The following is a 57,671-nucleotide window of genomic DNA, read 5'->3' on the forward strand; positions in this document are numbered from 1 at the left end:
TGGTCGAGGGGCTCGTCATGATTCAGTCCTCCGCCCATCCCGGGATGCACCGGACATCCCCGGCCGGGACGCCCGAGCCTGCACGCTACCGCTCACCGGCGCCGCACCGTGCTCGCCCCGGCACCGTCGGGTCCTCCCGGACCCCGCCTCCTCGCCGACCCCGCGTCCTCACGGCGCCGCCCACCTCGGGTCACCCTGGCCTCGCCACGCTCTACCCCGCCACGCTGACCCCGTCGCCCGGACCCCGTCACCATGGCTCTGTGGCCATACCCCTGCAGGTCCTGGCCCATGGTCAGCGCGACGTGGTGACCGAGGTCGCGGCGGCCGGGACGGGCTCCCCCAACGGGACGTCGCCGCCGCGGGCCGCGTCCCCGGTCCGCGACGGGCCGGCGGGCTGCCCAGGCGCGGCCACGTCGGCGCGGCCGCGGGTGGGCACCAGGCAGCCCACTGCGAGGGCGAGCGCGCCCACCACGCCGGCCATCGCGAAAACGGTCTGGAAGGCGCCCAGGCTCGGCACCGCCCCGGCGGAGGTCGTCATCGTGAGGTGGCTGAGCAGCGCGGCGACCGCGGCACTGCACATCGCCTGCCCGACCGTGCGCAGCAGGACGTTGAGGCCGTTGGCCGCGGCCGTCTGCGTGCGGGGAACCGCGTTCATGATGAGCATCGGCATGGCCGAGTAGGCCAGCGCCGTCCCGGCGGCGACCACCGCCGCACCGACCACGATCATCGGCAGGTTCTCGCTGGTGAACATGCGCAGCAGGTAGCCGAACACGAGGGCGCATGTGCCGAGCAGCAGCGTGATCCGCGGGCCACGGGAGGCGGTGATCCGCGCGGCGACCGGCGACAGGGCGAACATCGCCACGCCGCCGGGCAGCAGGCACAGGCCGCTGGCGAACACCGACAGGCCGAGGCCGTAGCCGGTCTCCTTCGGCACCTGGACGAGCTGGGCGGTGGACAGCGAGTTGGCGTAGAAGGAGAAGCCGACCAGCAGTGCCGCCGCGTTCGGGGCGAGCACCGCGGGCCGGCGCGCCAGGCGCAGGTCGACCAGCGGGTCGGCGACCCGAAGCTGCCAGCGGGCCCAGCCGATGAAGATCACCACCGCGGCGAGGATCAGGCCGCCGAAGCGCGGGCTGGTGAAGCCCCAGTCGGCCGCCTTGGACAGTGCCAGCAGCAGGCACAGCAGGCCGAGGGCCAGCCCGACCGCGCCGGGAATGTCGAAGCGGGCGGGGGCACGGACCTTCGACTCGCGCACGAGCAGCCCGGCGAGGATCAGATCGGCCAGGCCGAGCCCGCCGGTGACCCAGAACATCACGTGCCAGTCGGCGAACTGGATGATCAGGGAGGCGAACGGGACGCCGAGCGCCGCGCCGATGCCGACGGTGGCGCTCATCAGCGCGACCGCCGACCCGACCCGCTCGGGTGGCAGCTCGTCGCGCAGGATGCTGATCGACAGCGGCACCACCGCGAGGCAGGCGCCCTGCAGACCGCGGGCCGGGATCAGCAGCCAGATGTTCGACGTCAGCGCACACAGGACCGACCCGGTGGTCAGCATCCCGAGCGCGACCAGCAGCATCCGCCGCTTGCCGAAGATGTCCCCCGCCCGGCCGAACAGCGGCGTGACCACCGCGCCGACGAGCAGAGTGACGGTGAGCAGCCAGCTCACGTTGGACGCCGACGCGCCGGTGAGCCGAGGCAGGTCGGGCAGCAACGGCACGATCGAGACCTGCGAGATCGCGGTGAGGATGCCGCCGACGCCCAGCACGGCGCTGAGCTCCCGGGAGCGTCCCCCGCCCGCCGCGGGGGCCTCCTTCGCGGACGCGGCGCGGACCGGATGCACGGCAGGCTCGTCCACGTGACTCCTTGACAGATCGGCAGGACATGATCGCGAGGGTGGCGGCTCGCCGGTGAACCGCCGTTCACCAGCATAGTGAACGGCGGTTCACCAAAGCGAGCAGTGCCCTCGTGACGCCCGCCACCCGTCGCGATACGCAGACACGCAGGTGGGGCCCCATCCCTCGCCGCCGCCGCGGGGCTCTCCGACCGGCCGACGGGCCTCGATGCCCCCGTGCGGCGGAGCACTCCGGTGGCCACCCGGGGGCCACCGGCTCGCCTCAGACCGGCCACGACCGCCGTTGCCGCGAGACCCGGCCAACACCGGCCGACGATCATGGTGTTCACGGAACCACACCACGCCCCACAACCACCGCCGCCAGCCCGCCGGCCCGCCGGCCCGCCCGGATTCCGGCCAGATTGAGGCCAGATCATGCCGAGGCTTCGGCACGGTTTTCCGGCCGAAAAGCGTGCCGAGACCTCGGCACGATTCCGTGCCCAGAAGATTACGTAAGGCTACGGACGAGGTGGGTGGCCGGCGGGCATTGCGCACTCGAGGCCACCTGGCACCGAGCCGCAGCATTCGGCCGGGCGCAGGGGTTGGCACGGCCACGGCGGGGTCCGCCTACGGGCCTGGCTGCTCGGACGGTGCGACCTGCTCGGACGGGACGCCGCGGTCGGCGTGCATGCGACCGTCGTCGGACGGGTCGCCCCGCTCGGCGTGGATGCGACCGCTGTCGGCCGATTCGCCCTGGTTCGCGTGGATGCGACCGTTGTCGGAGGTTTCGCCCCAGTCGGCGTGGATGCGACCGCTGGTGGCCCGCAGCGGGCGGCCGCTGCCACCCCAGCGGCTCTGGATGATCTCCGCGGCGATCGAGACGGCCGTCTCCTCGGGCGTGCGCGAACCCAGGTCCAGTCCGATCGGGGAGTGCAGCCGCGCGAGGTCCTCTTCGGCGACACCGCAGTCCCGCAGGCGGCGCAATCGGTCGGCATGGGTGCGCCGCGACCCCATGGCGCCGACGTAGTGCGCCGGGGAGCGCAGCGCGGCGCGCAACACCGGGATGTCGAACTTCGGATCGTGGGTGAGCACGCAGATCACCGTGCGAGCGTCGACCGCCGCGCGGTGGAGGAAGGCCACCGGCCGTTCGCAGACCACCTCGTCGGCGTCGGGGAAACGCCGCGTGGTCGCGAACACCGGCCGGGCATCACACACCGTCACCCGGTAGCCGAGGAAGCGGCCCAGCCGCACCACCGCGGCGGCATAGTCGATCGCGCCGAAGACCAGCATCCGCGCCGGTGGGGCGAACGACTGGACGTACACGCCGATCGCGTCCGGCCGCCGCTGCCCCTGCGGCCCGTAGCGGCGCAGCCCACTGCGACCGGCCGCCAGCAACCCGCGGGCATCGTCCACCGCGGCGACGTCAAGACCGGCGACCCCGGACGAACCGACCGTACGATCGGGCCACACCGCTATCTGCCCGCCCAGCCCGCCTCCCCCGACGACGGTCAGCAGCGCCACGGTGTCGTCGGCGGCCAGCGCGGCAAGGACCGCGTCCAGCGCAACCCCCGCACGCCGCTGCTCGCCGGCCCCAACGTCGCGGGCCCCCACATCGCCGGACCGCACATCGCCGGCCCCCACATCAGCAGCCTCCACGTTGCCGTCGGCGGCACGGTCGGCGGCAGCGGCGACAGCCACCTCGCCGACGGCGTCGGGCCGGTCCACGCCGACGGCGTCGGGCCGGTCCACGCCGACGGCGTCGGGCCGGTCCACGTCTGCGGCGGCGAACGGGCCGCGGGCCGGGTACGGGACAAGGACCAGGTCGATGATCCCGCCGCAGGTCAGGCCGACAGCGAAGGCGTCGTCGTCGGAGATGCCGTAACTCTCCAGGGCGGGGATGCCGGTGCGGATCGCCTCGGCCGCGGCCTCGTAGACCGCGCCCTCGACGCAGCCGCCGGACACGCTGCCGACGACCTCCCCGCCGGCGGCGACGGCCATGGCGGCGCCGGGCTGGCGGGGCGCGCTGCCCCGTACCCCGACGACGGTCGCCACCGCAAACCCGACCCCCTCGGCCCGCCAGCGCCGCAGCGCGTCGGCGATCTCGCGCACCGGCGCCACCCCCCTCCGCCGCCCGATCGACCCCCGAGCTGCACACATGCCTGCCCACGGAGCCCCGCCGCCACCCTAGAACCCGAAACCGACCCGCGTGGAGACACCGTGACCCACGCCCCACCGACCCCACCGACCCCGCCGACCCCGCGCGCCCGGTCGACCTCGCACGACCCACCGACCAGTGGTGTCCACCGACCCCGTTCTCCCTACCGACCTTCCAGGCCCCGCTGACGGGGCGGCACTTCTGTCGGCGCAATGCCGGGCCACGCTCCCATGGTGATCTGACGGCTTGCCAGTGCCACGTGATCTGGACGTCGAGGTGTGGACGCTCGGACAGGTTTCGATCATGGTCCGTGCGCGGGCGGGTGGATGGCAGGAGGCGCGGCGGACGCGGGCGGATGGACGCGGGCGGATGGACGCGGGCGAACGCGGGCGGAACGGGCGGACGGGCGACGGGCGGGCCGGGTGCGGCGGTGGAGCGGACGAGAACTCTCCTCTGCGGCGCGACAGCGGTAGCGTTCGGCCACCGGGTATTGCGCGAAAACAGCCACGTCCGCGGCGAGATCACCCGTATGCGGCGGCGCGGGCGCGCGTGGCTTACTGTCCGTCAACAAGGGAGCACGTATGTCCGACGAAGTTCTGGTCGAACACGCCGACGGGGTCACCGTCATCACGATCAACCGCCCGCAGGCGCGCAACGCCGTGAACCGCGCCGTGTCCGAGGGGGTCGCCGCCGCCCTCGACGAGTTCGAGTCCCGCAAGGACCTGACCGTGGCGATCATCACGGGCGCGGGCGGCACGTTCTGCTCGGGGATGGACCTCAAGGCGTTCCTGCGCGGCGAGAACGTCGCCATTGAGGGCCGAGGCCTGGCCGGCATCACGCTGACACCGCCGCGCAAGCCGATCATCGCCGCGGTCGAGGGCTTCGCCCTGGCCGGTGGGTGCGAGGTCGTGCTGGCCTGCGACCTGGTCGTCGCCGCCGAGAACGCCGCCTTCGGCATCCCGGAGGTCAAGCGGAGCCTCGTCGCCGGGGCCGGTGGCCTGCTGCGCCTGCCCAAGCGCATCCCCTACCAGGTCGCCATGGAGCTGGCGCTGACCGGCGACCAGCTCTCCGCCGTCGACGCCCACCGCTACGGCCTGGTCAACGTGCTGACCCCGGTCGGTGAGGCGCTGGCCGGCGCCCGGGCGCTCGCCGCCCGGATCGCGGCGAACGGCCCGCTGGCCGTGGCCGCGACCAAGGAGATCCTCGCGTCGGCGTCCTCCTGGCCGGCGGACGAGGCGTTCGACCGCCAGGCGGAGATCATGAATCCGGTGTTCGCCTCCGCGGACGCCAAGGAGGGCGCGTTGGCGTTCGCCGAGAAGCGGGCGCCGGTCTGGCGCGGCGAGTGACCCTCGCCCGGCGAGGGAACTGACGGCGCGCGGCGGCCGCGGGCGGACACTTCCTCACTCCGCGCGGCCGCCGCGCACGTGCGGACGACGGAGCCGAGCAGCGCCAACGCGGGCCGGCGGACGGCGGACGGCGCGGACGGGCCGCCGGCGGCGGCGAGAGTGCGGCGACGCACCCACGCCGACGGCGAGCCGAGTTGGCGGCGGGCCGAGTCGGCGGCGAAGCGAGTCGGCGGCGAGCCGAACGGCGGCCGGGCGGCTTGCACGGCTGCCTTGAGTCACCACGATGGAGCCGATCGCGCCCGCGGGCGGGGACGCTGCGCCCGCTGCACACTACGCGCAGGTGCCGGCGGACACCTAGGACCACCAGGCATGACCCCACAAAGGTGTGCTCGGTATTGTGCTCAGCTGTGGACATTTTACGGTAATGTCCCCGCCTCGGGCACGTGCCTGTTGTCACAGGCAGTGAACATCGCAGTCGTGGTTCCGGCCAGGCGCACCCTGCTGCCGACGAGATCGGAGTCCGCGCGCACCGTTCGCTGATCGTCGCCCGTTCTCGTCGATCGTCCGCTGCCAGCCACCGAGGGGTTCGCTGCTTATGCGCCGCCACGTCCAGTTACGTCTTGCGACCGCCGCGTTCACCCTGATCGCGGCCGTCGCCACGGGCTGCGCCGGCGGCGCGGCGGGCGCCGCCGGCGACTGCGACGCCCCCGGGGTGACCAAGGACGCGATCCGCATCGGCGTCGTGTACCCGGACACCGGCGCGGTGTCGGGACCGTTGCAGGCTGCCCGCGCCGGCATCGACGCCCGGCTGGGCGCGATCAACGCCAAGGGTGGCGTCAACGGCCGGAAGATCGTCTACGAGTGGCGGGACGATCAGGGCACGCCGACGGCGAACGCGATCGCGGCGCGTGACCTCGTCGAGCACCAGCAGGTCTTCGGCCTCATCGAGTCCACGATCGCGGCCAGCGGCAGCGCCCAGTACCTCAGCGACCAGGGCGTCCCCGTCACGGGGCTGGCCGCCGAGGGCGTCTGGTCGAAGTACCGCAACATGTTCTCGTTCTCCTACACCACCGGCGCCGCCGTGGACACCTACGGCACGTTCGTGAAGTCCCGCGGGGGCAGCCGGTCGGTGCTGCTGCAGACGGCGCTGTCCGGCGGCGTCTCCGACGTGGGCACCAAGCTCGTGCAGAGCATGACGGCGGCCGGCGTCAGCGACGGCGGGACCGTCAGCTACACCCCGGGTGCCGACAACCCGACGACGATCGCCCAGCGGGTCGTCGACAGCGGCGCCGACACCCTGCTCGCCATCACCGACACCGACGCCCTCGTCCAGGTTCTCGCGCAGCTGCGCGCCAGCGGGCACGCACCCAAGGTCGTCATGGCCGTCAACGGGTACGACGCCGGGCTGCTCAAGCGGTACGGCGCCGCGATGGCGGGGGTGACGGTGCCGCTGTTCTACCGCCCGTTCGAGTCCAGCGGGCCGGCGATCGCCGCCTACGTCGACGCGATGAACCGCTTCGCGCCGCAGATCGACCAGCCACAGCAGGACATCCCGCTGATGTCCTACATCCAGACGGACATGTTCATCCGCGGGCTGGAGGAGGCCGGCGACTGCCCGACCCGGCAGGGCTTCATCGACGGGCTGCGCGCGGTGACGAACTACGACGCCGAGGGCCTCATCCAGCCCATCGACATCGCCCACGGCCAGGGTCGCCAGACCACCTGCTACGCCTTCGTGCAGGTCAACGACGCCGGCACCGCGTTCGACGTCGTCAAGGAGCAGCTCTGCGGCAAGGAGATCACCTCCTGACCCGCCGGCGGGGCCGGCGAACATCCGTTGACCCCGCCGACGTCCCCCCCAGACTTCGACGGTGTCGACGATCGACGTCGTCGGGGTCCACGGGAGGCGTCAGGGTGCAGGCGGTCCGTTTCCACTCCTACGGCGGCCCCGCGGTGCTGCGGGTCGAGCGGGTGGACGTGCCGGAGCCGGGTCCCGGCCAGGTGCTGATCGAGGTCGGCGCGGCGGGGGTGACCCTGCCGGTGGTACGGCTCGTGCGCGGCCGTCGCGGGCGTCGGGGCCGGCGTGGCGCGCCGGCTCAGGGTGCCGGGTGCAGCTCCGTGCGCAGCTCGTGGCTGCCGTCGGGCCGGGCGGCCTCGTAGTACAGCCGGTGGGAGCCGTCGGGCAGGGGCACGACGCTGACGTAGCGCAGCGCGCCGTCGCCGTCCGGGGAGGACGCGGCCGGCTCGGTGCCGACGGCGTGGAAGCGGTCGGGGGTGATGCCGACGGCGAGGCCGGTGCGCTCGGCCCAGTTCTGCGCGGCGCTGGCCCGGCCGTCGTAGTAGGCCACCGGCTGGGTGCCGCCGGTGAGCACGGCGCTGATCCGCACGCCGCGGGCGTCCCAGTGGCCCGGGCGGGGGGCCAGCGCCGTCCCGGTCCAGGTCCAGTGCACGCCGTCGGGGCTGGTGGCGTGCCGGCTGTCCATCCGGTCGGTGGCCAGCGGGTCGTCGAGGGGGTGGCAGGACGCCCAGAGCTGCCACTGACCGTCGAGCAGGGCCACGACCGGGTCCTTCACGGCGAGGGTGGCCGGGTCGCCGGGCAGCACGGTGCGCCGGCGCTGCGGGTCGAAGGCGGCCGGGGAGTCGGCCTCGAGCAGGTCGACCCACCAGTGCGGGCTGTCCGGGGTGGCGCAGCTGACGTAGAGGCGCCAGGAACCCTGCGGGGTCGCCACCAGGGCGGGCCGCTCCAGGCTCTCCGCGCCGAACGGGTCGCGTGGGACCTCGGCGATCTCGGTGAAGGTCTCCCCGTCGGTGGAGCGGGCGATCACCAGCCCGTAGCCGCGGCCGGAGCCGACCGGGCGGCGCAGCCGGTAGGCCAGGTAGAACACGCCGTCCACCAGCACCGCGCAGGGCGCGCCGGCCCAGAAGCCGGGGCCCGACCCGGGTGAGGCGGCGACGGTGGTCGCGGGCTGCCGGCCGGGCAGGGGAACGGTCTGGGACGTCGTGTGCTGCTGGCTGATTGCCACGCCGCAACCCTACCGTTTCGCCTGCCGGGGGCCGTCGGGCAAGCGGGCCCCGGCGGGGGCGGCGCGCGGCTACCATCCTGATTTCACCGGTCGAGTTACCCGGCTATGCCCGCGCGTGGCCGCCGACCGGCGCCGACCCGTGCCCGGATCGGCCGACCCCGATCCCCGTCCCTGGAGGAGCGACCGGCGATGGCCCTTCCCGACTTCCTCGTGCTCGGTGTGCCCAAGGCCGGCACGACGGCGCTGCACGCCGCGCTGTCGCAGCATCCGGGGTTGTTCCTGCCCCAGGTGAAGGAGCCGAAGTTCTTCCTCTCCGAGGGCCCGCCGCCGGCCCGCGGGGGCCCCGGCGACGCCCAGACCTACCAGGAACACGTGTGGCGCCGCCGGGACTACGAGGCGCTGTTCGACCCGGCGCCCGCCGGGACGCTCGCCGGCGAGGCGACCCCGTTCTACCTCTACGACCTCGACGCGCAGAACCGGATCCGCCGGCTGCTGCCGAAGGTGCGGATCATCGTCCTGCTGCGTAACCCGGTCGACCGCGCCCACTCGAACTGGACGCATCTGTGGGCGGCGGGGCTGGAGAGCGAACGCGACTTCGTCCGCGCCTGCGCGCTGGAGGCCGAGCGCCGCGACGCCGGCTGGGCGCAGTTCTGGCACTACGTCTCCCTCGGCCGCTACGGCGAGCAGCTCGCCCACCTGTTCGGCCTGTTCTCCCGTGACCAGGTGCTGCTGCTGCGCTACCGGGACCTGCGCGACTCCCCCGTGGCGACGCTGGACCGGGTCTGCGAGTTCCTCGGCGTCGAGACCGGGCTGGTCGGCCTCGTGCCGTCGGAGAACGTCACCCCGTTCGTCGCCGACACCCCGGTGAACACCGCCCTGCGGGCGGCGCTGCGCACCGGGGGGCGCATCGGCCACCACTTCCCCGTGCCGCTGCGCCGCGTGGTGCGCGACCCGCTACTGTCCGCGCTGCAGCGCCAGAAGGGCGGCCGGCCGAAGCTGACCCCCGAGCAGCGGCGCGCGGTGCTGCCGTACTTCGTCGACGACATCGCCCGGCTGGAGGAGATCACCGGCCTGGTCTACCGCGACTGGCTCACCGTCGGCCTCGAACCCGAGGTGATCGACTGACCGGGTCGGAGGGGGACGAGGTCAGCCTGGCCGTCCCGGGATCAGCTCAGCGAGCGCGGGTCCGCGGGAACGTCGACGGCGTGGGCGCGCAGCGCCTCCAACGGGATGACCTCCAGGGCCCGCTCGTGGGTCGAGGCGAGCACGACCGGGGCGGCGACCCCGGCGTCGTAGGCCTGCAACCAGCGGACGGCGACGACGCACCAGCGGTCCCCGGGGCGCAGACCGGGGAAGGAGTACTCCGGCCGGGGCGTCGACAGATCGTTGCCGACCTGACGTTGATGCCGCAGGAAGTCGGCGGTCACGACCGCGCAGACGGTGTGGTTGCCAAGATCCTCCGGACCGGTGCTGCAGCACCCGTCCCGGTAGAAGCCGGTCACCGGATCGGTGCCGCACGGTTCGAGCTCGCCACCGAGAACGTTGCGCTCCACTGCCACCCGCCCATTTTCTCCCACGCGCACGATGGTCACACAGGGTCTGGCCAGATCGGGCCGGTCATCCGGCGGTGACGACCGGCACGTCCATCCCGGCCGGCGCGACGGCAGTGGCCGGGACGGGGTCGCGCAGCTCGTGGGGCAGCGGCCGGGCGTGCACGACGGTCAGCTCGCTGACCGCGCGGGTGAGCACCACGTACAGGCGGCGCAGGCCCAGACGGGGGTGGATCTCCCCCGCGACGATCGACGCCGGCTCCACGACGATGACGTGGTCGAACTCCAGGCCCTTGGCCAGCGACGCGGGTACCAGGCAGGCCCGCGACGGCGTGTCGTCGGCGCCGAGCACGTCGACACCCAGGCCGGCGCCGGCCAGCGCCGCGGCGAGGGCGGCGACGTCGGCGTCCGCGGCGACGACCGCCAGCGAGCCGGCGCGACCGAGCGCGGCGGCGACCTGATCGGTGACGATGGCGGCCACGCGCACGTCGGCGTCGGCGGCGTCGGCGGCATCGGCGGCGTCGGCATCGGCATCGGCATCGGCATCGGCGGCCAGGATGACGAGCGCGCCGGGTGCGGTGCGCGCGGAGGTGGGCGCGGTGAGCTCGGCGGAGATGTGGGCGAGCAGGCGGCCGGCGAAGGCGATGATCTGGGCGGGGACACGGTAGCCGCGGGTGAGCACCTCCAGGTGCGCGCCGGGTCGGCCGAGGTGGGCCAGCTGCGCGTGCCAGGACGTGGCCGCCCACGGGGTGGTGCCCTGGGCGAGGTCACCGAGGACGGTGAGCGAGCCGTCGGCGCAGCGCCGAGCGAGCGCGCGGCACTGCATCGGGGAGAGGTCCTGGGCCTCGTCGACGATCAGGTGGCCGACGCCGGGGGTGCCGTCGATGAGGTCGCGGGCCTCGTCGATGCAGAACGCGTCCGCAGGCGACCAGCGCGGGGTGCGGACCCCGCCGGGCGGCGCGGCGGCGAGCAGGATCTGCTGCTCGGCCGGGTCGAGCACGCCGTCGGCGGCGCGGGCGAGCAGAGCGGGGTCGGTGAGCAGCCGGCGGACCAGCGCGGGCGCGTCCACCTTCGGCCAGACCGCCTCGACGGCGTCGCGGACCGCCCGGCCGCGGGCGAGGGTGCGCAGGGCGCCGTCGGTGAGGAAGTGCCCGCCGGCCTCGGCGTGCCGGCGCACGGCGGCGGCGAGCCGGGTGGCGAGCCGGTCGCGGGCGGCGGCATAACGGATCGTGCCGGCGCGCAGCCCGGCGGCGGCGTCGGCGAACAGGCCGGCGAACTCCTCCTCCCCCACCGTCCAGCGCCCGACCGAGGTGACCACCCGCACCGGCCCGTCCGGGGAGCGCAGCCCGTCGTGCAACGCCCGGCGCACCACGGTGGCCAGGCGGGCATCGCCCTTGAGCGTCGCCGCCTCGACGCCGTCCACCCCGCGCGCCGCGACCGTGTCGACGAGCTCGTCGAGCGTGCTGTGCCGGACGGTGAACTCGCCCAGGGTCGGCAGGACGGCGGCGATGTAGCCGAGGAAGGCCCGGTTCGGTCCGACGACGAGCACCCCCGCCCGGGCAAGCCGCTCGCGGTGGGTGAACAGCAGGTAGGCGGCGCGGTGCAGGCCGACGGCGGTCTTGCCGGTCCCCGGCGCCCCCTGAACGCACACGCTCACGGCCAGGTCGGCGCGGACGATCTCGTCCTGCTCGGGCTGGATCGTGGCGACGATGTCGCGCATCGGACCGGACCGCGGCCGCTCGATCTCCCGTTCGAGCAATCCCCCGGCTGCCAGTCCCCCGGCTGCCAGTCCCCCGGCCGGCGGGGCACCTCCCGGCGGCACCGATGCGCCGGTGGTGGCGTCGCCGGGGGCCGATCCGGATCCGGTGAGCGGCTCGTCCTCGAAGGCGGTGAGCTCGGGACCGTCGTAGCCGAAGCGTCGCCGCCGCAGCACGCCCATCGGGTCACCGCGGTGGGCCCGGTAGAACGGCCGGGCGACATCGGTGCGCCAGTCGACGACCAGCGGGTCGTCGCCAGCCGACTCGCGCACGTGCCGCCGCCCGAGGTAGAACCGCCGCCCCGCGGCCCCGTCAGCCTCGAAGGACCCGTCAGCCTCGAAGGACCCGTCAGCTCCCGGCACCCCGGAGACTCCCGGGGCGCCGGAGACTCCCGGTGCGCCGGAGACTCCCGGTGCGCCGGAGACTCCCGGTGCGCCGGAGACTCCCGGTGCGCCGGAAGCTCCCGGTGCGCCGGAGACGCCGCGATCCACGGACCCGCCGCGGCCATCGCGCGCCCCCCGGGCATCGGGGGCGTAGTCGAGACGGGCGAAGAACAGCGGCGCCGTCCCCTCGCCGTCGGCGAGACCGGCGATCCGACGCTTCCTGGCGATCCGCAGAAACTCGATCGTCACCTTGTCGTCGACCGGGTCGCCGCCGGCGACCTGCGTGCCCTCGGCCTCGGCCCGCATCCCCGCCAGCGCCGCGCGACCCCGCCGCAGATAGTCCCGCTCAGCCTCCAGCTCGGCCCGCCCCGCGGCCGCCGCCTGCGCCACCGCCTCGGCCGCCGGATCCACCTCGCCTTCCCCCTCGGTTCCTGCCCCTTCGGTTCCTGCTCCGCTGCACCCCCCGGCCTCGACCCCAGTCTCTGGCTCGGCGTTCCGTCCGACGCCCCGACTCCCAGTCCCCACCACGACCCCTTCCTTAACCCGGTAAAGAATACGCGGCGTTCGACACCCTCAGGGGCACCCCGCACGCTGGCCGTGACGCACCAGAACCGGCAGGACGGACAGGACGGGGGCGATGATGCTGCCCGTCGGTGCAGTGGGTCAGCGGTCGGTTGGACGAGCCACGTCCTCCACCCGCGGCCGCGAAGATCGACGTCGAGTGCTGGCTGCGCTGTCGCGCCCGCCCGCCGTCGAACCGTCGACCGGGATGCACACCGGCTACGGCCGATCGCGGCGCGTGGGAAGGGACTGCGGTGCCATGGGCGCGATCCGCAGGCGTCAGACCGCGCACACCACTGCAACTGGCCGCGCCCGAACGACGAGGCGGTACTTCGACGGTCCCGGCCACCTGCCCGCCGCGGCCGGTCGCGGTGCACGGGAAGGCGTGCGGTTCCGCGGAACCGCGCCGCGACCCGCGCCCAGGTAGCAACGCCGGCTACCAGTACCGACTCGGGCCCTGGCTCCGGGTCCACGGTCGTAGCTCACGGTGCCCCTTCGGCCGCCCGGCCAGATCCCGGCCAGATCATGCCGAGGGTTCGGCACGGTTCGGGCCCGAAGACCGTACCGGACCCTCGGCACGTTTCTGTACTCATCTGATCACGCATCAGGAAACGGGCGACGGAAGCCCGCCGGGGCAGGGCAGTCACCGAGCCGGCCAGCCGGCCGGAAGATCACCTTTACTGCAGCGAAGGGATCAGGTGGCGTCTCCATCGGACGCGGCGTTGCTGCACCGCACGCGACAGACACCGGGGCGAGGGACGGCGAGACTGCGGTGGCGGACGCGGCACGGGGCCGGGCCCGGGGACGAGGGGAGGTCGGGTGCGTGGCTCGCAGGGCGCAGGGCGGGACATGGTGTGTCCAGGACCGGCTGGTCAGCCTGCCGGTGACGATCACGGACGCGCGGGCCGCCGTCGCGGTCTTCCGGGCCGACCCCACCGCCGCCCACACGGTCCTGGCGGGTACGGGCCTCACCCCTTGGACCGTCGCGGGGCGCGCCGTCGCGGTGCTGCTCGTCGTCCGCTACGGGCCGTGGGTGCTGGGCAGCTACGACGAGGTCGGGGTGGGAGTCGCGGTGCGGGGTCCGGGTCGGCGGCGCGGCCTGCACCTGGTCGACATGCCGGTGACCGGGGTGTTCACCCGCGACGCCGGCCGGGCGATCTGGTCGCTGCCGAAGTGGCTGATGACCGCCGAGACACAACTCGACGATCACATTACGTCGATCGCGATCGGCACCGCACCCGAGCCGGCCGCCCCACAGCGCCCCCTCCCGCTTATCCAGAGGGACGAAACGGACACGAAGGCCTCCGGACATGTCGTTGAGCCCGACGGTGGACGCCGGCGCGCGGACGACGGCGCGGACACGCCACCCGGCGGCACAGGCGAGAGCGGAATCGGGCGCCGCGACGACAGGAGCGACGGCAACAGCGGCGGCGACGACGACGACGGCGGGAGTGGCGGGAGTGGCGGGCCCGACGGCGGCGGCGACGACGGCGGCGACGGGGGCGGGGGCGGCGGGGGCGACGGGGGCGTGCTGCGGGTCCGGCTGGAGGCGGGTGGAGTGCGGGTGCCGTTCCCGGTGGTCGTCCGCATCCCGCTGTGGTGCGTGCTGCCGGACGGCCCCCGGGCGGGGGTACTGCTGCGCGGGGCGATGCCGGTGCGGTTGCACGGCGTCCGCCTGGGCCGGGGTCGGACGCGGGTGGAGCTGGGGAGCCATCCGATGGCCGAGCGGATGGCCGCGCTGGGGATGACCGGCCGGCCACTGCTGACCGTGACAGCCTTCCGCCTGCGCGGCGAGCTGGGTGCCTTCTCCGCTGTCGCCGTCCGAGGCGGTAGTGGGCGCAAGTCCGGCCGCCGCGGGTGGACGGGCACGGGTAGAGCGAGGTAGGGCGGGGCGTGGGTCAGGGCCGGAGTCGGGCCGCCGCCGCGTGGGTCAGGCGTAGTCGGGCAGGGCGCGGCGCAGGGCGTCGAAGGCTCGCCGGGTCGCCGTGACCGCCGTCGGATGGCGCGTGGCGACGTCCTCGCCCGCGCGCAGCCGCGCCCAGTTCTCCCGCGCCAGGACGCGCTGCACGGCGATGATCTGGGCGGCGGCGAGCCGGGCGGCGAGGTCACCGGCCTGGGGCGCGGCCTCGCTGAGCGCGTCGGCGAGGTCGTGCTCGTCCTGCCCGGCGTACTGCGCAACCCGACCGAGCAGGCTCGGGGTCTCGAACACCAGGGCGTGGAAGGCGAGCACCTCGGGGTGGTCGTTGAGACCGGAGACGGGTTCGCGCCGGTCGAGCCCGGCGAGCAGGTGCGCCGCCACGGCGGTCAGCGGCGCCACGCCGGGAGCCCGCGCGCGCACCACGCGGGCCGCCTCGCCGCGGTGGTCGAGGATGCGGTGCAGGACGAGGTCTTCCTTGGTGGGGAAGTAGGCGAACAGGGTCGGCTTGGACACCTCGGCCGCCGCCGCGATCTCGGCGACGGAGACGTCGTCGAAGCCGCGTTCGAGGAACAGCGTGATCGCCGCGGCGGACAGCGCGTCATGGATGCGTCGCCGGCGCAGCGCGCGCAGCCCGGTCGGTTCGCCTGCGCGCCGCCCGGACGGGTCGTCCGCGCGCAGCCCGGTCGGTTCGCCCGGGCCCGGCATCCGGGGATCCCGGGGTCAGGCGACGTGGACGAAGGGGCGGTGGTCGGGGTCGGGTTCGGCTTCGCGCAGCACCTCGCGGGTGACGGTGGCGACCTCGCCGGCGCCGAAGAACAGGAAACGCAGGAAGTTCACGATCGGGTTGCCCTCACTCCACTCGAAGTACACGTTCGGTCGCACGCCCGTGGTGTCGCGCAGGTGCAGCAGCAGCGCGGCGATCGCGTTGGGGACGGACGTGCTGGTCAGACGCAGGATCCGGTAGCCGTGGCGGTCCTCGCCGCAGACGTCGAGCTCACCTTCGAACTCGGAGGAGTCCGGGATGCTGACCTCGAGGAACAGCAGCGGGACGTCGTCGGGTACGAACAGTTCCTGCCGGGCCTTGCGGACCTTGTCGGCGTACTCGGCGGCGTCGCCGGCGTCGAGCTCGTTGGCGACCAGGTGCAGCGAGCCGGCCTCGGCGGACTCGCGCACCCATCGCTCGGCGAGGGGGTCCAGGCGCACCCCGGTGACGCGCAGCTCGAACGAGCGCGCCACCCGGGAGGAGAACGACACGACGATGATCGCGATGATGAAGATCGAACCGATGATGAGCCCGTCGGGCCGTTCGATGATGTTCGCGATGGTCGTGTAGACGAACACGACCGCGATGGCGCCGAAGGCGATCGCGAGCCGGCGCCGGCCGCGGCGCAGGGTGGACAGTGTGACCGCGAGCGCGGCGGAGGTGATCAGGACGAGGACGCCGGTGGCGTAGGCGCCGCCCTGCTTGTCGACGCTGGCCCGGAAGACGATCGTGACGACGAACCCGATGAGGGTGAACACGATGACCAGCGGCCGCACGGCGCGAGCCCACGTCGGCGCCATCCCGTAACGGGGCAGGTAGCGCGGGACGAGGTTGAGCAGGCCGGCCATGGCCGAGGCGCCGGCGAACCACAGGATCAGGATCGTGCTGACGTCGTAGACGGTGCCGAAGGCGGCGCCGAGCTGTTCGTGGGCCAGGTAGGCCAGGGCGCGCCCGTTGGCCGGCCCGCCGGGTTCGAACTCCTTCTCCGGGATCAGCAGCGTCGTGCTCAGGCTGCTGGTGATCAGGAACACCGCCATGATCGCCGCCGCGGTGGTCAGCAGCTTGCGGGCGCCGCGGATGCGGCCGACCGGGTTGGCCTCGCTGTCGCCGGGATCGCCGCGGACCAGCGGCATCACCGCGACGCCGGTCTCGAAGCCGGACAGCCCCAGCGCCAGCTTCGGGAAGACGATGAGTGCGAAGCCGATCAGAGCGAGCGGGTCGGGATGTTCGTTGACGAGCAGCGCGTGCCAGTCGCTGAACAGGTGCGGATGGCTCGCGATCTTGATCAGGGCGTCGACGACGACGACCGCGTTGAGGCTCAGGTAGATCACGACGAGGACGACGGCGATGCCGACGGCCTCGGTGAACCCGCGCAGGAAAACGCCGCCGAGCAGGGCGAGCAGCACGAGGGTGACGGCGATCTGGTGGCCCTCCAGCGCGTGTGGCGCGTAGGGGTTCTCCAGGATGTGGGCGGTGGCGTCGGCGCCGGACAGGGTGATCGTGATGAGGAAGTCGGTGCAGGCGAACCCGAGCAGCACCAGGACGAGGACCTTGCCCTTCCACCAGGACAGTTCCTTTTCCAGCATGGCGATGGAGCCCTCGCCGTGCGGGCTGTCCCGGGCGACCTGCCGGTAGACCGGCAGCGCGCCGACGAGGGTCACCAGCACCAGCACCGCCGTCGCGATCGGGCTGACGGCGCCGGCGGCGAGTGCGGCGATGCCCGGCTGGTAGCCGAGGGTGGAGAAGTAGTCGACGCCGGTCAGGCACATCACCCGCCACCAGGGGTGCAGGTGGTGTTCCTCGGCGGGCTGGGCGTGCGGGCCGGAGTGCTGCTGGGCCTGCTCGGCGCCGGCGAGCAGCCAGGCCCGCAGCCGCCGCGGGCCGGCCAGCCGCCGCGCCGGTGCGGCTTCGGTCGTCGGGGTCACGGGGCAGCGCACCTTCCAGCCGGGGAGGACATCCCGAGCATCCTCCCCCGCGCGCCCGGCCGGCACGCGCCCCGGGCGCGCCCGGGCGCGCTGCGACGCCACCCCGGCTGTCGTCGCCCCGCGCCGTGATGGGGCCGTGGTAGCCGGAGAACCCACGGGTGAATTCGCGGCGAATACTTGACCACCGCATCCTCTGCGACAATCCGCGCACGCCGGTGCCGCTTACAGTGAAAACACCACCAAATCGGCTCACACGCTATGCACATCGGGGTGAACGAACGCGTGGACTGGCTGAGCACCGAGAACGTCGTGGCCGTGATCACCGCGCTGGTCGGCGTCGTGGCGACCTTTGCCGGGATCTGGTACGAGCGACGAGTTCCGCGCCGAAAGCGGATCGGTTACCGCGTGCAGATGGACATGCCCATCGGCAGCGACAACCGGCACGGTCCGCCTCGGGCGAACATTCGGCTCGGTCTGTTCAACGACCTCCCCGACATGTCCGACGCCACCCTCGTCCTGCTTCGCATCGAAAACGACGGCGCGCAGAGCATCACCGACACCGACTACACCAGCCATGAGCCGCACGGACTCACCGCCGTCTTCACCGAACGAACCGTCCGGGGGGTCGCCGTCACCGAACCCGGAGACGAGCACCTCATGGACCATTTCACGCCGTCGAACGGCATGGCACACGACGGCGGCAGGATCTACCTTCCCCGGGTCCCGCTCAACCGCGGACAGCACTACAAGCTGCTGGTGCTGCTCAGCGGCGGCGGTGTCGGCAGCGAGGTCGCGGTCATCGGCGGGATCCGGGACGGCAAGGTCGAGCGCAACCGCAGCACGACGGTCGACGACAAGCCACCGCTGTTCAGCCGGCCCTCCCGGTGGATCACCAGCGTGCTCACCGTCGGCGTCGTCGCGCTGGCGAGCATCATCGTCACCGGCGAGGACGCCTCCCCCGCCCCGGCGCCGCCTCCGGTCGGCTGCGCCACGGGACGCCTCGACCTCAACGGCTCCACGGCCTTCGCACCGGTCACGCAGGAGGTGGCCCGGATGTACCAGTCGGACTGCCCGGGTTCCACGATCACGGTGACGGCGAACGGCAGCGAGGAGGGGCTCCGGGCACTCGTGCAGGCGGGCGCAAAGGCCGCGAGCGGGTCGCCGGCACTCATCACCGTCTCGGACGGTCAGTCGAATCTCTCCACGCACCTGGACAAGCTCGCGGTCGGGCTGACCGCCTTCGCCGTCGTCGTGAACAACGACGTGCACGTCCCGGGTCTGACGAGCGAGCAGGTACGCAGCATCTACCGCGGGGACGTCGACAGCTGGCGCAGCGTCGGTCAGGCCGACATTCCCCTCAGAATCGTCAGCCGTTCCAGCGACTCCGGAACCCGGGAGGTCTTCCGGCAGCGCGTTCTCGGCGGGGCCTTTCCACTGAGCGCCAACTCCATCGACTGCAAGACGCCGCTCAACCCTCAGGACACGGGAAAACTCCGCTGCGAACTCAGCAGGACCGACCAGGTACTGGACACCGTCGACGACGTGCCGGGTGCCATCGGTTACAGCGATCTGCACACCGCCCAGACTCACCGGAACCTGCACGCCCTGACCCTGGACGGCCTGGCACCCTCCGTCAGCGGACCCTATCCCTTCATCGGCGTCGAATACGCCTACACCTACGGCCAACCGCCCCCGGGCTCCCTCGCGGCCAGCTTCCTCAACTATCTGGCCCGAGGCAGAGGCCAGGACGTGATGCGGGCCCAGGGGCACCCGCCCTGCTACAGCCCGGAGGGCTTCCGGGAATGCCAGAAGGAAGAGTCCTGAGTCACCTCAGCCGGCGGTGCCGCCCAGGGCGGACAGGACGCTGCGGCCGAGGACGGCGGCCAGGCGCTGCAGCGGCCAGCCCTTCGACTCCCGCAGGTCGACGATCACCCGCTCGTCGAACATCGTGATCCAGACGAGGACGGCGTACTCGACGTCCTGGTCGGGAAGCTCCCCGTGCTCGATGAGGTCGCGCACGATCGGCTCCAGGGCGGCGTAGAGCGCGCCGGTGGGCTCGTCGCCGAGGTGGACGCGCTCCAGGAAACCCCGCCAGCTGCGGATGTGGACCGCCGCCGGGCCCCAGTCCGCGGCCTGTTCGGCCCACCGTTCGCAGGCGGCGTCGAAACGCCGCCGCGGGGTCCAGGTGGGGGGCACCGACCGCAGCCGGTCGGTGAGCCGGCCGGTGAGCTGCAGCAGGAACTCGCGGTGCGCGTCGTGGATCGTCTCGAAGTGCCGGTAGGCGGTGGCCGTGGCCACGCCGCCGCGGCGGGCGAGCTCGGGCAGGCCGAAGGTGGGGCCCGACTCTGCGAGCAGCTCGCCGACCGCGGCCAGCAGCCGGTCGCGGGTCTCCTGGGTGTCCCGCCGCAGTCCCGGTCTCGGCCCCGCCATCCGCTCCCCCTCGCCGCCGTCGACGTGCACCGCCGTCGACGCGCACCGCCGATGGTGCGCACCGCCGTCCGCGCGCACCGACATCAATGTTAACCCATAACCTGGGAAGTTAATCTCATGTTTCGCGCCTTGACAGTCATCCGGGCCGACCTCAAGACTCTGGCAACACGCGAAAATCTTCCCATGTCCGCGAGAAGATCGCCAGTTCAATCCCTTTCCCCGCTCCCCGAAAGTGATGTCACATGGCCGTTACCGCATTGACACCCGGGCCTCGCGCCCACGGCCGGCGCGGCGGACGCGTTCTCGCGCCGGCCGTCGCCTCCTGCCTGGCCGCGGCGATCTCCCTGGCAGCCTGCGGATCCTCCGGCGGCGACGGCTCCCCGGCGGGCACCGGCGCCTCCTCCGCCGCCACCGCGAAGACGGTGCACGTGGGCGTGCTCCAACTCGCCAGCGCGACCGTCATCGACCAGACCGTGGCCGCTTTCGAGCAGGAACTGAAAACGAAACTCGCCCCTCGCCCGGTCAGTTTCGACGTGAAGAACGCCCAGGGCGACCAGAGCCTCATCACCAGCATCTCCCGGACCTTCGCCCAGTCGGACTCCGACGGCGTCGCCGTCATCGGTACCCCCGCCGTGGTCGCTCTGGCGCAGCAGACGCAGGACAAGCCCATCTTCGCCCTGGCGATGGGCGACCCGGTCGGCGCGAAGGTCGCCGAGAGTCTCGACCGGCCGGGCAAGAACGTCACCGGCAGCGTCGACTACGTCGATCCCGCCGTGCTGCTCCGGTCGATCATGAAGATCACGCCGGCACCGAAGCGCATCGGGACGATCTACGACCCGTCCAACCAGAACATGCAGGTCTGGATCAAGGCACTGCGCGCCGCGGTGGCGAAGTACCCCGGGGTGAGCGTGGTGGAGTCGACGATCTCCGGCGCCCAGGACGTGCCCAGCGCCGCGCGCAGCCTCACCGGGCGGGTCGACGCCGAGCTCATCGGCCCCGACGCCACCGTGCTGTCGGCGCTGCCCGTCGTCGGCTCGGCCGCGGCCGGCGGGAAGCTGCCGGTCTACGTCGTCGGCGGGGACGCCACCGTCGCGGGCATCCTGGCCAGCATCGGTCCGGACTATCCCTCCCTCGGCCGGCTGGCCGCCGACGCCGCCGCGAAGGTGCTGACGGGCACGCCCGCCGCCGAGGTCGCCTTCGGTCAGCCGTCGGGCGTCGGGTTCACCGTCCAGAAGGCCACCATGACCAAGCTCGGGATCACCCTGCCGGCGGATCTGCTGAGCGCGGCGACGGTGCAGTGATGATCCAGGTCCTGCTGGACATGCTGGTCACCGGCCTGCCGCTGGTGCCGGTGTTCCTCGGCATCTACACCGTCTTCCGCCTTCGCGCCGACTTCGACCTCACCGTGGAGGGCAGCTTCGTCACCGGCGGCGCGGTGTGCGCGCTGACGCTGGTGCACGGCTGGCCGAGCTGGCTCGCGCTGCTGGCGGGGACGGCCGGCGCGGCCGCCGCCGGCGCCGTCACGGCGCTGATCCACCTGCTGCTGCGGGTTCCGGTGCTGCTCGCCGGGCTGGTGATGAGCATCGGGCTGTTCAGCGTGAACCTGCACGTGCTCGACACCCCCACGCTGAGCCTCGGCACGCGGGGGACGCTGTTCAGCGGCTTCGGGTCGCTGTCCGGCCGTCAGGCCGACCTTGCCACCTCCGGGGTGATGGCCGGGGTCGTCGCCGTGGTGCTCGTCGCGTTCGGCCTGTTCCTGCGCACCGAGCTGGGCCTGGCGCTGCGCGCCACCGGTGTCAACGCGCGGATGGCCCGCAGCCAGGGCGTCAACGACCGCCGCCTGACCGTGCTGGCGCTCGTGCTCGCCAACGGGCTGGCCGGGCTCGGCGCGAGCCTCGCCGTGCAGTACCAGGGATACGCCGACGTCAACATGGGCGCGGGCACCTTCGTCGCCGGGGTCGGCGCGGTGCTGCTCGGCGAGCTGTTCGTCCGGCCGTCCGGGTCGAAGCTGCTGCGCATCGTCGGCTGCGTCCTGGTCGGCACACTGGCCTACCGGCTGGTCCTGGTCGGTGCGCTGCGGGTGGGGCTGCCCGCGGGCGACCTGCGGGGGGTCACGGCGCTGACGCTGCTCGTGGCGATCGCCGCCGAACGCTACCTCGGCGTGCTCGGCGGCCTCGCCCGCACGCTCGCCCACACCACCCGCTCGACCAGCACCGCCGTCCGGCAGGAGGCCGCCTGATGCTGCGACTGGCCGACATCGACCTGATCTACAACGCCGGGCGCGCCGACGAGGTCGTGGCGCTGCGCAACCTCAACGTCACCTTCGACCGCGGGCAGTTCGTGACCGTCGTCGGCACGAACGGCGCCGGGAAGTCGAGCCTGATCCAGACGATCTCCGGCGCGGCCCGCCCGACCCGCGGCCGGGTTCACCTCGACGGCCGCGACGTCACCCGGCTGCCCGACCACCGCCGTGCCGGCTGGATCGCCCGGGTCTTCGACGATCCGCGGGCGGGCACCGCGCCGGAGCTGTCCATCGAGGACAACCTGGCGCTGGCGATGGCCCGCGGGCGGGCGCGCGGGCTGCGGTTCGCCGTGACCGCCCGGCGCCGCGCCGTCATGCGCGAGCACGTCGCCGGCCTGGGTCTGGGGCTGGAGAACCGGCTCGCCGACCGCGTCGGGCTGCTCTCGGCGGGCCAGCGTCAGAGCCTGACGATGGTGATGGCCGCCCTGAGCGCCCCGTCGGTGCTGCTCCTCGACGAGCACCTGGCGGCGCTGGACCCGGGCACGACCGCCACCGTGCTCGCGCTGACCACCGAGCTGGTGCGCGAGCTGGGCGCCACCACGGTCATGGTCACCCACAACATGGATCACGCGCTCGCCCTGGGCGACCGGCTGCTGGTGATGAGCCGGGGACGGGTGATCGCCGACTACGACGGGACGGAGAAGTCCGAGATGACGGTAGGCGGGCTGATCGACAGGATCACCGGCGCCGGGGACGCGCTGAGCGACCGCAGCGCGCTGATCGAGAAGGTCGCCTGATGACGACCACGGCGGGAGTCGGCCAGACCGAGATCGGCCAGACGGAGATCGGCCAGACGGAGGGCGCGCAGGTCGGCCAGACCGAGGCCGGGCTGGTGGCGGCCGGGCTGGTGGCCGCGGAGAGGGGCGACCCGATCGCCGGGCGGTTCCCGACGCTGACGGAGATCCGCGCGGCGGCGCAGGCGGTGCTGCCCCGCGACGTGTGGGACTTCCTCGCCGGCGGCGCCGGGCAGGAGACGACGCTGCGGGCCAACCGCGACGCGTTCGGCGGCTGGCAGTTCCGTCCCCGGGTCATGAGCGGCCACCCGGTGCCGTCGACCGCGACCACCGTGCTCGGCCTGCCGATGCGCCTGCCGGTGCTGACGGCGCCGTTCGGCACCGACGGGTTCTTCGACACCGACGGCCACCTGGCCGTGGCCCGGGCGAACGCCCGGTGCGGGACGCTGAGCATCGTCCCCGAGGCGGGCACCCACTCGATCGAGAGCGTCGCCCAGGCCGCGCCCGCCGCGGCCCGTGTGGCGCAACTGCACCCCATGGGCACCGAAGGCAACTTCGTGCGCATGCTGGAGCGCATCGAACGCGCCGGCTACGCGGCCGTGTGCGTGACCGTCGACTGCCCGACCGCCGGGTGGCGCGAGCGCAACCTGCGCAACCGCTTCACCGTCGACCTGCGGATGATCACCGGCAACTACCCGCCGGGCGGCGACGTCGCCGCCCAGGACGTCTTCGGCCAGCTCTTCGCCCGCGACGAACCCGTCTGGACCTGGGACCGGCTGGCCGGGCTGATGCGCCACACCGACCTGCCGTGGATCGCGAAGGGCATCCTCACCGCGCAGGACACCCGCGCCGCCATCGACGCCGGCGCCGCCGCCGTCCTCGTGTCCAACCATGGCGGACGCCAGCTCGACGGCACCCCTGCCGCGCTCGACCAGCTCCCCGAGGTCGTCGCGGCCGCCGACGGCCGCGCCGAGGTCCTGCTCGACAGCGGGGTGCGCTGCGGCACGGACGTCGTGAAGGCCCTCGCCCTCGGTGCGCGCGCCGTGGTCATCGGCCGGCTGGCCGCCGCCGGGCTGGCCGCGGGCGGCGAGGCCGGGGTGGCCCGCGTGCTGACCCTGCTGCACGAGGAGATGGTCACCGTGCTGACCCTGCTTGGGCACGGCTCGGTGACCGAGCTGACCCCCGCGGCCCTGCAACGGAGCCGGCCGTGATCGCCGTAGTGTCCGGCCAGCTTCCCCGGAGCCGGCCGTGATCACGAGGGTGCCCGGCCAGCTCCCGTCGATCTCGGGCGCCGCCGGCCACGGCGACCTCGTCGTCACCTCCGGCGTGATCTGCCCCGACCTGCTGCGCCCCGGCCTGACGCCCGCCACCACCCCGGACGTCCGCCAGCAGATCGACGGCGCCCTGGCAGCGCTGCGCGACGTCCTGCGCGCGGCCGGCAGCGACCTGCGCTACGCGCTGCGGGTGGAGGCGTTCCTGGCCCGCCCGGCGGACTTCCCGCTGTGGGACAGCGCCTTCACCGCGGCCTGGCCCGCCGACCCGCCGGCGCGGACCACTCTGGTCACCGGCTTCGCGCTGCCCGTCGTGCTCGTCGAACTCCAGGCGATCGCCGTGCGCGCACCCGCGGCGGCGCCGTAGCGCCGACCACGGCGCAGGCGCGCCGGGTGCTGCGCCGCGAACCGGGCTGGCACGAGCCTGAACAGGACGAGTCGGCGGGGGAAGACTGTGGGGATGGAGGTTCTCAGCAGTCGGATTCTCATCAGGCCGGTCGACCCGGGGCGTAGCCGGCGGTTCTACCGGGACACCCTGGGGCTGGCGATCTACCGGGAGTTCGGGCCGCCGGACGATCCCGGCCTGGTGTTCTTCCTCGGGCAGAGCCTGCTGGAGGTCTCCGGCCGCGCCGAGGAGCCGACCGGTGGCGGTGCGGGGCGGGTGCGCCTGTGGCTGCAGGTGCGCGACCTCGCCGCCGAGCACCACCGGCTCGCCGCCGCGGGTGTTCCGATCGTCCGCGACCCGCAGCGGGAACCGTGGGGGCTCGACGAGATGTGGATCGAGGACCCGGACGGTATCCCCATCGTCGTCGTGGAGATCCCGCCCGAGCACCCGCTGCGCCGCGACCAGCGTGGGGCTCGGACCGAACCCTGACCGCGCGTCCGACGAGCGGGCGCGTCGACCCCCAGGTCAGACCGGGCCCTGACGGCGCTCCCCCGGTGACGGTGGACCCGGCGACCGGTCCTCGGGCGGCTGGTCGTCCGGCGGCGCCGAACCCGGCCCCTGCCCCGGCGCCCACAGCACGCGCAAGGGCTTCCCGTGCGGGCAGGTTCCCCGCACGGGAACCGGCTCGACGCTGCCGGACCGCACGAACTGGGCGCCCCGACGGCGGCGACACTTGTTGCACGCCACCAGCGAGATGAACGAGACGAGCGGCTCCTGGGGCTCCGGCGCGGTCACTGCTTCTTCCTGATCCGGCCCTCGCCGGAGCAGGCCTCGCACCTCTTCTCCTGGGTGCCGACGAACTGGCCGTCCTCGTCGGTCTCGGCGCGGTCGGTCTGGATCCGCCCAGTTCCGTTGCAGGCGGGGCAGTCCGCGATCTCCACCTCGTCGAGGTCGGGCGACCGGGATTTCGCGCCCCGCTTGTCGTAGTCCTTCTCCGTGTCCGGGTTGCCCTTCGATCCCGCGGAGCCGTCCCTACCGCCGCGTTTGATGCCGTCACGGCCGGTCGAGGCCCCACCACCCGACGCACCGTGCTTGTTCCACGCCATGCTGACTCTCCGTCCACGATCGACGTCGCACCGCGTCGACGGTAACCCCGGACCCCGCGAAGCCGGAACGAGCCAGCCGGATCCGTCACCGAATCCTGGCTCCTGGTCAGGGATCGGCGCCGCCCGGCCTGCGGCGGGTGCAGGCCCGGGGGCGGCGGGCCGGGCGCTCCGGCTAGCGGCCGGCGGCGGTGCCGGTGACGGCCCGCCAGTCCTCGAACCGGGTTCGGGCGAACAGCGCGTCCGGCCCGGGGAGCAGGGTGTCGTCGTCCAGGCGGGCGCCGAAGTAGCGGGCCTGCGGGTCGGTCACCACCGGGCGGGGGTCGCCGCGGCTCGCCAGGTGCTGGCGGACGAGCTCGTCGAGGCGGAACCGCTGTGGGCCGGCGACCTCGACGGTGCCCAGCACCGGCGTGCTGGCCGCGGTGACACCGACGGCGGCGGCGACGTCGGCGGCGGCGATCGGCTGGAACGGCGCCGGCGCCAGGCGGACCATGCCCTCGACGGTGGCGGCGTCGGCGATGCCGCCGACGAACTCGAAGAACTGCGTCGCCTGGACGATCGAGTACGGCAGGTCCCCCTGCCCGATCAGCTCCTCCTGGACGATCTTGGCTCGGAAGTAGCCGCTCTCGGCCAGCCGTCGGGTCCCCACCACCGACAGCGCGACCAGGTGCCCGACGCCGGCGGCGGCCGCGGCGGCGAGGATGTTCGCCGTCGACGTCCGGAAGAACTCCAGTACCGCCTGATCGGCGAACGACGGCGCATTGGACACGTCGACGACGACGTCGGCGCCGGTGAGCGCCTCGGCGAGCCCGTCGCCGGTCAGGGTGTTCACACCGGTGCTCGGCGAGGCGGCGACCGCGCTGTGCCCGTGCCCGGTCAGCCGCTGCACGAGCTTCGCGCCGATGAGCCCTGTTCCGCCGATGACGACGATCTGCACGGTGGATCTCCTCCTCCGGCCGGGGCGGGACGGACGACCCGCGCTGCGGACGCGGACACCGGCCGCCCGCCGATCCGGGACATGCGACGGCGTCCCCGACGTCCACCACCAGTGTGCACACATGAGGCCGCCGGACCGTTACTCGATGCGACGCGCTCGGCGGTGCCGCGCCGCGGGCGGTGATGCAGGAGGTCGTCGACCGTTTCCGTCCCCGCGGACGCGCTCACCCTCCCGCATCCGACCCACCGAGGGGCGGGTCGGGCAGGTCGGGCACGCCGGAGGGGCCGGAGACGCCGGGTGGGCCGGAGATGCCGGGTGAGCCGGGGGTGGCGGGTGAGCCGGGGGTGGCGGGCAGGATGATCGTGACGAGGGCGCCGCCGGCCGGGTCGTTGGCCGCCTCGACGGTGCCGCCGTGGGCCGCGGCGATCGCCGCGACGATGGACAGACCGAGCCCGGCGCCGCCGTCGTCGCGGGCGCGGGCGGCGTCCGCCCGGCGGAACCGCTCGAACGCGTGGGGCAGGAAGGCGGCGGGGAAGCCGGCGCCGTGATCGTGGACCTGGACCACGACGACGCCGGGCGAGCCGTCGGCGTGCCCCGGCGCGCGGTGCCCGCGCAGCTCGACGGCGCTGCCGGGCGGGGCGTGGCGCACCCCGTTGGCGAGCAGGTTGTCGACGGCCTGGCGCAGCAGGTCCGGGTCGCCGAACGCGGTCAGCGGCCGGTCGCCGGCGGGCACCGTGACGTCGAGGCGCAGGCCGCGCGAGGCCGCGTAGCCGGCGGCGGCGCGCGCGGAGCGGTCGAGCAGCTCGTCGAGGGCGAGCGGTCCGCGCCGGATGTGGCCGCCGTCCATCCGGGCCAGGGTGAGCAGTGACTCGGCGAGGCGGATCAGCCGGTCGGTCTCCTCGGCGGCGGTGTGGATCGCCTCGCGCAGCTGCCGGGCCGAGCGTCCCGGGCGGTCGGCCAGCTCCAGCTCGGCGCGCAGCACGGTCAGCGGGGTGCGCAGCTCGTGGCCCGCGTCGGCGACGAAGGCGCGGTCGCGGGCGCGGGCGGCGTGCAGCCGGGCCAGCAGGTCGTTCATGGTGCGGGCCAGGGCGGCGATCTCGTCGCGGGTGGCCGGCACCGCCAGCTGGAACCCGCCGCCGGCCGTCCCGAGGTCGGAGGCCGCCATCTCGGCGGCCTGGCGGCGCATCCGGTCCACCGGGCGCAGCGCGGCGCCGGACAGCAGCCAGGCGGCCAGCCCGGACAGCGCGATCAGCGGTGCGGTCGCCGCGACCATCACGTTGCGGACCCGGTCCTCGGCGCGGTCGGTGAGGTGGGTCGGGCTGCCGACGACGGCGACGAGCGGGCTCCCGCTCCCGCCGGCCGCGGTGCGCACCGGGACGGCGTAAAGGCGCGCCCGCCCGGCGGGCAGGGCCCCGCCGTCGGCGTCGCCGGCGATCCAGACCGGGTGGGACCGGGCCCGGGCCCGTTCGTCGGCGGTGAGCAGGGGGGCCGGCCCGGCGTCCGTCGAGGAGGCCAGCGGCCGCCCCTCGGGGGTGAGGACCTGGGCGATGGAACCGGCCCCGGCGAGCAGGGCGGCCGGGTCCTCGCGGCCGGGTACCGGCTCGTCGGCGGCGAACCGGTCGGCGAGGCGCGCGGTGAGCACGTCGGCCCGGGTTCGCAGATCCGTGTCGACGGCGTCGCGCAGGTTCGCCCGCAGCAGCAGGTAGAACAGCGTGCCGGCGAGCAGCAGCACCAGCGCGGTGCCGAGCGCGAACAGCAGGGTCAGCCGGACCCGCAGCGGCACGTCGGACTACGTCCCGGTGCCGGCGGCCGGCGGCACCGACCCCGCCGGCAACGCCGACCCCGCCGGCAGCGGCGTGAGCGGGACGCACAGGCGGTAGCCGACCCCGCGGACCGTCTCGATGAGCGAGGGCGCCGGCGGCAGGTCGATCTTGCGGCGTAGGTAGCGGACGTACTGGTCGACGATGTTGGAGGTGGCGTCGAACGCGTCGTCCCAGACGTGTTCGGTGATGTAGGTGCGGGTGAGCACCTGGTCGGGATGGCGCAGCAGCAGGTGCAGCAGGGCGAACTCCTTGGCGGACAGGTCGACCGGCTCCCCGCCCCGCCAGACCCGGTGCCCGGCCGGGTCGAGTTCGACCGCGCCGGCGCGCAGCACGACGGGCCGGTGCACCGCGCCGCGGCGGACCAGCGCGCGCAGCCGGGCGGTGAGCTCGCCGAAGCTGAACGGCTTGGGCAGGTAGTCGTCGGCGCCGGCGTCCAGGCCGCGGATGCGGTCGTCGACGTCGACACGCGCGGTGAGCATGAGCACGGGCGCCCAGCGATGGCCGGCGCGCAGCCGGCGGCACACCTCGAAGCCGTCGATGCCGGGCAGCATGAGATCCAGGACGATCGCGTCGTAGGCGATCTCGGTGGCCCGCCAGACGGCGTCGATCCCGTCGCCGACGACGTCGACGGCGTACCCCTCCTCGACGAGGCCCCGGCGCAGCACCGCGGCGGTGCGCACCTCGTCCTCCACGACCAGGACCCGCATGGATCGATGGTAGGACCCGCCGGATGTGGCGACGATGTGGAGGCCGCCGGGTCGGGTCAGCCGGGCCGGCCTGGCAGCCGGGCGGCGAGCAGGCCGATGCCGGCGGCGGCTCCGGCGAACAGGGCGAACAGGGCCGTCACCCAGTCGGCGCCGGCGCGCGCCTGCAGCAGGCTCAGCAGGGCGACGCCGAGCGACGCGGCGAACTGCACCGCCATGAAGATCGAGGTCGTGCCCTGCGGCTGCTCGGCCGGCGGCAGCGTGCGGTACAGGCTGGCCACCGTCGGGGAGGCGGTGAGGCCGAAGCTCAGCCCGACGGCGACGAACAGCGCACACGCGGCGGCGAGCGGGAGGTGCTCGGCGCTCGCCGCGAAGGTCGCCAGCAGCACGGCGCTGGCGACGGCGCCGGAACGCACGAGGGAACGCGCGCCGAGGCGGTCACTGAGCCGCCCGCCGGTCGTCATCGACACGAGCAGCCCGAGCCCGAGGGCGCAGACCAGCAGCCCCTGGTCGAAGCCGTGCAGGCCGTGCTGGTCGAGGCCGACCACCGGCAGCGCGGTCGTCTGCCCGTACATGATCAGTCCGACCAGGCCCATCACGGCGACGCTGGCGGCGAATCCGGGCCGGCGCAGCAGCCGCAGGTCGAGGGCGGGGACGGCCGTCGTGGTGACGGCATGGCGGACATAGGCGACGAGCAGGACGATCCCGCCCGCCGCGGCGGCCGGCACCGGCCAGTCGCCGGACTGCTCGCCGGCCCGGTTGACCGCGAACAGCACGCCGAGGTAACCCGCGGTGAGCAGGGCCAGGCCGCGCAGGTCGGCGCCGGGGCGCGCCGCCGCGGGGTCGGGCCGGCCGGCGGGGACGTAGGCCAGGGTGGCGGCGCCCACCAGCAGCCCGAGCGGGATGTTGACCCCGAACAGCCACTGCCAGTGGCCGGTCTCCAGCAGCAGGCCCCCGAGGATCGGGCCGGCGGCGGGCGCGACGTTGACGACCGTGGACATCACGCCGAGCACCCGCCCCATCGACTCCCGGGTGGCCAGCGCCGCGGACAGGGTCATCGCGCTCGGTTCGAGCAGGCCGCCGCCGAAGCCCTGCAGCGCCCGGAAGCCGATGAGCATCCCCGGCGAGCGGGCCGCCGTGCACAGCAGCGAGCCGAGCAGGAACAGGCCGAGGCCGGTGAGGAACACCGTGCGCCCGCCGAAGCGGGCACTTGCCCAGCCGAGCAGTGGCAGCGCCGTCGCCGCGGCGAGCAGGTAGGCGATCGTCACCCAGACGACGGTGGTCAGCGGGGCGGAGAAGGCGTGGGCCAGCGGGTCGAGGGCCACGGCGACGACGGTGCCGTCGAGCACGGCGAGCAGCGCCGCGCCCGCGAGCGCGACCAGGGCCGGCCCGGTGCGCACCGGCGACCCGGATGCCGAGGCCGGATCGGGCGACGGTGGGGACGTCGGCGTCGGGCCGGCCGCGGGGACGACGGCGGGGACGGGCGCCGTGGCTCCTGGCTCCCCGCAGGCTTCCTTTACGCTCATGAGACCAGACTAAACTACACGGTTTAGTAAGGCTAGAGCGGCCTACAGTAAGGAGGGCAGCGTCGACGGCAGAGGTGAGGGTGGGACCCGATGGCGGGACGGCAGCGCGGCGTCGACAAGCGCCGGGCCATCCTCGACGCCGCGGCGCCGATCTTCGGCACGCAGGGGTACGAGCGGGCGAGCGTGGACGCGATCGCCACCGCGGCCGGAGTGTCCAAGCCGACCATCTACAGCTACTTCGGCGGCAAGGAGAACCTGTTCCGCGAGTCCGTCGCCGACTCCGCCGTCGAGCAGAACGGCGACGCGCTGCGCGTGCTGCAGACCCTCGACGTCTCCCCCGAGCGCTGGCAGGCGAGCCTGTTCGAGGTGGGCGTGAAGCTGGTGGAGTGCCAGCGCAGCAGCTGCTCGATGTTCCTGTACCGCACGATCGCCGCCGAGTCCGCCCGCGATCCCGAGATCTACCGCACGGTGCGGGAGAAGGCCGGCGACCCGATCCTCGACGCGCTCACCGGGCGCCTGGCGATGCTCGGCAACGCCGGGCTGCTGCAGGTCGCGGATCCGGCGCTGGCCGCCCGCCAGTTCTTCGCGCTCATCAACGCGCAGATCCCCGAACTGACCGAGAACGGCACCCGCCCGGCGGCGGACGACGTCGTGCGTCGCGCCGTGCAGGCCGGCGTGCGCACGTTCCTGCTCGCCCACGGCGTGCCCGACCCCCAGCCGCCGGCCTCCACCTCGGTGTCCCAGGCCGCACATCCCCTCGCGAGCTGACGGCCTGCCCGCGCCACGTGATCCAGACCGGTCGAGGCACGGACGGCCTGGGCGCGGCGCCGCGGAACACCAGGATCACCGTTGTTGCCGCGCCCGGCAGCAGGGCGCGGTTCCGCGGAACCGCAGGCGGGGCTCGGGGTCGGGGTCGGGGTCGCAGACGAAGGCGCCATCGTGTCAAACGCGCCGGGCCGGGCCGACCACCCCACCTCGGGGAGTCGGCCCGGCCCAGGGCGAGGCGCGCCGGCCGGAGCCGGCTGGCGTCAGGTCCCGCGGACGGGACCCGACGGGGTCACTTGGCGCCGGCGGTAAGGATCTTCTGGCCGTCGTAGGACCTGCCCGTGGCGAGGAAGGTCTTCTTCGCCGGGTCCCAGCGCTGCCCCAGCAGGGTGTTGTTGAACAGCCGGGTCAGCCCGGGAACCGGGTTGGGCTTGGTGAAGTCCAGCGGCGGGACGAGCTGCAGGTCCAGGCCCTTGGTCTGGTTGAGCTGCGCCAGCAGGGACTTGGCGGTGAGGTCACCGGTGACCTTCTTGCCGACCTGCTCGACGATCTGCACCGCCAGCCAGCCGCCGATGGTGGAGGTGGAGTGGCGCAGGTTCTTCGCCGCGTCGGAGTCCCCGGCGGCGAAGTCCGCGTCGAGCTCGGACTGCAGCCGGGTCAGCTCCGGGTACTTCGCGCTCTGGTTGAGCAGCGGGAACGCGCCGACGGCGTAGAAGTTCTTCGCGGCGGGCCCGAGCTTGACCAGGTTCGCGTCCGAGATGGTGCCCGCGGCGTGGCAGTAGCTCAGTTTGTCCCCGCCGGCCTGGATGAGGCCGATCGAGCTGGGCTCGGCCAGGCCCATCGTGACGCCCTGGGCGCCGGCGTCGGTGATCCGGGCCGCGACGGGAGCGTAGTCGCTCGTCGTCACCGGCACCTTGATCTCCTGCGTGCCGACCCCGGCGGACTTGCCGCCGAGCCCGGCCAGCACCCCGAGGCGGGCGGCGGCGGCGATGTCGTAGTTGACGACCCCCATCTTGCTGATCTTGGCGGTGTCCTTGAGCAGCGGCGCGCAGACGGCCTCGTAGTACGTCGACGCCGGCTGGTAGACGAAGCTGATCTTCGAGGTGAGGTCCGAGCCGTCGCCGGCGATGCCCGAGGCGCCGATGCTGGGAATCCCGGCCTTCTCGAGGATGGCGTTGATGCCGCCCGCGGTGCTGAAGGCGGAGACGACGGCGAGGTACTTGCCGTTCACCGCCTTCTGGGCGCAGGCCTCGCCCGCGGCCTGGTCGTTCTTCGAGTCGCACACGTCGATCTGCACGGGATGGCCGTTGATGCCGCCGCGCTTGTTCAGCGCGCGCACGGCGGCCTTGGCCGCTCCGGCCTGCTCCGGGAAGTTCGTCGTCGGCGTCGTCAGCGGCACGATGGACAACAGCTTCACCGGGCTGGCCTTCGGGCCGTCCGCGGCCGGCGACGACTCCCCCGTCGTTCCGGACGAACCACACGCGGCCAGGGCCAGCGTGGCCCCCACCGCCAGCGCCGCCATCGCGCTTCTGGACCGCATCGTCTTCCTCATCTCTTGCCCGAACCCACTCTCAACTCGCAACTCGCCGCCGTTCCTCCACCCCGCCGGGGCGCTCCGCACCCCGCCGGGGGCTCTACACCCCGTCGAGCAGCACGGCCCGCTCCGGGCAGGCCTCCGCCGCGCGCCGGGCCAGCTCCACCCGGTCGGCCGGCACGTCCGCGACGGTCACCTCGCCGTAGCCGCTGTCGTCGTCGGTGAACAGCTCGGGGGCGAGGTCGTAACAGCGGCCGTGCCCCTGGCAGCGGGCGGTGTCGATCGTGAGCCTCATGCCTGCCCCGCGTCCGTCGGCCAGGTCAGCGCCAGCGAGTCCAGGCCGCGCAGTGTCGAGCCGTTCCAGGTGATGCTCGCCCCGGGCGCCAGGGAGTACTCGGGGATGAGCCGGTGCCATTCGCGCAGGACGGTGCGCAGCTCCATCCGGGCCAGGTGGGAGCCCAGGCAGCGGTGCGGGCCGCCGCCGAAGGCCAGGTGCCGCTTGTCGGCCCGGTCGAGGTCGACGACGCCGGCCCGCGGGTCCGCGTCGGGGTCGAGGTTGCCCGAGGCCAGCATCACGTGGACCATCTCGCCCTTCCGAACCGGGCAGCCGGCGACCTCGGTGTCACGGGTGACGATCCGCGGGACGGCCATCACCGGGGTCTCCCAGCGCAGCAGCTCCTCGACGATGGCCGGGATCGTCTCCGGGTCGGCGACGATCCGCTGCCGCGCCTCGGGGTGCTCCAGCAGGTAGGCGAGGATGCAGGTGAGGCTGATGGTGACGGTGTCCAGGCCGGCCATCATGAGCATGAAGCAGATCCCGAGCAGCTCCGGCTCGGTCAGCGGCCGGCCCTCGATCTCGGCCTTGAGCAGCTCGGTGATGAGGTCGTCGCGGGGCTCGGCGCGGCGCTGCGCGAGGACCGTCCCGAACAGGGTGAACACCTGCGTGCCGGCCTCGGTCTGGATCCGCAGCTTCTCGTCGGGGTCGTCGGTGAGCGACTCCGGCCGGATCAGCGCGTCCTTCATGTGCAGCAGGCCCGGCAGTTCGGACTGCGGCAGCCCGAACAGGGTGAGGAACACCGAGCAGGGCAGCGGGACCGCGAGGTCGGTGGCGAAGTCGCAGCTGCCGCGGTCGAGGAAACTCTCGATCGTGGCGACCGTGTTCGCCACGACCTCGGCCTCCAGGGCGGCCATCCGCCGCGGGGAGAACAGCGGGTCGAGGATGCGCCGGTACTTGGCGTGGTCGGGCGGGTCGACGCCCATCGGGATGGCGGGCAGCGGGCTGCTCATCAGCTCGGGGATGAGGTTGGAGAACACCTCGGGGTTGCGCAGGACCTCGTCGATCTCGGCACGGCGCAGGATCTGGATCCAGCCCTCGTGCCCCTCGTCGTAGTCGACCGGGCATTTCGCCCGCAGCCGGGAGAAGTAGGCGCGCGGGTCCTCGGCGCGCTGGCGTTCGAACTCGAGCCAGTCCAGCGTCGCGGCCCGCAGGCCGTGGCCGCCGTCGGCGGGCGCCGCCGCGCCCGCGGTGTCGTCTGGCATGTGCTGTTCCTCCAGGATCAGTGGGACTTCCGCCCGGGGCACGGACGGGGGCGATCGGGCCAGGCAGAAGGAAGATGGTCTGGCAGGCGGGCTGTCGGACACGCCGGCGATCAGGTCAGCCGGCTGGCGGCCAGGCGCGTGGATCAGGTGAGCGGGCTGTCAGGCCAGGTAGCCCTGTTCGACGAGCGCCGGGTCCGCGCGGGCCTCGGCGGCTGGTCCGGACCAGCGGACCCGCCCGCGGCTGAGCACCACGGCCCGGTCCGCGACCCGCAACGCCGCGCGGACGTGCTGCTCGACGAGCAGCACGGCCAGCCCCTCGTCGGCGGCGGCGCGCAGGGCGCCCAGCAGACGAGCCACCACCTGCGGGGCGAGGCCGAGCGAAAGCTCGTCGGCGAGCAGCGCCACCGGCCGCCGGGCCAGTACCCGGGCCAGGGTGAGCAGCTGCTGCTGGCCGCCGGAGAGCAGCCCGGCGCGGCGATCGAGATGCTCGGTGAGCTCGGGGAAGTCGGCCAGCGCGGACTGCGGGTCGACGCCGCCGATGCGCAGGTTCTGGCGGACGGTCAGCGACGGGGTGACGGCCCGCTCCTCGAGCACGACGCCGAGGCCCTGCCGGGCCCGCCGGTGCAGCGGCGCCGTGGTCGGCTCCCCCTGCCAGGTGACGGTCCCCTCGCTGGGGGTCAGGGCGCCGGCCAGCGCCATGAGCGTGGTGGTCTTGCCGGCGCCGTTCGGGCCGAGCAAGGCCACCACCTCCCCGCGGGCGACCTCGAGGTCGAGCCCGGCCACGACGGGCCCGGCGCCGTACCCGACGGCAAGTTGGCGGCATCCGACGACGCTCACCTGGCACCTCCAGCCACCGGCGGCACCGCCGCCGCCTCGCCGACCGGCACGGCCAGCGCCGCACCGTCCTTCCCGTCCCCGACCGCTGTATCGCCGGCCGAGCCGTTCCCGGCTCCGTCGCCGGCCGTCTGCTCCGGTGCGCTGGCCTGGGCCACGACGATCTCCTCCTCGGGGCCGCCGGCGCCCACTCCGTCCGCGGCGGCTCCATCGCCCCCCGCGGCGGCCTCATCCCCCACCGCATCCCCCACCGCCGGCGACTCCTCGACGAGAGGCTCGTCCGCCGGCGCCGACGACCCCGCCGCGGCAGCCTGCGCCACCGCCACCGCCACCGCCGCCGCCGCCGCCGGCGGATCGTCGGCCGGAGGGGTCTCGGTGTCGCTGCCCGCCTGGTCGTCGGCGGTGCTGTCCGCGGTCGGTTCGTCGGGGTGGCCGAGGTAGGCGGCGATGACGGCGGGATCGGCCTGGATGTCCGCCGGCGCGCCCTCGGCGATCCGGCGGCCGAACTCGAGGACCACCAGCCGGTCGCAGACTCCCATGACGAACGGCATGTCGTGCTCGATGAGCAGGACGGCGATCCCCCACTCGTCGGCCAGGCGGCGCACGAGCACGGCCAGCTCGGCGCTTTCGCGCTCGTCGAGACCGGCGGCCGGCTCGTCGAGCAGCAGCACGGACGGCGCGGTCGCGACGGCGCGGGCGATCGCCACCAGCCGGCGGCGCCCGTAGGACAACGCCGACACCGGCGTGTCCAGCGCGTCGGCCAGGCCGAACTCGCGGACCGCGGCCTGGGCGGGGGCGCTCAGCGGGCGGTTGCCCGGCCAGACCAGGCCGGTGACGTAGGCGGCGAGGTCGCGCGGGTCGCTGGCGGCGCGCAGGTTCTCCGCGACGGTGAGGTCCTCGAACAGTTCGAGGTTCTGGAACGACCGGCTCACCCCCGCCCGCACCCGGCGATGCGCCCGCAGCCCGTCCAGGCGGGTGTCGCCCACCCGGACCGTGCCCGCCGCCGTCGCCGCGTACCCGGTGATGGCGTCGATGATCGTCGTCTTGCCGGCGCCGTTGGGACCGATGAGCCCGACGACGGTGCCCGGCGCCACCTCGAACCCGACGCCGTCCACGGCGACGACTCCGCCCCAGCGCACCGTGACGTCCTCGACGGTCAGCGTCGCCGGCCGCACCCGCAGCGCCTGCGGCGCGGCCACCGCGTCCTGTGGGGGCGCCGACTCCGCGGTGGCCGGGACGTCGGCCTCGACCGCCGCCCCCTCGACCGCCGCCTCCTCGGCCGCCGCCTCCTCGGCCGCCGCCTCCTCGGCCGCCACAGCCTCGGCCGGTGCCTCGACGACGGGTGCCGCCGCGGGCGCGGGGCCGGCGAGTACGGCGTCGGAACGACCCAGCCGGGCGGCGACGAGGACGGGCAGCGGCAGGCGGGCCCGGCCGGCCAGGCCGCCGGCGAGCCCCGTGCCTCCGGAGCGGATCAGCACCAGCAGCAGGATGATCCCGCCGATCAGCGGCAGGTAGCGGTCGATCTCGCGCAGCCAGTCGGTGAGCCGGTCACCGAACAGCACGCCCAGCACCGCGAGGACGACCAGGGCGCCGGCCGGCAGCCAGCGCGTCCACCGGGCCGCACCGACCTTCCCGAAGCCGCCGACCTGCCCGGACGCACCGACCTGCCCAGAGGCGCCGACCGTCCCAGCCGCACCGGCCAGCCGGGACCGGTCGACCTGGCCGCGGGCGAGCCCGCCGAGCCCGTACCCGAGCAGGCCGGCGAGCACGGCGCCGACGGTGCGCGGCAGCACGGTGGAGCCGCCGAAGCGGTCGGACAGCCAGCCGGCGAGCTGCTGACCGAGGGTGGCGGGGGCGAGCAGAGCGCCGATCCCGGCGCCGCTGATGTAGCCGACGCCGCCGACGACGGCGTAGGCGACGACGAGGATGCCGGTGAACGGCAGGAAGTCCCCGTCGTCGTAGCTGATGTTGCGGTCGGCGAAGGCGAGCAGCACGCCACCGAGCCCGGCGATGGCCGCGGACAACCCGAAGGCGTAGATCTTCGCCGCGAACACGCTGATGCCCAGGGACGCCGCCGCTCGTTCGTTGGTGCGCACCGCGATGAGCCGCCGCCCGGCCCGGCCGCGGCGCACCGCGGACACCGCGAGCCCCGCGAGCAGCAGCAGGATCAGCGCCAGGGTGGCGTAGGCGCGCGGGTCGTCGGTGCGGTCGACCGGGATGCCGAGGAAGTGCAGCGGGGCGTCGGCGGTGGCGACGACGGTGCCCTGCTGGTCGAGCACGCCCCCGAAGATCGAGGAGCTCTGGCCGTCCGCGGGGGGTGAGGAGTAGCCACGCTGGAACAGGATCGCGCTGACGGTGACGCCGAGCCCCAGGGTGACCACGGCGAGCTGCAGGCCGCGGGTGCGCAGCGCCGGCAGGGCGAACAGCACGCCGACGGCGGTGGTGGCCAGCACACCGACCACCAGGGCGGCGGCGAACGGCCAGCCCTCGGCCGCCACCAGGCGTCCCGCGACGAGCGCGGCGATGCCGGCCAGCGCGCTCTGGGCCAGCGAGAGCTGGCCGGCGTAGCCGACGAGGACCACCAGTGACAGCAGGATCAGCGCGTACCCGGACTGGATGGCCACCGCGTTGACCCACGGATCGGGCAGCACCAGCCAGACGAGCGCCACCAGCAGGGCGAACCCGCCGACCAGCACCGGGAGGTTGATCGCCCCGGAGCCGAGCGGCGGACGGTCCTCGGCCTGGTGGGCGCGGTCGGGGATGCCGCTGCCCCGCGCGACGAGCAACGCGATGATGACGACGACCGGCAGGGCGCTGTCGAGCCCCTGCGCCCAGTCGTGCGGGCCGGTCAGATGCACCTGGAGCTGGAGTTCGACGAGCGCCAGCAGCAGCCCGCCGACGAGCGCGAGCGGGAACGAGCGGAACCCGGCGGCGAGCGCGACCGCCAGCGCGGGGACGACCAGCAGGACCAGGCTCGTCGACGACAGCGGGTTCTGCAGCGGGGCGAGCAGGACACCGGCGAGGCCCGCGAGCACCCCGCCGCCGAACCAGCAGGCCCCGGCGACCACGTCGGCCGACCAGCCGAGGGTCGCCGCCGCGGCCGGCCCCTCGGCGACGGCGGTGGTGACCGCCCCGGCGGTGGTGGACCGGAAGAACGCCCACAGCGCGGCGACCAGGACGACGACCACGCCGAGGCGGACGAAGACGTGCACCCCGACCGGCTTGCCGAACACCTCGACGACGGACTGCGGCAGAAACGACGGCACCGAGCGGCTCTGCCCGCCGAAGGCCAGCACCACCGCGGCCTGTAGGACGATGAGCAGGCCCAGCGTGGCGACGACCCGGTTGAGCGGCGCGGCATGGCGCATCGGGCGCAGCACCGCGGCGTGGAACAGCAGCGCGACCGCCCCGGTGAGCACGACGACGACGACGGCGGCGAGCGCGGTCGGCAGCCCCCACCCGTCACCGGCCTCGTGGAACAGATAGGCCGCGAACATCACCAGCGCGCCCTGCCCGAGGTTCAGCACTCCGGAACCCCGGTGGATCAGTACCAGACCTGCCGCCACAAAGGCATACAGCGCACCGGTCCCGAGACTGATGACGGCGTATCCAAGAAAGCTGCCCACAGCACCACCCCAGCCCGAACTCTAGCAAGTTCGATCCGCACCGAGAACCGGTCGATTGCTTTCCTCGACACCGCCGGCCGTCATGTCGACGCGCCGCCCGCGCCTGCGCAGGGCCACACCATAGCGCGGCTAGCACCTGTCAACGCACGGGTCCGGTTTCCCGCCTCACTCACCGGTGCTGAAGCGTTGGCCGCAGAGCGGCTGCGGGCTGGCGACATCAAAATGGTCACCGCTTTCGGCGACCCGGACGAAGTCGAAGCACGGGTCGAGCCGACCCTGATCGGTGGCGTAATTGATCTTATTGACCAGCATCCCGTCGGCATCGTAGTCGGTCACCCCACGCAGGCCCTTCATGTAGGACTCCCGCGTAGGACAGCCATGCTGAGTCTTCAGGCCACGGATGAACAGATCCGCGCTCAACCAGCCGATGATGGCACTCTGCTGGCCGGGCGGGGAGACCTCCGGAGAGTAGTCCGCCATCGCCTGCAGGAACCGGCGCTGGACCGGCCGGTGGCGTTCCAACGCGGCGTAGGAGAGCGACGCGTAGGTGCCGGCGAGCTGCCGCCCGTAGGGGGCGAGCAGGCGCGGGTCGTAGCTGACGGCGGACACGGCGACCTTGAACGGGTGCCCGGCACTGACGGCTGCGTCCAGAACGCCGGTGTAGAGGTCGAGCGGTGCCGCGGCGATGATCGTGTCGGCCCCGGAGGCGATGATTTTGCGGGCGACGTCGGCGGCGTTGGTGCCGTCGACGTCCTGGGTGACCGCGTCGATGCCCGCGTGCTGCAGGCTCTTCGTCACTCCGTCCGCGTAGAGCTTGGCGGTCTCGCTGAGAAAGCTGACGACGACCGCGGCCCTGGTGCCACCCTGCTGGCGGACGAAGTCGCCGATCGTCGTCGTGCTCTGCCCCGTCTGGGTGGTCAGGATGACGGTGAAGGTGTTGCGGTGTGCCGCCCAGCCGGGCTGGTCGGCGGCGCCGATCACCGGCACTCCCACCTCGTCGAGGTAGGCGACGGACTGCTGGGACACCGCGGTGTACTGAATGACGGCGAAGGCGTTCTGGGCGACCAGGCCACGGGCGCCCTGCAGGTTGCCGCGGGGGTCGGACTGATCGTCCTGCCAGGCAAAGTCGATCTTCCGACCGTCGACGCCGCCGGCGGCGTTCTCGACACCGAAGCGGGCGCTCACACCTGCCCGGTAGCCGGTGAACTGAGCGGCCATCACCCCGGTGTCCGGATAGAGCAGACCTACTTTGATCGAGCTGTCGGTCACACCGGGAGCACACGAACCGGACGCGGAACTTCCGCTCTCCGTCGCATCGCCGGAGCTACAGGCCGCCAGCATCAGCACCGCAGCGACCGCCGCCACGCCCAGTCTCGTGCGCTTCACCCGTCAAAGCCGCCTCTCGATCGCGCCGAGGTTTCCCGAGCCCGCGACCATCCCACTGTTCTGACGAATTTCCGCCCGGCCACGCAAGCGCGATCGGGTATCGGACTCGGCCAGCGAAGTCGCTGCCGGAACCGTCACAACTGCATGGCACGTCAACGTCCACACCAGATCAGTGCGGACGACATGCCTCACGGCAGCACAACAGTCAGTACAGGTCCGATCCTTCGGTGTCTTCACTGAACGATCACGGATTTTGTCGACGGAAACGTACCAGGCGGGACGCACACCAGAACCAACCGGGGGGTGCTCTCCGTATCCCGCCCACACCCTTAGACAGCCGCCTCAAGAATTCACAACGAGTCCCATCCGACCTGCCCTGTGACGCGTCCGCCCCGCTCACCCGACGGTGACGCGGGGCCACCCGCCACCCCATCACGCCATCGATCTGTATACGGACGATCCCGGGAGGGACAACGTTCGGCGCAGCGGGCACGACGATCCGCGCCCAAGAGCGCGCCTGCCCCGGCGAACGCACCGGCACCCGACCGCCCCCGACTGCCGGCCGAACGGTGCACGGGCCCGCGACGTGGGGCGATCCGTCGGCGCGGCGGTCCCGCCGCCGCCGAGATCTTCGTCGGGCCGACCCCGGGACCCCATCCCGATACCACTTGTCTCCGGATGGACAATGGCGGGCGGACGGCGAGCCACCGTCCGGCGAGAAGAACACGCCCGGACCGGGCGCCACACCCACCCCGCCTGCGGACCGGGCGGCGATCGGCGGGTCCGCACGACGTGTGGATCCGCACCAACAGTGAGCTAGGTCATAGTCGATCCCGCCTCGCCGCGGCGTATCCCCACCGGCGGCAGCAGGCTGCCGCCGGACCGCGGTTCGGATGCCCCGATCGGTCCGTTGACCTGCCATTGGCGCGGATTTAGTGTGGAAGCGTGCAGCTCACTCCGTGGCCTACGGCCGGCGCGTCCGCGTGCGCCTGCGTGGAGGGTCGCGACGACCAGCCACGTCTGCGGCGTCGGCGTCACGTCGACTTCGGGCACAGCAACAGCGATCTCTGTCGCCCCTGCCGCTGAGTCACCCCGCCCCGGTCACTCTCGCCCGCGAGCGCCCGCGCCGGTCCGCCCCGGGAAGGCCTGCTCGGTGCCGATGCCACTGTCGTGAGCATTGCGGGCCCCTGCGCCCTACCGAACGGCGCGTCCCGCACGGTCGCCGCGCGCCCGGCCCCGCGGGGTGGCCCGCCCCCTGGTGACACGTCCGCCTCCAGCCGGCGCCCCCTGCCGCCCGTAGCGGCGTCGGTGGCCCTGACCAGCACGTGTCCGGTCCCCCTCTACCCGGCTTCCAGCGCCCGAGCTCCCAGCCACAGGCCGCGGCCCACCCCCGGAGCCGGACTCCTGCCGCCACCGGCCCGCGGCGAGCCTGCCCGCCGGGCACGGCCGCCGCCCAGAGCACGGTCCCGCTGCTCGGAACCACGCGCCACCCCCAGAACCACGTCTCGCCCCTCAGAACCACGTCTCGCCGCTCAGAACCACGTCTCGCCCCTCGAACCTCGGGAGCATCCGTATGACCGCCTCGCTTCGCCAGACCCAGGGAGCCACCAGGGCGCGCGCCGTCGACGGCGACCTGTTCCGGACCGTCTTCCGGGGTCACCCGGCGGGCGTCGCCGTCATCACGACGGACGCCGGCGTGGGACCGGTCGGCTTCACCGCGACCTCGCTGGCGTCGCTGTCCGCCGAGCCCCCGATGGTCGTCTTCGCGATCTCGTCGAGCGCGTCGGCCTGGCCGCACCTGCGCACCGCCGACACGTTCGTCGTCAACCTGCTCTCCTCGGAGCAGGAGGAGGTCGCCCGCCGCTTCGCCCGCAGCGGCATCGACCGGTTCGCCGCACCGACCCGCTGGAGCGCACTGCCCACCGGCGAGCCGCTGCTCGACGGCGGCCGGGCCTGGCTGCGCTGCGCCACCCGCCCGCCGATCGAGGCCGGCGACCACTTCCTCATCGTCGGCCTGGTCCTGGAGGCGGCGACCGATCCCGCCGCGGCCCCGCTGATCTACCACGACCGCACCTTCCACGCCCTGCCCTGAGCCTGCCCACACGCCGAGTCGGCGCACGCGCCTCGGCTCGGCTCGGCTGGTCCCCGCCCGCAGCGTCCACGGCCCGCACCCCACCAGGGTGCGGGCCGTGTGCGTGTCGGCACCCGGTTGGCCTGCGCCCCGCACACCCATCACCCCCACCAGGACCATCGGCGCGGTGCGCGGGAGGCGTTGCGGTGCGATGCGCGCGACCCAGGGCTAAGACCGTGCGGAACGCACCGCAACCGGCCCCACCCGGCTTCGCACTCACGCGTCCGGGCGGGCCGGGGCGAGGTCCCCGACCGCGGCCGTGACGCGGACGGGATCCGGCCGGAGTCGGACCGCAGTTGCGGATGGTTTCGAGACACCCCCACCTGGTCGCAACGTACAAGCGGCACTATCATGCATCCAGTTTCGCATCTGCGGCATCGTCTACCAGCGGCGTCCGCAGGTGCGAGCGGGTTCCGTCGCCGTCGGAGTACTCCGCACGGCTCGGCGCCCGCGGCGACGACGGCGTCGCCATGGGTCGGTTCGGTGACGACGAGTGACATCGAGGCGTCCGACCGCACAGCCGACAGTGGATGTTCGTAGGGGCGGTCGACCGCGCGCGATGGCGCCGGCGACCGGCCGTGGTGCGTAGGAACGGGGATTCGTGAGATTTCGCAGGGTGAAAACGGCGCTGGCGGTCGTGGCCAGCGCCGGTCTGCTCGCCGCCGGGTGTGGCAGCAGCGGGAGCGACGGGGGCACGGCCGCCACGCCGGCGCCCGCCACCACCAGTGCCTCCAGCGGTGTGACGGGCACGGTCACCGTGTTCGCCGCAGCGTCGTTGACCGGGACGTTCACGACGCTCGGCAAGCAGTTCGAGGCCGCCAACCCGGGGTCCACCGTGAAGTTCTCCTTCGCGGGCAGTTCCGCGCTGGCGCAGCAGATCACCTCCGGCGCGCCCGCGGACGTGTTCGCCGCGGCGAGCCCGGCGACGATGAAGACCGTCACCGACGCCTCGGAGAACTCCTCGGCGCCGAAGGTCTTCGTCCGCAACCAGCTCGTCATCGCCGTGCCGAAGGCCAACCCGAAGGGCATCACGGACCTGCCCGACCTGGCGAAGCCGGGCGTGAAGGTCGCGTTGTGCGCCGACGCGGTGCCCTGCGGCGCGGCGGCCAAGAAGGCGCTGGCCGCGGCCGGGGTGAACCTGACTCCCGTCACCCTCGAGCAGGACGTCAAGTCGGCCCTCTCGAAGGTCACCCTCGGTGAGGTCGACGCGGCGCTGGTCTACCGCACGGACGCGAAGGCCGCGGGCGACAAGGTGACCGGCATCGAGTTCCCCGAGTCGGCGAAGGCCATCAACGACTACCCGATCGCCACTCTCAAGGCCGGCAAGAACGCCGCCGGCGGCAAGGCGTGGGTGGACTACGTCACCTCCGACAAGGGCGAGGCGGTCCTGACCGCGGCCGGTTTCCAGGCCCCCTGATCCCCGCCACGGCCCGCGCCGGCCACCGGTAGCGGGCGGCATCTCGGCCACGGTTGCCCGGGAGAGTCATCCCGGGCAACCGTGGCCGTCGCCATGTCCGGACGCCGGCCGCAGCGGCGGATGGCGGCCAGACGGGTGGCGTGCAGGCAGGTGGCGGTCAGCGGCGGGTGGCGGTCAGGCAGGTGGCGGTCAGCGGCGGGTGGCGACGAGGAAGCCGTCGGCGAGGGGGCCGGGCGCGGGGCGTCCGGCCTCGGCGGCGAGCTCGGAGCGTAGCCGAGCCTGGAGCACCTGCCAGCCGTGGCGGGGCAGCCAGTCGAGGGGGGACTCGCCGAGGCCGCCCTTGAGCAGGGTCGCGAACTCCGCCAGCTCCGGGGTGGCACGCAGCTCGTCGAGCAGCCACGTGTCGGCCTGGTACTCGAATCCCAGCAGGCTGCCCGGGACGGACAGCTCCCCGACGGTGGTGAGCAGGTGGGCGGCCGCCTCCGCGTCGAGGTAGGGCAGCAGGCCCTCGACGAGCCAGGTGGTGCGTTCCCGTGGCCGTAGGCCCGCGCGGGTCAGCGCGCTCGACCAGTCGCCGGCGAGATCGGCGGGGACGGTGATCCGCTCGGCACGCGCGGTGGCGTGCCGGGTGTCGAGGACCGCCTGCTTGAACGTCAGCATCTCCGGCAGGTCCACCTCGAACAGCCGGGTGCCGGCGGGCCAGGACAGCCGGTGGGCGCGGGTGTCCAGGCCCGCGGCGAGCAGGACGAACTGGCGCTGGCCGGCGTCGGCGGCGCGGGTCAGGTAGTCGTCGAAGAAGCGGGTGCGTTGCACGCCGTGGGAGTCCACCACGTCGATGAAGCGGGCGAAGGCGCCGGCGGGGCCGGCGGCCGCCGGGCCACCGGCCGCCTCGACGAACGCCTCCGCGTAGGGGTCGTCGAAGAGCCGGTCGCGGCGCGCGCTCTCCCGGGCGCGGACCCACGCCATGCCGACGGCGGTCAGACCCACCCCGGCGGGAACCTCGATCTGATCGGACGCAGCCCTGAAGGTCATAACTGACCGTAACTCCGTCCTCGCAACCGGGCCGCGCCGATGGTGACCCAGCGTCACTCATCGGGCGGCGCGTGGATGCGGGTCGCTGGTCAGAACGACACGTCGCCCGTCTCGGACCTGCCGATCGTGTGGCAGGTGGAGCTGTCGCGCAGGTAGCCGAGGGCGAACGCCTGGGCGCGTTGGCGGGGAGAGCCGTGGGCGTCGGGGGCGCTGGCGGGCTCCTGGGCGAACCAGCCGCCGCGGGTGTCGCCGAGGCTGTAGAACAGCAGGGCGCCCTGCAGCGCGTCGCGGACGGCGATGCGCCCGGCGTCGTGCGCGGCGGAGGCCTGCCGACCGGCGAAGCAGTCGGCCTGGTTCTCCTCGGCGCGGGTGACGACTCCCAGGTTGCCGCCGATGCGGTCGCCGCGGTGGGACAGCTCGTGCATGAGGACGAACAGCGGGTAGGTGGGCCCGCCGACCTGCGCCAGCTCGTCGAGGAAGTCGACGCTGTAGGCGACCGTGTCGTCGAGCGTGCAGTACAACGCGTTGTCGGCGAACTGGCGGGGGTCGTTGACCTGCCGGCCACAGGCGTCGTCGGGCACCTCACCGTCGTGGTAGGGGACGAAGCGCGGCGCCGTCCAGGCGTCGCCGAGTTCGCCGTGCCAGAAGGTGTTCAGCGCGCCGGGGCAGCCGACCGGCTCGTTGATGAGCCGTTCGACGTCCTGCACGTCGCTGACCTTGCCGCCGCACGACGGCTTCGACGCCGTCGTCGCGGCCGTGGACGACCCGCCGGCGTCCGTCCACGACCCGCCGGCGTCCGCCGACGGCCCGCCGAGGCCGCGCGCCGACGACCCACCGGCGTCCCGGCCGGACGACCCGCCGGTATCACGGTCGGACGACCCGCCGGTGGCGGTGCTCGTGCCGATGCTGCCGGCAGCGTTGAGGGGACCACCCGTCGCGGAGGCGTTGCAGCCGGCCAGAAGGCCGACAGACATGACGATCGCGGCCAAGGCCGCCCAGATGACCCGCACGACGGTCAACCGTAGAGGCGATCGTTTGCGTCCGGGGAACCGTCGACGTCCCCGCGAAGGTCGTCGAGGGTGCGCCGCTATCGCGCCGGCGGGGCGCCGCGGGCCCGGGGGCGTCCGGGTGCCGGGCTCCCGGGTCCGCGCCGCGCCGCGCCCCTCTCCGCCAGGGCGACCCGGATAGCCGCAGGTAGAGCGACCGTGAAGGGGCTCATCACCGCCGCTGGGAGGCTGACGGGGACGGCCGCGAGGCCGGGCTCACCGGAGCACAGGGCGATGACGGTGATCGCGATCAGGATCGCGAGGCCGACCAGCGCGGCCGCGGCGGTGAGCACTTTCACCAGAAGGTCGGCCGGTAAGGGGGGTGCTGGCACCGGCCCGTTCGGGGGACGTCGGGCCATGGGCGACCTCCATCGAATGCAAAACCATCGTCGAATGCATCTGCACGTGCATGATGCCATGCCGAAGTACACTGCATCCGACAAATGCGCCGGCCACGGCGGCTCAGGCCTGGCCTGGCCTGGCCGATCGGGCCGGGCTGAGCCGGGCTGGGGCTGAGCCGGTGCTGGGCCGGGCTGGGCTGGGCCGGGCCGAATCGGGCGCCGTCCCCTCTGATTCAGGCGGGCGGCGGTGTCTGGCGAGCCTCCTGCAGACCCCGGGCGGCCAGGGCGTCCGCGCGTTCGTTGCCGGGGTCGCCGGCGTGCCCGCGGACCCACAACCACTCGACCTCGTGTCGGGCGACGGCGGCCTCCAGCCGCTGCCACAGGTCGGCGTTGCGCACCGGCGTGCGGTCCTTCGTCAGCCAGCCGTTGCGCCGCCATCCGGCGATCCAGGTGGTGATCCCGCTGCGCAGGTAGGTGCTGTCGGTGTGCAGGCGCACCACGGACGGCCGGGTCAGTGCCTCCAGCGCCATGATGGCCGCGGTGAGCTCCATCCTGTTGTTCGTCGTGCGCGCCGGCTCGCCGCCGTGCAGCTCCCGCTCGTGCTCGCCGTAGCGCAGCACCGCGCCCCAGCCGCCGGGCCCCGGATTGCCGCTGCACGCCCCGTCGGTATGGATGTCGACGGCGACGCGCCCGTCGCGCTGCGCCATGCCGCGCGACATTACCGCCCTGTGCGGGAGGCGTCGCGGCTGGTGCCTGTCCACCGTGCCGAGCATCCAGCCGCCGACCGCCGAACGACGAACGACGAACGACGAACGACGAACGACGATCCAAGTGTTCCGCGGAACCGCGCCACGGCCATCTCGCCCGCGCCGCGGGGCGGGGCAGGGCGCATGGGTCTACCGGGCCCCGGTTCACGTGACGCGGACAGGCCGCCCGATCACGATCGGCTACGCGGACTCAGTCGAGGCCGACCGCGACGGCCAGCGTGGGGCGGACCGGGGCGGGCAGCCATCCCACCGCGGCGCGGCCGGGCACCTGGCGCCAGCCCAGCCCGGGGGTCAGCAGGGTCAGCGCGCCCGAGCCGTGCCGGCGCGCCAGCGGGATGCGTTCCTCCCAGCGGGCGGGGCCCGCGGCGGTCGGCTGGACGACTCCGACGACGAGCTCTCCCGGCAGCGTCGCCGTGCCGGCGCCAAGCTCCCCCGCGCCCGCCGGCTCCCCCGACGTGACCACCAGCGTCGCGTCGATCACCGCCGGGCCGGCGATCGACGGGTCGGCGATCGACGGGTCGGCGATCGACGGGTCGACGCGGTCGCCGGCAGACGGTGTCACCGGGAAGATCCGGGTCTGCGCGCCCAGGCGCACGTAGGCGGCCGCACCGGCGGCGGAGCCGGCGGGCAGGCGAGCGGTCAGGTGTACCCGGATCCGCTCGCCGCTGACCTGGCGCAACGCGGTGAACGAGCCGTAGAAGCTGGCGGGGGCTGCCGGGTCGGCGATCTCGTCCGGGCGCAGTCGGTACAGCGCCCGGCCCGGGACATCCTCGGGCAGGGTCGCCGTCGCGGGGCCGAGGTCCGCCGCGTACAGCACGCGGCCGTGCAGGTCCGGCCGGTTGCGCAGCGTCTGGTAGGGCACCTGGGTGTACCGGCTGGGCACCTGGGGCGTCACGACGACCACCGCCGGGGCGGGAAAGCGGTCCGGGAGCAGGGCGGCGAGGAAGGCGTTGTGGTCGTTGACCCAGCGCTGCCCGTCGACCTTGCCGGGCACCGCCGACGCGGTGAGCAGGACCATCGTCACCACGACCACGCCGGCCGCGGTGGGCCGCAGCACGGCGGCCCACGGGAGGGCGGCGGCGGCCGACCACAGGCGGCGGGCGCCGTCCGCGGCGAGGATCAGGATCGGGGTCAGGGCGGCCAGGTGGTAGTGCGGGCCGAGCCCGTCGCGCAGCCCCGGCATCGCGAACGCCGAGCCCCACCAGAACAGATATCCGCCCGCGACCGCGACCACCGTCACCACGAGCAGCAGCCGCTGCGCCCGCCGCCGCGCGAGCACCGCCCCGACGGCGGCGAACCCGACCACCACCACGCCGCCGAACAGCCAGCCCGGCGCGGCGGTGCAGGTCTGCTCCAGAGCCCGCAGCGCGAGGTGGCGGGTGAAGGTGAACGTCGGCTCGGACGGCAGGATCCGCCGGGAACCGAAGCCGAAGCGGTCCAGCGGATCGGAGGCGGACAGCGGCATCCGCAGGGCGGAGCCCGTGACCAGCCGGCAGAACACCAGCAGCACGGCGACGAACGGCGCCGCGCCGAGGACCGCCCAGCCGACCCGCGCAGGTATCGCCCGCGGCTGGCGGCGTAACCGCGCGAGCGCGAACACGACCACCCCGGTCAGCACCAGCACCGCGTCGAAGGGGCGCAGCAGCAGCGCGAAGCCCGCGCCGGCCCCGCCGGCGAGCAGCGAGCTCCGGGCGCCGGTGCGGGCCCCACGCAGCAGCGCCGCGCTGGCCAGGGTGAGGGTGGCCGCGCCGCAGGCGTAGGCCAGCGGCAGCGCAGTGTGCACGACGACGAGCGGCGACCCGGCCACCAGGGCCGCGGCCAGTACCGCGCTCGCCGCGTCGTCGAGCAGCTCCCGGGCCAGCCGGTACGTCCCGGCAACCCAGCCGGCGGCGACGAGGGCCGGCGCGACCGTCATGGTGCCGAACAGCGCCTGCGAGGCGGCGAGCAGCGCCGGCCAGCCGGGCAGGTACTTGGTGAACAGCCGGCCGTCGTGCTCGCCCGTCAGCCAGGGCCGGAAGAACGGCTCCATCGTGGCGGCGTCCAGGGTGAGGTGCCCGTCGAGCAGCATCCGGGCCTGCAGGACGTAGGCGGCCTCGTCGGCGTCGCCGGAGCCGTCGCGGAACAGCGTCGCCTGTAGGACGAGGCTCGCCGTGAACGAGCAGACGCAGATCACGGCGACGGCGAGCGCCGGCCGCGACCAGGCCGCCCGGCCCGACCCCCGGTCCGACCCGCCGACCCGCCCGCCCGGGCCCGACGGCCACCGCAGTTGTACCCGCCGGTCCGGGGCGGACCGTGCCGCCGAGCTGGGCTGGCGCGGCACGGGCAGCGTCACCGGACCGGGGCTGCGCGTCGCCGGGGACGGGACGTCCGCCGCGGACTCGACCGCCACGGGCTCGACCGCCGACGGCCCCACTGCCGACGGCCCCACTGCCGCCCTGCGCGCCCGCGCCCACGGTGGTGAGCCCGCGCCCATCTCCCCCGCCCATCCCGTTCCGGAGCCGCACAACCGTCCCCGGAACCATCCATCCGTCGCCGGAACCGTCCATCCGTCCCGGACTCCATCGCGCCGGCCCCGGGTGCCGCTCAGCAGGTCGGCGGATCCCTCCCGCCGAGGTCGCCTTCCGCGGCGCCGACCGTCCCGTACCGCCTGCGCGGAATCGCGCCATCAGAGTAAAGCGCCCCTTTTCTGGATGTTCGCGAGGGGTGTCCGCAGCACCACGCCGTGTTTTCCAGCGGCCCCCTGACCTGCGGTGCCGAGGCCCCGGGGTAGCGCGGACGGCTCATTCCCGGGACGTCACGAGGCTGGCGGTGGCTGCGGGTGACCGGGCGCTGTCGCCGGCCGAGGTCAGGTCGCCGGCCGGGGTGAGATCGCCGGCCGGGGATCCGGCAGATCCGATGGACCTCCCCACCGGCCTCCACGATCTACGGCTGGAGGACCAGGCCTGCGGGTGGAGCCACGTCGACCACGAGACGGATCAGTCCGACGACGGTCGAATCCAGCCGCAGGGGTCGTTCGCGCGCCCGGCCGAGTCCAGCCAGGGCCTACCGCCCGCTACCAGGGCAGGGCGGCCGGCTGCTACTCGGGGCCGGCGTCCGACCACCAGGTGGTCAGGTCGGCAAGATCGAGCTGCTTCGACACCCCGTAGGCGAGAATGTCGAGGTCGGTGTCGGTCCAGATGATGATGTTCTGTTGGTCCGCGCTGACATAGCAGGCTCGACGGCCGTGCGGGTAGGTCTCGACTCCCTCACGGGGACAGCCTCCGGCGGTCAGATCCGACGCGTAGGTGTCGAAGACCTGGTTCATCGACGTTTGGCTGTCGTACTGGTAGTAACGGGCGTTGTCCGGGGTCATCGAGCCGCTCGGGAAACAGGCCTGCGACGCGAGGAGCCCGGAGGTGAAGCTCGTCTCCGTCTCGGAGAACTCCTGGCAGGTCGGTCGGAGATCGCTCGGTATGTGGTTGAGAAGGCTGTTCGCGCTCGTGTCCGCCGGGCTCGCGCTCTGCTCGCGCTGCGCTGTCTCGCCGTGGTCGATCCCGAACAGCAGCAGCCCTGCCAGCACCAGGATGGTGCCGCTGACGACGGACACGATCAGCGGGGCACGGAGTCGGGGGCCGACCCCCCGGCGGCCGGGCGCGGCCTGGAGCGCCGCGTCCAGCCGTTCGGTCGTGTCGTCGTCCAGCGCCTCCCGGTACCTCGCCAGGGCGTCGGGGTCGGCGGCGGCGGCATACCGGTACAGGTTGAGGTACCGGTTGGTCAGGTGGGGCTCGGCGGCACCGAGCTGCGCGAGTCGAGGCAGGATTTTGCGGCGGACCACCACAGCCTGCTCGAACACACCCCGGACGGCGAGACTTGGGGTGAGGTCCTTGCCGACGAGAAGCCTGTTCGTCGCGGTCAGAGCCGACCGGAGATCCGCGCACGACTGCCCGATCTGATCACCGGAGTAGGCCGTGGCGCGCACGTACGGGAGCAGGAGGAGTCTGAACGGCGCGAGATACTGGAACAGCCCGAGGACGAGCAGGACCGGCATCAACTGCTGGTGCCGTGCCTTGAGCGCACCGATATAGCGAGCGATGAGAAAGGTCAGCTGGCCACGGTTCTCGTCGGTCTGCAGGTCGGCGACGAGATCACCCTCCAGGATGATGATCCTGGTGCCCAGGTAGCTGGTCAGGCTCGTCGACCGCGCCGCCTTGTCGACCACGTACACGTCCACCGGTTTGCGGTAGTCCAACCGCTCACGGACGTCGGAGAGCACCTCCTGGAGCACCGGCAACGTCTGTTCGGTGACCCGGATGGCGTGGCCGAGCAGACGGGCCCGAAGGATCTGCAGAACGAGCCAGACCGCCGCGAGGACGAACAGAACGAAAAGCACGACCACGAGCGGAACAATCCAGCTGGTACGTTGAGCGGCTCGAACCAGAAGCATGATCCCAATGCCGAGGACCACACTCGCCGAGCCCAACGCGAAAGCCAGCCGCGACGGTTCAAAGGGGTGGCGAAGCGTCCGAAAAGATGGCGTCGACATGCCCGGCCCCCCCAGACCCGATCAGACCGGCCACGGCAGCACCTGCCGGAGCGGACAGTTCCCGTCGCACGCCCGCAGGCGGATCGCCGTACGGCTTCCGGTCCGCTGGCACCACAGGAGATTGTCACCTATAACGTACTACGCACCCTTGGTCCCGTGAGCAGAGAACCGGCCGGCGGGCGGGCGGCGCCGGCGGGGCACGGGGCGGTGACCGTCGCGCTGTCGGCGACCAGCGCCGCCCGGGCCGCGAGGATCCGGTCGACGCGGCCGGGGTCACCGCCGGGGTCACCGCCGGGGCCGCGCTAGTCGGTGGAGTCGGCGGAGTCGGCCGGTTCGATCGGCTCGACGGTGGCCGAGCGGCGGTGGTCGAACACCAGACTTGTGTGCACGTCGAAGACCTCGGGCCGGGCGGTGAGCCGGTCGATGACGAGGCGGTAGAGCCCGTCGACGTCCGGCACCGCGACGTGCAGGAGGAAATCGAAGGATCCGGTCGTGGAGAACAGGCTCACCGTTTCGGCGAGGTCGGCCGCCCACGCGCGGAAAGCCTCGATCACCGCTCGGGAGGGCGGTCTGACCCGCACGGATATCAGGGCCTGCACCGGCCTGCCGATCGCGGCGAGATCGACCTCGGCGCGAAACCCGCTGATGATGCCCCGCTCCACCAGCGAGCGCACCCGCTGCAGGGAGGTCGAGGGCACCACATGGGTGGCCAGGGCGAGATCCCGGTTGGTCCGCCGGCCGTTCTGCTGCAACAGGCGCAGCAGGGCCCGGTCGAGCTCGTCCAAGCCGATTCCCCTCGCCGTCAGGGCATTGATGACCCGCCCTCGGAGTATTTATTGCAGTCGCGACATCGTAGCAACATGTCCCGGTATCGGGCGGGTTGTGCCGAGTGCGTCTCGTCCGGGGAACCCGCGACCAGGGAAAACGCGGACGGAGCGTTTAGGCGATGTGCGCCGCCGGCACTTTCAGGCGGATCCGCGGCGTGGCGGATCGCGGCGGCGACGGCGCCGCGAGCGGCCTGACGGCGGACCGGTTGCCGCTGCCTGGGGCGGATGGTAAGCCCACAGAGGGTGGATGGTGATCGGCGGGGCCGCGCCCCCGCAGCCGCCTCCGGCGTGGGATCCGCCGTCGCCACCACGGCCCGTCCCGCGGCGGACCACCCACGCGTCCGCCGGTCGGCCGGCCGCGGACGGAATCCGACCCCTGAGGAGCACCCCGTGCCGCAGACCGTCCCGTTCGTCGACTATCTGGTCCTGGGCGAGCGGCCGCACCTGGTCGCCCGCGCATGCACCGGGTGCGGCGCACGCTTCTTCGACCGGCGCAATGCGTGCGCGAACTGTTTCGCCACCTCCTTCACGCAGGTGGACGTCCCCACCGAGGGGGAGGTACGCGCGTTCACGATCGTCGCCCACGCCGCCCCCGGGGTACCCGTGCCGTTCGTGTCGGCGACGGTGGACTGCGCCGGCACGAGCGTGCGTGCCAACCTCGTCAACGTCGAGCCCACGCCCGAGGCGGTGCGCCTGGGGATGAAGGTGCGCCTCGCGCTCACCCCGGTGGGCGTCGACCAGGCGGGCACCGAGGCGATCAGCTTCGGCTTCGAGCCCCGCCCCTGAAGGCCTCGGCGTCCCGGGAACCACCGCAGCCCTTCGGCAGGAACCAACCCTCCGGCAGGACCCAACCCTTTCGGCAGGACCACCCTTTCCGCAGGACGACCCTTTCCGCGGGCCTCCCGTTCCGCGGGACCTCCCTTTCCGCAGGATCACCCTTTCGGCAGGAGATGACGACATGGCCAGCGATGACGTGTGGATCCTCGGCATCAGCATGACGCGGTTCGGCAAGCACCCCGACTCCGACCTGATCGACCTGGCCGCCGAGGCGACCATGAACGCCATCGCGGATGCCGGGATCACCATGCGGGAGATCGGCATTCTCGCCGCGGGCAACCTGCGCGGCGGCGGCGGGATCGGCCAGGCCTTACAGAAGCAGGTGGGCCAGACCGGCATCCCCGTCTACAACGTGGCCAACGCCTGCGCGACGGGGGCGACCGCCGTCCGCGTCGTCCACATGGCGCTACGCGCCGGGGAGGCGGACTTCGGTCTCGCGGTCGGTGTGGAGAAGCTCGCCGGCGCCGGGTTGCTCGCCGGCGGCGAGCGGGCGGGCGACTCGACCACCTGGACGCCGCAGGGCCGCTTCGGCGCGGTCGGTCCGCTCGACGGGCGGATCGGCACGGAGACGATGCCCGGGGTCTTCGCCCAGATCGGCATGGAGTACGGCCACCGCTACGGCGGCACGAGCTTCGAGCTGTTCGCCCGGATCTCCGAGAAGAACCACGCGCACTCGACGCTGAACCCGCTGGCCTCCTACCAGCGCCGCTTCACCCTGGACGAGATCATGAACGACGTCATGATCTCCTACCCGAACACCCGGCCGATGTGCTCGGCGAACTGCGACGGGGCCGCGGCCGCGGTGCTCGTCACCGATGCCGCGCTGCGGACCCTGGCCCCCGAGCAGCGCCGCCGGGCGGTGAAGATCTCCGCCTCGGTGCTGACCACCGACCCGTGGGAGGAGGCCTGCCAGGTGCTGCCGAACGTCAACACGCTGACCCGCAACGCCGCGCGGCGCGCCTACGACATCGCCGGCGTCGATCCGGAGGACCTCGACCTCGTCGAGCTGCACGACTGCTTCGCCACCGCCGAGCTGGTCCACTACGACAACCTGATGCTGTGCCCGGAGGGCGGCGCGGTGGACTTCTTCCACTCGGGCGCGACCTGGCGGGACGGGTCGACGCCGGTGAACGTCTCCGGCGGGCTGCAGTCCAAGGGCCACCCGATCTCGGCGACCGGCATCGCGAACATCTGGGAGGTGGCGACCCACCTGCGCGGCGAGGCCGGCGACCGGCAGATCCCCGGGGCCCGCGTCGGCCTGACCCACGTGATCGGGCTGGGTTCGGCCTGCGGGGTGCACATCCTCGAACGCGCCGCCGCCTGACCCCCGGCGGACGCCGGGCGGCTCAGGGGCGGCCCGGCGGGGTGGCCCGGGGGCGCAGGCCGTCCATGAACAGGTCCAGCAGGCGCCCCGCCTGCGCGCGCTGGGCGGGTTCGCCGGCGGCGAGGGTGACGCCGGCGAGCCCGGTGAGCACGTCGACCGGGTCGACGTCGGCGCGGACGGTCCCGGCGGCATCCCCGGCGGCGAGCAGGGAGGTGACGGCGGCGACCATCCGCTTGCGGGTGTGGGCGAACGGATCGCCGCCGGAGGCGATGACGGCCCGCAGCGCGTCGGCCATCCCTCGCTTGGCGGTGGTGTAGTCGAGGAAGGCGTCCATCCAGGCGCGGAGGGCCGCGGCCGGCGGCAGGCGGCCCAGCAGCGCCGGCGCCGCGTCGCACAGCCGGCCGAGCTCGGCGCGGTAGACCGCCTCGACGAGCACCTCGCGGGTCGGGAAGTGCCGGTAGAGGGTGGCGATGCCGACCCCGGCGTCGCGCGCGACGGCCTCCAGCGGCACGCCCGGGCCACCTGCGGAGAAGGCCCGCAGGGCGGCGTCGAGGACCTGGTCGCGGTTGCGACGGGCGTCGGCCCGCAGCGGCCTGGTCCTGCCGTGCGCCGGCATCGCTCTCCTCCCCCCGGGGCTGGCGAGTGGCCGGGCGCCGGGCGGACCGTTGCGCGGCCAGCGAACGCTCGGTGACTGCGTTGCTAAGCGGAGGAGACTCCACCTAGGCTGGGCCTCGCGGCCGGGAGCCTCGCCCCCACCGGAACCGACCGAGTGTTCCGCAGGGCCCGCGCGCCCCGGCCCGGACGGGCCGCCGCCGTGGCCGTCCCGCCGTCGTCATCCTATCGGCCGGGCTTCCGCCCGGATCCGCCGAGCACACAGGAAGATCATTACTGTGAGCACTCTGATCACCACTCCGTTCTCCGCGACCTCGACCGCGGCCGAGGTGCTGACCGAGGTCGACCTGTCCGGCCGGCGCGCCGTCGTGACCGGCGCGTCCTCGGGCATCGGCGTGGAGACGGCCCGGGCACTCGCCGGCGCGGGCGCCCAGGTGACGATCACGGTCCGTGACCTTGACGCCGGTGCCCGGGTGGCCGCCGACATCACCGCGTCGACCGGGAGCGACCAGGTCACCGTCGCCCCGCTGGACCTCGCCCAGCCCGCCTCCGTCGCCGCGTTCGTCAACGGCTGGCAGGGCCCGCTGCACATCCTGGTCAACAACGCCGGGGTGATGGCCGCGCCGGAGACCCGCACGTCGCAGGGCTGGGAGCTGCAGTTCGCCACCAACCACCTCGGGCACTTCGCGCTGACGACGGGCCTGCGCCCAGCGTTGGCCGCGGCCGGCGGCGCCCGGGTGGTGTCGGTGAGCTCGAGTGCGCACCTGCGCTCCGACGTCGTCTTCGACGACATCCACTTCCTCGCGCGGCCCTACGAGCCGTGGGCGGCCTACGGGCAGTCGAAGACCGCCAACGTGCTGTTCGCCGTCGAGGCGACCCGGCGGTGGGCGGACGACGGCATCGCCGTCAACGCGCTCATGCCCGGCGGCATCCGCACGAAGCTGCAGCGCCACGTCACCGACGCCGAGCTCGACCGGCTGCGGGCGCAGAGCACCGCCGGCGCGGGCGGCGGAGGCGGCGGGGGCATCACCTGGAAGACGCCCGAGCAGGGGGCGTCGACCTCGGTGCTGCTCGCCGCGTCGCCGCTGGTCGACGGGGTCAGCGGCCGGTACTTCGAGGACTGCAACGAGGCCGGCCCGAACCAGCCGGGCACGCGCACCGGCGTGGCGGACTACGCCCTCGACCCGCGTTCGGCCGCGCTGCTGTGGGACGTCAGCCTCGCCACCCTGGCCGGCTGAGCTCACCCTGACCGGCTGAGCTCACCCTGACCGTCGACCGGCGGTCAGGGTGAGGCCGGCGGGGATGGCCGCGGGGACGCGGTCGGCGGACCCGATCCCCCGATCGCCGCGGGGGGGCTCGGCGAGTCGGTCGCGGTGGGGCGGGCGATGTCGAGGGCGACGGTCGACCCCCGGGGCACCTCGCCCGCTGCCGGGGTCTGCCCGACGACCGTGCCGGGCTGGCCGCCCCCGGTCCGGGGGTGCTCGACGACGGTGAGGCCGAGGTCGGTCAGGGCCCGCTCCGCGTCCGCCGCCGTCCGTCCGTGCAGATCGGCCACCGTCACCGTGTCGCTGGCCACGGTGATGGTGACGGTGCTGTGGGCCGCCACCCGGCTGCCCGGGCTCGGCGTGGCGGTGTCCACCTGCCCGGCGTCGGCGGTGGACCGGCCGGTGATGACCTGCTCGACGACGACGAGGCCTTCGGCGCGCAACATCGCGCGGGCCTGCGCGGCGCTCTTGTGGGCGACCTCGGGCACCGTGACCGTGCTCGGCCCCGTCGACACGGTCAGGGTGACGGTGGTGTCGCGGGCGGCCTTCGTCCCGGGCGTCGGATCGATCGCGACGACGGTGCCGCGGGCGCCGTCGTCGGCCCGGTAGGAGCGCTCGATCGTGTCGAAACCGAGCTCGCGCAGGCGGGTCTCGGCCACGGTGGCGTCCTGGCCGACCACGTTCTTGACGGTGAGCAGCCTGCCCGTGGCCGGCGAGGCGTCGGCGGGATCGGTCGTCGCGGCGGGATCCGCTGTGCTCGTCGGCGCGCCCGTCCCGGCGTCGCCGCCGTCACCGCGGGCGCCGCCGTCGCCGCCCGGTCGGGTGGCCGGCCGGGTGGTGGTGGGGCTGACGGGATGGACCGTGGCCGTTACGCCGGGCCCGGCGCCCTGGCCTGCCGCGGACGCGGTGGCGCGGGCGGGTCCGCCGTGGGCGTGCACGAGCAGTCCGATGACCAGCAGCGTGGCCGCGATCACGGCGCCGGCCACGGCCGTGAGCAGCCGCACCCGGCGCCGGTCGGCCGGGCCGCGATCGTCGGTGGGATCGGCGGGGCCCGCGAGCATCAGGTCCAACGGTCCGGTCGCCGGCTCTGGCATCACGGCGACCGCGGCCGGCGTCTGGTCCGGCTCCGTCGCGCCGGCTGCGGGCGCGACGCCGGCTCCCTCGCCGGGCGCGGGTTCGGGTCGTGCCACCGCCAACCCCGTCGCATAACCCGGCCTTCTTCCCGCCCCCGCCCCCGTCCCTGCCCCCGTCCCTGCCCCCGTCGCCGTCGCCGCGGAGCCGGCCCCCGACCTCGCCGCGGCAGCCGACCCGGACTTCGAACCCGCCGGGACCGGCCCGGACCCCGCCGGCGCCGGCGCGAGGCCGGATCCCGCCACAGCCGGCGCGAGGTCGGGCCGCGACCCCGACGGCGCCAGCCCCGACGGCCGCGACCCCGACGGTGG

The 57,671-nt window shown here is 73.8% G+C and carries 47 protein-coding genes (2 of these 47 running past the window's edge); 17 read left to right on the forward strand and 30 right to left on the reverse strand.

What is annotated here, in order from left to right; genetic code table 11:
* The 3 genes from FRAAL_RS16605 to FRAAL_RS16615 all read right to left on the reverse strand — a co-directional run.
* On the reverse strand, positions 1 to 19 hold the start of the coding sequence (locus FRAAL_RS16605) for a TetR/AcrR family transcriptional regulator (protein WP_083866819.1). It extends 647 nt beyond the left edge of the window; the window shows 19 of its 666 coding nt (coding positions 1-19); its start codon is at positions 17 to 19; its stop codon lies beyond the left edge, outside the window.
* A gap of 273 nt (positions 20 to 292) precedes the next feature.
* Entirely contained in the window at positions 293 to 1,852 is a 1,560-nt protein-coding gene (locus tag FRAAL_RS16610; RefSeq protein WP_011604934.1) for an MFS transporter, read from the reverse strand.
* 603 nt (positions 1,853 to 2,455) lie between these two features.
* Positions 2,456 to 3,937: an XdhC family protein gene (locus tag FRAAL_RS16615; RefSeq protein WP_231861040.1), complete on the reverse strand. Its 1,482-nt coding sequence runs from the start codon at positions 3,935 to 3,937 to the stop codon at positions 2,456 to 2,458.
* Positions 3,938 to 4,564: 627 nt separating this feature from the next.
* Here FRAAL_RS16615 and FRAAL_RS16620 point away from each other — a divergent pair.
* The gene (locus FRAAL_RS16620; RefSeq protein ID WP_011604937.1) at positions 4,565 to 5,329 is read left to right on the forward strand and encodes a crotonase/enoyl-CoA hydratase family protein; all 765 of its coding nucleotides are present in this window, start codon (positions 4,565 to 4,567) and stop codon (positions 5,327 to 5,329) included.
* Between the two features lie 595 nt (positions 5,330 to 5,924).
* Positions 5,925 to 7,139 carry an ABC transporter substrate-binding protein gene (locus FRAAL_RS16625; RefSeq protein ID WP_011604938.1) on the forward strand — a complete coding sequence of 405 codons (1,215 nt, stop codon included), beginning with the start codon at positions 5,925 to 5,927 and terminating at the stop codon, positions 7,137 to 7,139.
* 286 nt (positions 7,140 to 7,425) lie between these two features.
* Here the strand turns inward: FRAAL_RS16625 and FRAAL_RS16635 are convergent, their stop codons facing one another.
* Positions 7,426 to 8,352 carry a glycoside hydrolase family protein gene (locus tag FRAAL_RS16635; protein WP_041939394.1) on the reverse strand — a complete coding sequence of 309 codons (927 nt, stop codon included), beginning with the start codon at positions 8,350 to 8,352 and terminating at the stop codon, positions 7,426 to 7,428.
* Between the two features lie 189 nt (positions 8,353 to 8,541).
* Here FRAAL_RS16635 and FRAAL_RS16640 point away from each other — a divergent pair, with 189 nt between their 5' ends.
* Positions 8,542 to 9,477 carry a sulfotransferase family protein gene (locus FRAAL_RS16640; protein ID WP_011604940.1) on the forward strand — a complete coding sequence of 312 codons (936 nt, stop codon included), beginning with the start codon at positions 8,542 to 8,544 and terminating at the stop codon, positions 9,475 to 9,477.
* A 41-nt stretch (positions 9,478 to 9,518) separates the two neighbouring features.
* On the opposite strand, the gene FRAAL_RS16645 is transcribed toward FRAAL_RS16640, so the two are convergent.
* Together FRAAL_RS16645 and FRAAL_RS16650 are read right to left on the reverse strand one after the other, a co-directional pair.
* The gene (locus FRAAL_RS16645) at positions 9,519 to 9,911 is read right to left on the reverse strand and encodes a DUF2237 family protein (RefSeq protein WP_085949675.1); all 393 of its coding nucleotides are present in this window, start codon (positions 9,909 to 9,911) and stop codon (positions 9,519 to 9,521) included.
* Positions 9,912 to 9,969: 58 nt separating this feature from the next.
* Positions 9,970 to 12,453: an ATP-binding protein gene (locus FRAAL_RS16650; protein ID WP_157892120.1), complete on the reverse strand. Its 2,484-nt coding sequence runs from the start codon at positions 12,451 to 12,453 to the stop codon at positions 9,970 to 9,972.
* A 973-nt stretch (positions 12,454 to 13,426) separates the two neighbouring features.
* Here FRAAL_RS16650 and FRAAL_RS16655 point away from each other — a divergent pair.
* Positions 13,427 to 14,488, forward strand: a complete 1,062-nt coding sequence (locus FRAAL_RS16655) for an acetoacetate decarboxylase family protein (protein ID WP_011604943.1) — start codon at positions 13,427 to 13,429, stop codon at positions 14,486 to 14,488.
* A 45-nt stretch (positions 14,489 to 14,533) separates the two neighbouring features.
* On the opposite strand, the gene FRAAL_RS16660 is transcribed toward FRAAL_RS16655, so the two are convergent.
* On the reverse strand, positions 14,534 to 15,226 hold the full coding sequence (locus tag FRAAL_RS16660; protein WP_011604944.1) for a TetR/AcrR family transcriptional regulator: 693 nt from the start codon (positions 15,224 to 15,226) through the stop codon (positions 14,534 to 14,536).
* Between the two features lie 15 nt (positions 15,227 to 15,241).
* A complete protein-coding gene (locus FRAAL_RS16665; RefSeq protein ID WP_011604945.1) occupies positions 15,242 to 17,209 on the reverse strand; it encodes an APC family permease in 1,968 nt (655 codons plus the stop codon).
* A gap of 270 nt (positions 17,210 to 17,479) precedes the next feature.
* Between FRAAL_RS16665 and FRAAL_RS16670 the strand changes: the two genes are divergently transcribed.
* Positions 17,480 to 19,033 carry a substrate-binding domain-containing protein gene (locus tag FRAAL_RS16670; protein ID WP_231861042.1) on the forward strand — a complete coding sequence of 518 codons (1,554 nt, stop codon included), beginning with the start codon at positions 17,480 to 17,482 and terminating at the stop codon, positions 19,031 to 19,033.
* Between the two features lie 6 nt (positions 19,034 to 19,039).
* Here the strand turns inward: FRAAL_RS16670 and FRAAL_RS16675 are convergent, their stop codons facing one another.
* Positions 19,040 to 19,717 (reverse strand): TetR/AcrR family transcriptional regulator, encoded by a 678-nt coding sequence (locus tag FRAAL_RS16675; RefSeq protein WP_197537200.1) that lies wholly within the window; start codon positions 19,715 to 19,717, stop codon positions 19,040 to 19,042.
* A 164-nt stretch (positions 19,718 to 19,881) separates the two neighbouring features.
* Here FRAAL_RS16675 and FRAAL_RS16680 point away from each other — a divergent pair, with 164 nt between their 5' ends.
* The 6 genes from FRAAL_RS16680 to FRAAL_RS16705 all read left to right on the forward strand — a co-directional run bounded on the left by FRAAL_RS16680 (position 19,882) and on the right by FRAAL_RS16705 (position 24,820).
* On the forward strand, positions 19,882 to 20,940 hold the full coding sequence (locus FRAAL_RS16680) for an ABC transporter substrate-binding protein (protein WP_083866820.1): 1,059 nt from the start codon (positions 19,882 to 19,884) through the stop codon (positions 20,938 to 20,940).
* Entirely contained in the window at positions 20,940 to 21,878 is a 939-nt protein-coding gene (locus FRAAL_RS16685; RefSeq protein WP_011604949.1) for an ABC transporter permease, read from the forward strand. The genes FRAAL_RS16680 and FRAAL_RS16685 overlap by 1 nt, the downstream gene beginning before the upstream one ends.
* The gene (locus FRAAL_RS16690) at positions 21,878 to 22,678 is read left to right on the forward strand and encodes an ABC transporter ATP-binding protein (protein WP_011604950.1); all 801 of its coding nucleotides are present in this window, start codon (positions 21,878 to 21,880) and stop codon (positions 22,676 to 22,678) included. Before FRAAL_RS16685 ends, FRAAL_RS16690 begins: the two co-directional genes overlap by 1 nt.
* Complete coding sequence (locus FRAAL_RS16695; RefSeq protein WP_011604951.1) at positions 22,678 to 23,886, forward strand: alpha-hydroxy acid oxidase; 1,209 nt, start codon at positions 22,678 to 22,680, stop codon at positions 23,884 to 23,886. The genes FRAAL_RS16690 and FRAAL_RS16695 overlap by 1 nt, the downstream gene beginning before the upstream one ends.
* Positions 23,887 to 23,923: 37 nt before the next feature.
* Entirely contained in the window at positions 23,924 to 24,313 is a 390-nt protein-coding gene (locus FRAAL_RS30495; RefSeq protein WP_011604952.1) for a RidA family protein, read from the forward strand.
* A gap of 93 nt (positions 24,314 to 24,406) precedes the next feature.
* Positions 24,407 to 24,820 (forward strand): VOC family protein, encoded by a 414-nt coding sequence (locus FRAAL_RS16705; protein WP_041939395.1) that lies wholly within the window; start codon positions 24,407 to 24,409, stop codon positions 24,818 to 24,820.
* Between the two features lie 36 nt (positions 24,821 to 24,856).
* Here FRAAL_RS16705 and FRAAL_RS16710 read toward each other — a convergent pair whose 3' ends face one another.
* From FRAAL_RS16710 to FRAAL_RS16735, 6 genes are all read right to left on the reverse strand, one after another.
* Positions 24,857 to 25,126, reverse strand: a complete 270-nt coding sequence (locus tag FRAAL_RS16710; RefSeq protein WP_041939396.1) for a hypothetical protein — start codon at positions 25,124 to 25,126, stop codon at positions 24,857 to 24,859.
* The gene (locus FRAAL_RS16715; protein ID WP_011604955.1) at positions 25,123 to 25,437 is read right to left on the reverse strand and encodes a hypothetical protein; all 315 of its coding nucleotides are present in this window, start codon (positions 25,435 to 25,437) and stop codon (positions 25,123 to 25,125) included. The genes FRAAL_RS16710 and FRAAL_RS16715 overlap by 4 nt, the downstream gene beginning before the upstream one ends.
* Positions 25,438 to 25,609: 172 nt before the next feature.
* Positions 25,610 to 26,371 carry an SDR family oxidoreductase gene (locus tag FRAAL_RS16720; RefSeq protein WP_011604956.1) on the reverse strand — a complete coding sequence of 254 codons (762 nt, stop codon included), beginning with the start codon at positions 26,369 to 26,371 and terminating at the stop codon, positions 25,610 to 25,612.
* A 223-nt stretch (positions 26,372 to 26,594) separates the two neighbouring features.
* Positions 26,595 to 28,154 carry an ATP-binding protein gene (locus tag FRAAL_RS16725; protein WP_011604957.1) on the reverse strand — a complete coding sequence of 520 codons (1,560 nt, stop codon included), beginning with the start codon at positions 28,152 to 28,154 and terminating at the stop codon, positions 26,595 to 26,597.
* A 6-nt stretch (positions 28,155 to 28,160) separates the two neighbouring features.
* Positions 28,161 to 28,901 (reverse strand): response regulator transcription factor, encoded by a 741-nt coding sequence (locus tag FRAAL_RS16730; RefSeq protein WP_011604958.1) that lies wholly within the window; start codon positions 28,899 to 28,901, stop codon positions 28,161 to 28,163.
* 56 nt (positions 28,902 to 28,957) lie between these two features.
* The gene (locus FRAAL_RS16735; RefSeq protein ID WP_063822642.1) at positions 28,958 to 30,424 is read right to left on the reverse strand and encodes an MFS transporter; all 1,467 of its coding nucleotides are present in this window, start codon (positions 30,422 to 30,424) and stop codon (positions 28,958 to 28,960) included.
* A 90-nt stretch (positions 30,425 to 30,514) separates the two neighbouring features.
* On the opposite strand from FRAAL_RS16735, the gene FRAAL_RS16740 reads away from it, so the two are divergent.
* On the forward strand, positions 30,515 to 31,192 hold the full coding sequence (locus FRAAL_RS16740; RefSeq protein ID WP_011604960.1) for a TetR/AcrR family transcriptional regulator: 678 nt from the start codon (positions 30,515 to 30,517) through the stop codon (positions 31,190 to 31,192).
* Between the two features lie 289 nt (positions 31,193 to 31,481).
* Here FRAAL_RS16740 and FRAAL_RS16745 read toward each other — a convergent pair whose 3' ends face one another.
* The 6 genes from FRAAL_RS16745 to FRAAL_RS16770 all read right to left on the reverse strand — a co-directional run bounded on the left by FRAAL_RS16745 (position 31,482) and on the right by FRAAL_RS16770 (position 39,991).
* Complete coding sequence (locus tag FRAAL_RS16745; RefSeq protein ID WP_083866821.1) at positions 31,482 to 32,729, reverse strand: ABC transporter substrate-binding protein; 1,248 nt, start codon at positions 32,727 to 32,729, stop codon at positions 31,482 to 31,484.
* Between the two features lie 94 nt (positions 32,730 to 32,823).
* On the reverse strand, positions 32,824 to 33,018 hold the full coding sequence (locus tag FRAAL_RS16750; RefSeq protein ID WP_011604962.1) for a ferredoxin: 195 nt from the start codon (positions 33,016 to 33,018) through the stop codon (positions 32,824 to 32,826).
* Positions 33,015 to 34,262, reverse strand: a complete 1,248-nt coding sequence (locus FRAAL_RS16755) for a cytochrome P450 (RefSeq protein ID WP_011604963.1) — start codon at positions 34,260 to 34,262, stop codon at positions 33,015 to 33,017. The genes FRAAL_RS16750 and FRAAL_RS16755 overlap by 4 nt, the downstream gene beginning before the upstream one ends.
* Before the next feature lie 159 nt (positions 34,263 to 34,421).
* Positions 34,422 to 35,099, reverse strand: a complete 678-nt coding sequence (locus FRAAL_RS16760) for an ABC transporter ATP-binding protein (RefSeq protein WP_041939398.1) — start codon at positions 35,097 to 35,099, stop codon at positions 34,422 to 34,424.
* Entirely contained in the window at positions 35,096 to 38,722 is a 3,627-nt protein-coding gene (locus tag FRAAL_RS16765) for an ABC transporter permease subunit (protein WP_011604965.1), read from the reverse strand. Before FRAAL_RS16765 ends, FRAAL_RS16760 begins: the two co-directional genes overlap by 4 nt.
* Before the next feature lie 165 nt (positions 38,723 to 38,887).
* The gene (locus tag FRAAL_RS16770; protein ID WP_011604967.1) at positions 38,888 to 39,991 is read right to left on the reverse strand and encodes an ABC transporter substrate-binding protein; all 1,104 of its coding nucleotides are present in this window, start codon (positions 39,989 to 39,991) and stop codon (positions 38,888 to 38,890) included.
* Between the two features lie 1,690 nt (positions 39,992 to 41,681).
* Between FRAAL_RS16770 and FRAAL_RS16775 the strand changes: the two genes are divergently transcribed.
* Complete coding sequence (locus FRAAL_RS16775) at positions 41,682 to 42,200, forward strand: flavin reductase family protein (protein ID WP_011604971.1); 519 nt, start codon at positions 41,682 to 41,684, stop codon at positions 42,198 to 42,200.
* Positions 42,201 to 42,840: 640 nt separating this feature from the next.
* Complete coding sequence (modA, locus tag FRAAL_RS16780; protein ID WP_041939399.1) at positions 42,841 to 43,656, forward strand: molybdate ABC transporter substrate-binding protein; 816 nt, start codon at positions 42,841 to 42,843, stop codon at positions 43,654 to 43,656.
* A 189-nt stretch (positions 43,657 to 43,845) separates the two neighbouring features.
* On the opposite strand, the gene FRAAL_RS16785 is transcribed toward modA, so the two are convergent.
* From FRAAL_RS16785 to FRAAL_RS16815, 7 genes are all read right to left on the reverse strand, one after another.
* Positions 43,846 to 44,688 carry an SAM-dependent methyltransferase gene (locus FRAAL_RS16785; RefSeq protein ID WP_011604973.1) on the reverse strand — a complete coding sequence of 281 codons (843 nt, stop codon included), beginning with the start codon at positions 44,686 to 44,688 and terminating at the stop codon, positions 43,846 to 43,848.
* 89 nt (positions 44,689 to 44,777) lie between these two features.
* Entirely contained in the window at positions 44,778 to 45,662 is an 885-nt protein-coding gene (locus FRAAL_RS16790; protein WP_306280441.1) for a neutral zinc metallopeptidase, read from the reverse strand.
* A gap of 113 nt (positions 45,663 to 45,775) precedes the next feature.
* The gene (locus FRAAL_RS16795; RefSeq protein ID WP_157734139.1) at positions 45,776 to 46,093 is read right to left on the reverse strand and encodes a hypothetical protein; all 318 of its coding nucleotides are present in this window, start codon (positions 46,091 to 46,093) and stop codon (positions 45,776 to 45,778) included.
* Between the two features lie 215 nt (positions 46,094 to 46,308).
* Positions 46,309 to 46,782 carry a ribonuclease HI gene (gene rnhA / locus FRAAL_RS16800; RefSeq protein ID WP_011604976.1) on the reverse strand — a complete coding sequence of 158 codons (474 nt, stop codon included), beginning with the start codon at positions 46,780 to 46,782 and terminating at the stop codon, positions 46,309 to 46,311.
* Between the two features lie 250 nt (positions 46,783 to 47,032).
* Positions 47,033 to 49,231, reverse strand: coding sequence for a DUF7846 domain-containing protein (locus FRAAL_RS16805; RefSeq protein ID WP_231861044.1), 2,199 nt, complete (start codon positions 49,229 to 49,231; stop codon positions 47,033 to 47,035).
* Positions 49,232 to 49,918: 687 nt separating this feature from the next.
* Positions 49,919 to 51,211, reverse strand: coding sequence for a M48 family metalloprotease (locus tag FRAAL_RS16810; protein ID WP_231861046.1), 1,293 nt, complete (start codon positions 51,209 to 51,211; stop codon positions 49,919 to 49,921).
* Between the two features lie 455 nt (positions 51,212 to 51,666).
* Positions 51,667 to 52,149 carry an Lrp/AsnC family transcriptional regulator gene (locus FRAAL_RS16815; protein ID WP_011604981.1) on the reverse strand — a complete coding sequence of 161 codons (483 nt, stop codon included), beginning with the start codon at positions 52,147 to 52,149 and terminating at the stop codon, positions 51,667 to 51,669.
* Between the two features lie 432 nt (positions 52,150 to 52,581).
* On the opposite strand from FRAAL_RS16815, the gene FRAAL_RS16820 reads away from it, so the two are divergent.
* A complete protein-coding gene (locus FRAAL_RS16820) occupies positions 52,582 to 52,977 on the forward strand; it encodes a Zn-ribbon domain-containing OB-fold protein (RefSeq protein ID WP_011604982.1) in 396 nt (131 codons plus the stop codon).
* Positions 52,978 to 53,149: 172 nt separating this feature from the next.
* The gene (locus FRAAL_RS16825) at positions 53,150 to 54,352 is read left to right on the forward strand and encodes a thiolase family protein (protein WP_011604983.1); all 1,203 of its coding nucleotides are present in this window, start codon (positions 53,150 to 53,152) and stop codon (positions 54,350 to 54,352) included.
* A 22-nt stretch (positions 54,353 to 54,374) separates the two neighbouring features.
* Here FRAAL_RS16825 and FRAAL_RS16830 read toward each other — a convergent pair whose 3' ends face one another.
* Complete coding sequence (locus FRAAL_RS16830) at positions 54,375 to 54,968, reverse strand: TetR/AcrR family transcriptional regulator (RefSeq protein WP_011604984.1); 594 nt, start codon at positions 54,966 to 54,968, stop codon at positions 54,375 to 54,377.
* A 274-nt stretch (positions 54,969 to 55,242) separates the two neighbouring features.
* On the opposite strand from FRAAL_RS16830, the gene FRAAL_RS16835 reads away from it, so the two are divergent.
* Complete coding sequence (locus FRAAL_RS16835) at positions 55,243 to 56,202, forward strand: SDR family NAD(P)-dependent oxidoreductase (RefSeq protein WP_011604985.1); 960 nt, start codon at positions 55,243 to 55,245, stop codon at positions 56,200 to 56,202.
* A gap of 44 nt (positions 56,203 to 56,246) precedes the next feature.
* On the opposite strand, the gene FRAAL_RS16840 is transcribed toward FRAAL_RS16835, so the two are convergent.
* A protein-coding gene (locus FRAAL_RS16840; protein WP_011604986.1) for a PASTA domain-containing protein crosses the window boundary here: on the reverse strand, positions 56,247 to 57,671 show its 3' portion. Its footprint extends 987 nt past the window's final position; 1,425 of the gene's 2,412 nt are visible here — the last part of the coding sequence; its start codon lies off the right edge, out of view; its stop codon occupies positions 56,247 to 56,249.

Source organism: Frankia alni ACN14a (assembly GCF_000058485.1).
Classification (GTDB): domain Bacteria; phylum Actinomycetota; class Actinomycetes; order Frankiales; family Frankiaceae; genus Frankia; species Frankia alni.

What these genes read in the sequence shown, in the direction of transcription:
- FRAAL_RS16695 (WP_011604951.1), top strand. Translation starts at nt 22,678, where the DNA reads ATGACGACCACGGCGGGAGTCGGCCAGACCGAGATCGGCCAGACGGAG.
- FRAAL_RS16775 (WP_011604971.1), top strand. Translation starts at nt 41,682, where the DNA reads ATGACCGCCTCGCTTCGCCAGACCCAGGGAGCCACCAGGGCGCGCGCC.
- FRAAL_RS16660 (WP_011604944.1), bottom strand. Translation starts at nt 15,226, where the DNA reads ATGCCGGGCCCGGGCGAACCGACCGGGCTGCGCGCGGACGACCCGTCC.
- FRAAL_RS16745 (WP_083866821.1), bottom strand. Translation starts at nt 32,729, where the DNA reads ATGCGGTCCAGAAGCGCGATGGCGGCGCTGGCGGTGGGGGCCACGCTG.
- FRAAL_RS16625 (WP_011604938.1), top strand. Translation starts at nt 5,925, where the DNA reads ATGCGCCGCCACGTCCAGTTACGTCTTGCGACCGCCGCGTTCACCCTG.
- FRAAL_RS16825 (WP_011604983.1), top strand. Translation starts at nt 53,150, where the DNA reads ATGGCCAGCGATGACGTGTGGATCCTCGGCATCAGCATGACGCGGTTC.
- FRAAL_RS16730 (WP_011604958.1), bottom strand. Translation starts at nt 28,901, where the DNA reads ATGCGGGTCCTGGTCGTGGAGGACGAGGTGCGCACCGCCGCGGTGCTG.
- FRAAL_RS16680 (WP_083866820.1), top strand. Translation starts at nt 19,882, where the DNA reads ATGGCCGTTACCGCATTGACACCCGGGCCTCGCGCCCACGGCCGGCGC.
- FRAAL_RS16830 (WP_011604984.1), bottom strand. Translation starts at nt 54,968, where the DNA reads ATGCCGGCGCACGGCAGGACCAGGCCGCTGCGGGCCGACGCCCGTCGC.
- FRAAL_RS16740 (WP_011604960.1), top strand. Translation starts at nt 30,515, where the DNA reads ATGGCGGGACGGCAGCGCGGCGTCGACAAGCGCCGGGCCATCCTCGAC.
- FRAAL_RS16750 (WP_011604962.1), bottom strand. Translation starts at nt 33,018, where the DNA reads ATGAGGCTCACGATCGACACCGCCCGCTGCCAGGGGCACGGCCGCTGT.
- FRAAL_RS16685 (WP_011604949.1), top strand. Translation starts at nt 20,940, where the DNA reads ATGATCCAGGTCCTGCTGGACATGCTGGTCACCGGCCTGCCGCTGGTG.
- FRAAL_RS16705 (WP_041939395.1), top strand. Translation starts at nt 24,407, where the DNA reads ATGGAGGTTCTCAGCAGTCGGATTCTCATCAGGCCGGTCGACCCGGGG.
- FRAAL_RS16785 (WP_011604973.1), bottom strand. Translation starts at nt 44,688, where the DNA reads ATGACCTTCAGGGCTGCGTCCGATCAGATCGAGGTTCCCGCCGGGGTG.
- FRAAL_RS16690 (WP_011604950.1), top strand. Translation starts at nt 21,878, where the DNA reads ATGCTGCGACTGGCCGACATCGACCTGATCTACAACGCCGGGCGCGCC.
- rnhA (WP_011604976.1), bottom strand. Translation starts at nt 46,782, where the DNA reads ATGGCGCAGCGCGACGGGCGCGTCGCCGTCGACATCCATACCGACGGG.
- FRAAL_RS16640 (WP_011604940.1), top strand. Translation starts at nt 8,542, where the DNA reads ATGGCCCTTCCCGACTTCCTCGTGCTCGGTGTGCCCAAGGCCGGCACG.
- FRAAL_RS16790 (WP_306280441.1), bottom strand. Translation starts at nt 45,662, where the DNA reads ATGTCTGTCGGCCTTCTGGCCGGCTGCAACGCCTCCGCGACGGGTGGT.
- FRAAL_RS16715 (WP_011604955.1), bottom strand. Translation starts at nt 25,437, where the DNA reads ATGGCGTGGAACAAGCACGGTGCGTCGGGTGGTGGGGCCTCGACCGGC.
- FRAAL_RS16620 (WP_011604937.1), top strand. Translation starts at nt 4,565, where the DNA reads ATGTCCGACGAAGTTCTGGTCGAACACGCCGACGGGGTCACCGTCATC.
- FRAAL_RS16755 (WP_011604963.1), bottom strand. Translation starts at nt 34,262, where the DNA reads ATGCCAGACGACACCGCGGGCGCGGCGGCGCCCGCCGACGGCGGCCAC.
- FRAAL_RS16735 (WP_063822642.1), bottom strand. Translation starts at nt 30,424, where the DNA reads ATGAGCGTAAAGGAAGCCTGCGGGGAGCCAGGAGCCACGGCGCCCGTC.
- FRAAL_RS16795 (WP_157734139.1), bottom strand. Translation starts at nt 46,093, where the DNA reads ATGGCCCGACGTCCCCCGAACGGGCCGGTGCCAGCACCCCCCTTACCG.